The 57,671-nt window shown below is 34.8% G+C and carries 43 protein-coding genes and 6 pseudogenes (1 of these 49 running past the window's edge); 40 read left to right on the top strand and 9 right to left on the bottom strand.

Features of this window, described 5'->3' with window-relative positions; genetic code table 11:
* The 6 genes from deoC to FOT98_RS12945 form a co-directional block, all read left to right on the top strand.
* Nucleotides 1-78, top strand: the end of a protein-coding gene (gene deoC, locus FOT98_RS12970) for a deoxyribose-phosphate aldolase (RefSeq protein WP_001017444.1). 594 nt of this gene lie to the left of the window's left edge; 78 of the gene's 672 nt are visible here — the last part of the coding sequence; the start codon falls outside the window, past its left edge; its stop codon occupies nt 76-78.
* A 102-nt stretch (nt 79-180) separates the two neighbouring features.
* Complete coding sequence (locus tag FOT98_RS12965; RefSeq protein WP_000876173.1) at nt 181-1,362, top strand: NupC/NupG family nucleoside CNT transporter; 1,182 nt, start codon at nt 181-183, stop codon at nt 1,360-1,362.
* Nucleotides 1,363-1,398: 36 nt separating this feature from the next.
* Nucleotides 1,399-2,700, top strand: coding sequence for a pyrimidine-nucleoside phosphorylase (locus tag FOT98_RS12960; protein WP_001983022.1), 1,302 nt, complete (start codon nt 1,399-1,401; stop codon nt 2,698-2,700).
* A gap of 33 nt (nt 2,701-2,733) precedes the next feature.
* Nucleotides 2,734-3,129: a cytidine deaminase gene (locus FOT98_RS12955; RefSeq protein ID WP_000358522.1), complete on the top strand. Its 396-nt coding sequence runs from the start codon at nt 2,734-2,736 to the stop codon at nt 3,127-3,129.
* Between the two features lie 145 nt (nt 3,130-3,274).
* Nucleotides 3,275-3,670 (top strand): DUF2871 domain-containing protein, encoded by a 396-nt coding sequence (locus FOT98_RS12950; RefSeq protein ID WP_063260196.1) that lies wholly within the window; start codon nt 3,275-3,277, stop codon nt 3,668-3,670.
* 17 nt (nt 3,671-3,687) lie between these two features.
* Nucleotides 3,688-4,167, top strand: coding sequence for a CcdC family protein (locus FOT98_RS12945; RefSeq protein WP_063260197.1), 480 nt, complete (start codon nt 3,688-3,690; stop codon nt 4,165-4,167).
* A gap of 50 nt (nt 4,168-4,217) precedes the next feature.
* Here the strand turns inward: FOT98_RS12945 and FOT98_RS12940 are convergent, their stop codons facing one another.
* A complete protein-coding gene (locus FOT98_RS12940; protein ID WP_000789775.1) occupies nt 4,218-4,448 on the bottom strand; it encodes a DUF896 domain-containing protein in 231 nt (76 codons plus the stop codon).
* A 243-nt stretch (nt 4,449-4,691) separates the two neighbouring features.
* Between FOT98_RS12940 and FOT98_RS12935 the strand changes: the two genes are divergently transcribed.
* Nucleotides 4,692-5,606, top strand: a complete 915-nt coding sequence (locus FOT98_RS12935; RefSeq protein ID WP_063260198.1) for a hypothetical protein — start codon at nt 4,692-4,694, stop codon at nt 5,604-5,606.
* A gap of 71 nt (nt 5,607-5,677) precedes the next feature.
* On the opposite strand, the gene FOT98_RS12930 is transcribed toward FOT98_RS12935, so the two are convergent.
* Nucleotides 5,678-6,385 carry an alpha/beta fold hydrolase gene (locus FOT98_RS12930; RefSeq protein ID WP_063260199.1) on the bottom strand — a complete coding sequence of 236 codons (708 nt, stop codon included), beginning with the start codon at nt 6,383-6,385 and terminating at the stop codon, nt 5,678-5,680.
* Nucleotides 6,386-6,527: 142 nt separating this feature from the next.
* On the opposite strand from FOT98_RS12930, the gene FOT98_RS12925 reads away from it, so the two are divergent.
* Nucleotides 6,528-7,400 carry a LysR family transcriptional regulator gene (locus FOT98_RS12925; protein ID WP_063260200.1) on the top strand — a complete coding sequence of 291 codons (873 nt, stop codon included), beginning with the start codon at nt 6,528-6,530 and terminating at the stop codon, nt 7,398-7,400.
* A gap of 57 nt (nt 7,401-7,457) precedes the next feature.
* Here FOT98_RS12925 and FOT98_RS12920 read toward each other — a convergent pair whose 3' ends face one another.
* Both FOT98_RS12920 and FOT98_RS12915 read right to left on the bottom strand, forming a co-directional pair.
* On the bottom strand, nt 7,458-8,174 hold the full coding sequence (locus tag FOT98_RS12920) for an urease accessory protein UreH domain-containing protein (RefSeq protein WP_220389059.1): 717 nt from the start codon (nt 8,172-8,174) through the stop codon (nt 7,458-7,460).
* A 15-nt stretch (nt 8,175-8,189) separates the two neighbouring features.
* Nucleotides 8,190-9,173, bottom strand: a complete 984-nt coding sequence (locus FOT98_RS12915) for a F510_1955 family glycosylhydrolase (protein WP_063260201.1) — start codon at nt 9,171-9,173, stop codon at nt 8,190-8,192.
* A gap of 221 nt (nt 9,174-9,394) precedes the next feature.
* On the opposite strand from FOT98_RS12915, the gene FOT98_RS12910 reads away from it, so the two are divergent.
* Complete coding sequence (locus FOT98_RS12910; RefSeq protein WP_063260202.1) at nt 9,395-10,684, top strand: aminopeptidase P family protein; 1,290 nt, start codon at nt 9,395-9,397, stop codon at nt 10,682-10,684.
* Nucleotides 10,685-10,794: 110 nt separating this feature from the next.
* On the opposite strand, the gene FOT98_RS12905 is transcribed toward FOT98_RS12910, so the two are convergent.
* Together FOT98_RS12905 and FOT98_RS12900 are read right to left on the bottom strand one after the other, a co-directional pair.
* On the bottom strand, nt 10,795-11,340 hold the full coding sequence (locus tag FOT98_RS12905; RefSeq protein WP_063260203.1) for a hypothetical protein: 546 nt from the start codon (nt 11,338-11,340) through the stop codon (nt 10,795-10,797).
* Between the two features lie 317 nt (nt 11,341-11,657).
* Nucleotides 11,658-12,227, bottom strand: coding sequence for a class I SAM-dependent methyltransferase (locus FOT98_RS12900; RefSeq protein WP_063260204.1), 570 nt, complete (start codon nt 12,225-12,227; stop codon nt 11,658-11,660).
* A gap of 292 nt (nt 12,228-12,519) precedes the next feature.
* Here FOT98_RS12900 and FOT98_RS12895 point away from each other — a divergent pair.
* The 13 genes and pseudogenes from FOT98_RS12895 to FOT98_RS12835 all read left to right on the top strand — a co-directional run.
* A pseudogene (locus tag FOT98_RS12895) lies at nt 12,520-12,666 on the top strand (DNA topoisomerase); the annotation flags it as partial.
* A 224-nt stretch (nt 12,667-12,890) separates the two neighbouring features.
* On the top strand, nt 12,891-14,759 hold the full coding sequence (locus FOT98_RS12890; protein WP_071742568.1) for a hypothetical protein: 1,869 nt from the start codon (nt 12,891-12,893) through the stop codon (nt 14,757-14,759).
* Nucleotides 14,760-14,774: 15 nt separating this feature from the next.
* Nucleotides 14,775-17,480, top strand: coding sequence for a site-specific integrase (locus tag FOT98_RS12885; RefSeq protein WP_071742566.1), 2,706 nt, complete (start codon nt 14,775-14,777; stop codon nt 17,478-17,480).
* Nucleotides 17,481-17,483: 3 nt separating this feature from the next.
* Nucleotides 17,484-19,934, top strand: a complete 2,451-nt coding sequence (locus tag FOT98_RS12880) for a tyrosine-type recombinase/integrase (RefSeq protein WP_071742565.1) — start codon at nt 17,484-17,486, stop codon at nt 19,932-19,934.
* Nucleotides 19,931-20,746 carry a hypothetical protein gene (locus tag FOT98_RS12875; protein ID WP_071742563.1) on the top strand — a complete coding sequence of 272 codons (816 nt, stop codon included), beginning with the start codon at nt 19,931-19,933 and terminating at the stop codon, nt 20,744-20,746. The genes FOT98_RS12880 and FOT98_RS12875 overlap by 4 nt, the downstream gene beginning before the upstream one ends.
* Before the next feature lie 70 nt (nt 20,747-20,816).
* Entirely contained in the window at nt 20,817-21,491 is a 675-nt protein-coding gene (locus FOT98_RS32355) for a reverse transcriptase domain-containing protein (RefSeq protein WP_222104671.1), read from the top strand.
* Nucleotides 21,425-21,640 (top strand): group II intron maturase-specific domain-containing protein, encoded by a 216-nt coding sequence (locus FOT98_RS33410; protein ID WP_186292111.1) that lies wholly within the window; start codon nt 21,425-21,427, stop codon nt 21,638-21,640. The genes FOT98_RS32355 and FOT98_RS33410 overlap by 67 nt, the downstream gene beginning before the upstream one ends.
* Before the next feature lie 49 nt (nt 21,641-21,689).
* Nucleotides 21,690-22,010, top strand: a complete 321-nt coding sequence (gene tnpA / locus FOT98_RS12860; RefSeq protein ID WP_071742561.1) for an IS66 family insertion sequence element accessory protein TnpA — start codon at nt 21,690-21,692, stop codon at nt 22,008-22,010.
* Nucleotides 22,007-22,384, top strand: a complete 378-nt coding sequence (gene tnpB, locus FOT98_RS12855; RefSeq protein ID WP_071742559.1) for an IS66 family insertion sequence element accessory protein TnpB — start codon at nt 22,007-22,009, stop codon at nt 22,382-22,384. The genes tnpA and tnpB overlap by 4 nt, the downstream gene beginning before the upstream one ends.
* Nucleotides 22,385-22,436: 52 nt before the next feature.
* A pseudogene (locus FOT98_RS32345) lies at nt 22,437-22,589 on the top strand (IS66 family transposase); the annotation flags it as partial.
* Nucleotides 22,590-22,843: 254 nt separating this feature from the next.
* Nucleotides 22,844-24,184, top strand: coding sequence for a phospholipase D family protein (locus FOT98_RS12845; protein ID WP_071742557.1), 1,341 nt, complete (start codon nt 22,844-22,846; stop codon nt 24,182-24,184).
* Nucleotides 24,185-24,324: 140 nt separating this feature from the next.
* A complete protein-coding gene (locus FOT98_RS12840; protein ID WP_071742555.1) occupies nt 24,325-24,975 on the top strand; it encodes a hypothetical protein in 651 nt (216 codons plus the stop codon).
* A 68-nt stretch (nt 24,976-25,043) separates the two neighbouring features.
* The gene (locus FOT98_RS12835; protein WP_071742553.1) at nt 25,044-26,189 is read left to right on the top strand and encodes an AlbA family DNA-binding domain-containing protein; all 1,146 of its coding nucleotides are present in this window, start codon (nt 25,044-25,046) and stop codon (nt 26,187-26,189) included.
* Between the two features lie 89 nt (nt 26,190-26,278).
* On the opposite strand, the pseudogene FOT98_RS12830 reads toward FOT98_RS12835, so the two are convergent.
* Nucleotides 26,279-26,830 (bottom strand): annotated as a pseudogene (locus FOT98_RS12830) (Tn3 family transposase); the annotation flags it as partial.
* A gap of 472 nt (nt 26,831-27,302) precedes the next feature.
* On the opposite strand from FOT98_RS12830, the pseudogene FOT98_RS32910 reads away from it, so the two are divergent.
* The 8 genes and pseudogenes from FOT98_RS32910 to brxL all read left to right on the top strand — a co-directional run.
* Nucleotides 27,303-27,531, top strand: a pseudogene (locus FOT98_RS32910) (helix-turn-helix domain-containing protein); the annotation flags it as partial.
* Between the two features lie 262 nt (nt 27,532-27,793).
* The gene (locus tag FOT98_RS12820; protein WP_071742549.1) at nt 27,794-27,994 is read left to right on the top strand and encodes a helix-turn-helix domain-containing protein; all 201 of its coding nucleotides are present in this window, start codon (nt 27,794-27,796) and stop codon (nt 27,992-27,994) included.
* Nucleotides 27,994-28,794 carry a BrxA family protein gene (locus FOT98_RS12815; RefSeq protein ID WP_071742547.1) on the top strand — a complete coding sequence of 267 codons (801 nt, stop codon included), beginning with the start codon at nt 27,994-27,996 and terminating at the stop codon, nt 28,792-28,794. Before FOT98_RS12820 ends, FOT98_RS12815 begins: the two co-directional genes overlap by 1 nt.
* Nucleotides 28,778-29,326: a hypothetical protein gene (locus FOT98_RS12810; protein WP_071742545.1), complete on the top strand. Its 549-nt coding sequence runs from the start codon at nt 28,778-28,780 to the stop codon at nt 29,324-29,326. Before FOT98_RS12815 ends, FOT98_RS12810 begins: the two co-directional genes overlap by 17 nt.
* A gap of 11 nt (nt 29,327-29,337) precedes the next feature.
* Nucleotides 29,338-32,958, top strand: coding sequence for a BREX system P-loop protein BrxC (brxC, locus tag FOT98_RS12805; RefSeq protein WP_071742543.1), 3,621 nt, complete (start codon nt 29,338-29,340; stop codon nt 32,956-32,958).
* 14 nt (nt 32,959-32,972) lie between these two features.
* Entirely contained in the window at nt 32,973-36,671 is a 3,699-nt protein-coding gene (gene pglX / locus FOT98_RS12800; RefSeq protein WP_071742541.1) for a BREX-1 system adenine-specific DNA-methyltransferase PglX, read from the top strand.
* Nucleotides 36,672-36,683: 12 nt separating this feature from the next.
* Nucleotides 36,684-38,921: a PglZ domain-containing protein gene (locus FOT98_RS12795; protein ID WP_071742539.1), complete on the top strand. Its 2,238-nt coding sequence runs from the start codon at nt 36,684-36,686 to the stop codon at nt 38,919-38,921.
* Nucleotides 38,922-38,998: 77 nt separating this feature from the next.
* Nucleotides 38,999-41,050, top strand: a complete 2,052-nt coding sequence (brxL, locus tag FOT98_RS12790) for a protease Lon-related BREX system protein BrxL (protein WP_071742537.1) — start codon at nt 38,999-39,001, stop codon at nt 41,048-41,050.
* Nucleotides 41,051-41,265: 215 nt separating this feature from the next.
* Here brxL and FOT98_RS12785 read toward each other — a convergent pair.
* A pseudogene (locus tag FOT98_RS12785) lies at nt 41,266-41,523 on the bottom strand (IS4 family transposase); the annotation flags it as partial.
* A gap of 184 nt (nt 41,524-41,707) precedes the next feature.
* Between FOT98_RS12785 and FOT98_RS12780 the strand changes: the two are divergent.
* The 8 genes and pseudogenes from FOT98_RS12780 (at nt 41,708) to FOT98_RS12745 (ending at nt 53,884) form a co-directional block, all read left to right on the top strand.
* Nucleotides 41,708-42,532 carry a bacteriochlorophyll 4-vinyl reductase gene (locus FOT98_RS12780; protein WP_260850982.1) on the top strand — a complete coding sequence of 275 codons (825 nt, stop codon included), beginning with the start codon at nt 41,708-41,710 and terminating at the stop codon, nt 42,530-42,532.
* Nucleotides 42,533-42,813: 281 nt separating this feature from the next.
* Nucleotides 42,814-43,392: a recombinase family protein gene (locus FOT98_RS12775; protein WP_071742533.1), complete on the top strand. Its 579-nt coding sequence runs from the start codon at nt 42,814-42,816 to the stop codon at nt 43,390-43,392.
* A 46-nt stretch (nt 43,393-43,438) separates the two neighbouring features.
* Complete coding sequence (locus FOT98_RS12770; RefSeq protein ID WP_071742531.1) at nt 43,439-45,607, top strand: DNA topoisomerase III; 2,169 nt, start codon at nt 43,439-43,441, stop codon at nt 45,605-45,607.
* Nucleotides 45,608-45,784: 177 nt separating this feature from the next.
* Nucleotides 45,785-46,462, top strand: a complete 678-nt coding sequence (locus tag FOT98_RS12765) for a hypothetical protein (RefSeq protein WP_131801184.1) — start codon at nt 45,785-45,787, stop codon at nt 46,460-46,462.
* A 163-nt stretch (nt 46,463-46,625) separates the two neighbouring features.
* The gene (locus FOT98_RS12760) at nt 46,626-48,359 is read left to right on the top strand and encodes an ATP-dependent nuclease (RefSeq protein ID WP_144291066.1); all 1,734 of its coding nucleotides are present in this window, start codon (nt 46,626-46,628) and stop codon (nt 48,357-48,359) included.
* Nucleotides 48,349-49,881 (top strand): UvrD-helicase domain-containing protein, encoded by a 1,533-nt coding sequence (locus tag FOT98_RS12755; protein WP_084638346.1) that lies wholly within the window; start codon nt 48,349-48,351, stop codon nt 49,879-49,881. Before FOT98_RS12760 ends, FOT98_RS12755 begins: the two co-directional genes overlap by 11 nt.
* Nucleotides 49,882-50,275: 394 nt before the next feature.
* Nucleotides 50,276-52,288: pseudogene (gene topB, locus FOT98_RS12750) on the top strand (DNA topoisomerase III); the annotation flags it as partial.
* A 348-nt stretch (nt 52,289-52,636) separates the two neighbouring features.
* A complete protein-coding gene (locus FOT98_RS12745; RefSeq protein ID WP_063260206.1) occupies nt 52,637-53,884 on the top strand; it encodes a DUF4153 domain-containing protein in 1,248 nt (415 codons plus the stop codon).
* Nucleotides 53,885-54,010: 126 nt separating this feature from the next.
* Here FOT98_RS12745 and FOT98_RS12740 read toward each other — a convergent pair whose 3' ends face one another.
* Nucleotides 54,011-54,976: an arsenic resistance protein gene (locus FOT98_RS12740; protein WP_063260207.1), complete on the bottom strand. Its 966-nt coding sequence runs from the start codon at nt 54,974-54,976 to the stop codon at nt 54,011-54,013.
* Between the two features lie 293 nt (nt 54,977-55,269).
* On the opposite strand from FOT98_RS12740, the gene FOT98_RS12735 reads away from it, so the two are divergent.
* Both FOT98_RS12735 and brnQ read left to right on the top strand, forming a co-directional pair.
* Complete coding sequence (locus FOT98_RS12735; protein WP_061676831.1) at nt 55,270-55,962, top strand: FMN-dependent NADH-azoreductase; 693 nt, start codon at nt 55,270-55,272, stop codon at nt 55,960-55,962.
* Nucleotides 55,963-56,196: 234 nt separating this feature from the next.
* Complete coding sequence (gene brnQ, locus FOT98_RS12730; protein ID WP_061676832.1) at nt 56,197-57,555, top strand: branched-chain amino acid transport system II carrier protein; 1,359 nt, start codon at nt 56,197-56,199, stop codon at nt 57,553-57,555.
* Nucleotides 57,556-57,671 lie beyond the last annotated feature (116 nt).

Below are 57,671 nucleotides of genomic sequence, written 5' to 3'. Positions count from 1 at the left end.
GGAGCTTCTCGCGTTGGAGCAAGTGCTAGTGTTGCAATTGTATTAAATGATGCAAAAGGTGCTACAGATAACTACTAATCATTAATGAAGTCAAAAGCAATAGATACACAAAGTAAAGTGTATCTATTGCTTTAACAATTGAAAAAAATGTAAGCGGATACGAATGGGAGGAGACGGCTTATGAAATACTTAATTGGTATTTTTGGCCTCGTATTGATTTTAGGTATCGCTTGGCTTGCTAGTAATAATAGAAAGAAAGTCAAATATCGCCCAATCATAACGATGGTTATATTACAATTTATTTTGGGGTTTTTATTATTAAATACAAGTGTAGGGAATATATTAATTAGCGGAATAGCAGATGGTTTTGGAGAGTTATTAAAATATGCCGCTGACGGTGTAAATTTCGTATTTGGTGGATTAGTAAATCAAAAAGAGTTCTCGTTCTTTTTAAGTGTATTAATGCCAATCGTATTTATATCAGCTTTAATAGGTATTTTGCAACACATTAAAGTATTACCTATTATTGTGAAATCTATCGGTCTAGCATTAAGTAAAGTAAATGGAATGGGGAAACTAGAATCATATAATGCAGTTGCATCTGCGATTTTAGGACAATCTGAAGTGTTTATTTCAGTTAAGAAACAATTAGGGTTGTTGCCAGAGAAAAGAATGTATACATTATGTGCATCTGCAATGTCTACCGTTTCAATGTCTATCGTCGGATCATATATGGTGTTATTAAAACCGCAATATGTTGTAACCGCTTTAGTTCTTAACTTATTCGGTGGTTTTATTATCGCTTCTATCATTAACCCGTATGAAGTTACTGAAGAAGAAGATATGTTAGAAGTACAAGAAGAAGAGAAAAAGACTTTCTTTGAAGTATTAGGGGAATACATTATAGATGGATTTAAAGTTGCGATCACAGTAGCAGCTATGTTAGTCGGTTTCGTTGCTCTTATCGCATTCATTAATGCAGTATTTAAAGGTGTAATTGGTATTTCGTTCCAAGAAATACTTGGTTATGTATTTGCACCATTTGCATTTATTATGGGTGTACCTTGGCACGAAGCAGTTAATGCCGGAAATATTATGGCAACAAAATTAGTATCAAATGAATTTGTCGCTATGACAGATTTAGCACAAGGAAACTTTAATTTCTCAGATAGAACGACAGCGATTATATCTGTATTCTTAGTTTCATTTGCAAACTTCTCTTCAATTGGAATTATTGCAGGGGCAGTTAAGAGCTTAAATGAAAAGCAAGGGAATGTAGTCGCAAGATTCGGTTTGAAATTACTTTTCGGTGCAACATTAGTAAGTTTCTTATCAGCAACAATCGTTGGATTATTATTTTAATAGATTTATATCATATAAAAAGGAATGGTGATTGTAATGAGAATGGTAGATATTATTGCAAAAAAACGTGACGGCAAAGAATTAACGACTGAAGAAATCAAATTCTTTATTAATGGATATACAGATGGAAGTATTCCTGATTATCAAGTGAGTGCGCTTGCAATGGCAATCTTCTTTAAAGATATGACAGATCGTGAACGTGCAGATTTAACGATGGCAATGGTGGAGTCTGGAGAAACAATCGATTTATCAGCAATTGAAGGAATTAAAGTAGACAAACATTCAACTGGCGGTGTTGGTGATACAACAACATTAGTATTAGGGCCATTAGTAGCTGCTTTAGATGTGCCAGTAGCAAAAATGTCTGGTCGTGGTTTAGGACATACAGGCGGAACAATTGATAAGTTAGAAGCGGTAGAAGGATTCCACGTTGAAATTACGAAAGAGCAGTTCATTGATATTGTAAACCGTGATAAAGTAGCTGTTATTGGACAAACAGGAAACTTAACACCAGCCGATAAAAAGATTTATGCATTACGCGATGTAACAGGAACAGTAAACTCAATTCCTTTAATCGCAAGTTCAATTATGAGTAAAAAAATTGCAGCTGGTGCTGACGCGATCGTACTTGATGTAAAAACAGGTGCTGGCGCATTTATGAAAACAGAAGAAGATGCAAAAGAATTAGCACATGCAATGGTACGTATCGGAAATAATGTAGGACGTCAAACTATGGCTGTTATTTCAGATATGTCACAACCTCTTGGATTTGCGATTGGTAATGCTCTAGAAGTGAAAGAAGCGATTGATACGTTAAAAGGTGAAGGTCCAGAAGATTTAACAGAATTAGTACTTGTATTAGGAAGTCAAATGGTCGTACTTGCGAAAAAAGCAAATACATTAGAAGAAGCTCGTGAAATGCTAATTGAAGTTATGAAAAACGGAAAAGCAACTGAGAAGTTTAAAGAGTTCTTAAGCAATCAAGGCGGAGATAGCTCAATTGTAGACAATCCAGAAAAAATGCCACAGGCGAAGTATGTAATTGATGTACCAGCTAAAACTTCAGGTGTTATTTCTAACATTGTTGCAGATGAGATTGGTATTGCAGCTATGTTACTAGGTGCTGGACGTGCAACAAAAGAAGATGAAATTGATTTAGCAGTAGGATTAATGTTACGTAAAAAAGTTGGCGATGCAGTAAAAGAAGGCGAGCCATTCGTAACGATCTATGCAAATCGTGAAAATGTAGAAGATGTAAAAGCAAAAATTTATGAGAACATTTCTATCGCTGAAACAGCAGTGGCTCCTAAATTAGTTCATACAGTGATTACTGACTAATCATAATTACACTTACTTTGAGGAGGAAATAATATGGATAAGAAAAAATATATTGAAGAAGCAAATAAGATGTTAGCAAAAGCATATATTCCGTATTCAAAATTTCCTGTTGGTGCAGCGTTAGTTACGAAAGAAGGTAAAATCTATACTGGTTGTAATATAGAAAATGCTTCTTACGGTTTATGTAACTGTGCAGAAAGAACAGCGATCTTTAAAGCAGTATCAGAAGGGGAGCGCGATTTTAGTTACTTAGTTATTACAGGCGAAACGGATGGACCGATTTCACCATGTGGTGCTTGTAGACAAGTGATAGCTGAATTCTGTGAACCGAAAATGCCAGTTTTACTAACGAATGTAAAAGGCGACGAAAAAGAAGTGACTGTTGAGCAATTACTTCCAGGCGCTTTCTCGATAGAAGATTTAAAATAAGTTGAAAAGCCATTCCGCAATTATTAATTGTGGGATGTTTTTTTATTTTCAACAATTGAATGTAATATTTTGTTCATATTCCGTTCATAAACTTTGCTTAAAATAATTGCAGCGAATATAGAAAGTTTACAACAGGAGGAATAGAATGAAGAGATTATATAATGCGGCATTCATTTACTTAATTATTGGTTTATTATCAGGAGTATTTGCAAGAGAGTATACGAAAGCACAAGGAATTAAAGGATCCACAATGTTGCAATTGGTGCATACACATGTATTAGTGCTCGGTTTCATATTCTGTTTAATTGCTTTAGCTTTATGTAAAGTGTTTCATGTACAAGAAACAAAGAGCTTTTGTGCATGGTTTGTTGTTTATAATGTAGGGTTAATTTTTACTATTGCTACAATGCTATGGAGAGGTCTTCTGCAAGTAAATGGAACTGACTTTAACGGTTTAAGCCATATGGCTGGATCAGGTCATGTTATTATAAGTATCGGACTCGTTTGGTTTATGATTTTGCTCAAAAAGTCTGTTAAATAGATAGGAGTGGGGAGAGTATGATAGCACTTTTATCAAGTATTTTAGCGGTTTGTATGGCTGTTGGTGTCATGTTTCTGCGCTTTAAAGCAGCGAAAAAACCGGTAACGAAAAAGAAAATTATATTACCGCCAATTTTTATGAGTACTGGTGCAATGATGTACTTCTTACCAGAGTTTCGATTAACATCGTTAGAAATAGTAGAGGCAATTAGTGTAGGACTTATTTTTTCTATATTTCTAATTAAAACAACTAAGCTCGAAATAAGGGCCGAACATATATTTATGAAACCGTCAAAAGCATTCATATTTATTTTAGTCGGATTATTGGCTGTACGAGTAGCGTTAAAATCATATTTAAGTCAATCAATTGATTTAGCACAGTTAAGCGGAATGTTTTTCTTACTCGCATTTGCGATGATTGTATCGTGGAGAATTGCGATGTATCGCTCGTATGTTAAATTAGAAAAGACAATAAAAAGAGCTGGAATTTCTAAATAGGAATTCCGGCTCTTTTTATGTTTTATACGATTGCTTTTTTATCGTTAATTTCATTTGCTTAATTTTAAACGTATTTGAGCATCTTGTAATGCGGCTGGTGTAACGTTAAGACCATGTTGATCAACAATTTTTGTGTTTAATAAAATGGAATCTAAGCTTCCACGAAATGTTTTTGTATAGTTTTGACGCAACATTTGTTGTTCTTGTTTTTCATCAACTGTTAATCCAGATGCTTTTTCTTTTTTTGATAATTCGTTAATACGGAATAAAATGTTTTTCATTTGATTCACCTCTAGTTAAATTAATTACATTAGTTACTTACTAATGTATAGTTATTGTAACTTATCTTTTAATAAGTGTCAATGCCTAGAAACATTCCTTGTTTTGTAAGTGTATGTGGGGATAAAGAATGAAAAAACTAAATACTTGAAATAGAAAAGATGCTAATATACAATACCTTAGTAGGGTATATAAACGTATTATTTTACATTATGGAAGTAATAAGCAAAAAGGAGTATGTATGAATGAATGCAGTAATTTCAAAGAAAGAAACTATCATCTCATATACGATTGCTATTTCATTTATTTTAGCAATGGTAACAGCAGGTGTGTTATTAAATGATCCAGAAGTCATTTTGCCGGAAATAGCAGCAATGGCAGTTGCTTTATGGGCGTATCGTGAGCCAGGGTGGTTAAGACAACCAGAAAAAATCTTTATTGCACCGTCAATAACAGCTGTAATTGGTTTTATGGTGAATCAAATGGATATAGCCTATTTAGGGAAAGTAAGTTTAACACTTGTATTGATGTTGCTGTTTTTACGTGTAATTCAATCTAATTTAGCACCATCTATTGCGACAGGTTTATTACCAATAGTAACAAATGCGACGGAATGGTCATTTGTTATCGCAGTATTCGCTTTTACATTTATTTTAATGGTAGGTGTTCTTATATTTAAATTGAACAACGGTATTGAGCGAAAAATGAATATACAGTATAAATATATGACTGTATTTCTAATACTAAATTTCGTTTGGATCAGTTTATGTTGGATAACTGGTTATGGACAATTAGCAGTTATTCCACCAATATTAGTTGTCGTGTATGAATCACTTCAAAAGCCGATGTACAATGAAAAAATGGCGATTAAGCAGATCGTAGTATTAACTATATCGGCAACTGTTGGAACATTAATGTACTTTGCAATTGATTCATGGATTGTAGTCACTTTATTCAATATGATAGTAATGCTTATTTTGTTAAAAATCGTTGGAGTACGTATTCCAGCAGCGTATGCATTTCCCTTATTACCGCTCGTATTTCCTGATGAAATGATAAAAATGTTACCAGTCGCTTCATTTGTTGCAGGGGTATTTTTATTTGGTACAGTACTGCTGTATAAAAAGTGGGAGATGAAGCAAAAGGGCATGCAAATGTAGTGAAGAAAATACAATCTCTAGTTTGCATAATAAATAGACACCTGCGGGTGTCTATTTTCATTAAATGAAATTTAGCGTAACTCATTTAAGCAATTAACAAGTTCTGTCGCTTTAGAAAAGAATGGTGAATGATCAGCTTCAAAAGTAATTATTTTCGTGCAAGGGGTCTCTGTATTCATTCGGCGCTGAAAATCAATTGGAATCGCTCTATCTAGAGTTGTTTCGATATAAATCCGATTTATAGTTCCAAAATTCTCTTCTGATATTTTTAGCTCTTGTTGGAACGGTCCTAGTGGTTGAGGACGCATTTGATTAAAAGATGCTTCTTTAATAGCGCCGTCTTCTGTAGCATTTAAAAATGTTTGTTCAATCAACTCTGGTATAAGTTCAGCAGTCAAGTCATTCTCATTTATAGAGAATTGTGGTCCGGTTTCTCCATTTAATTTACTACCAAGACTTTCTCCGTTTTGTGGTAAGAATGCACAAAGATATACTAATTTATCGATTTTATTGGGTATAAGTTCAGCAGTTTGAGTAATCACAATTCCACCCATACTATGTCCAACAAGAATAACTCTTTCATTTTGTTGATTTATAGTAGCTGTTACTGCATTAACATAGGAATCTAACGTTATATTTTGGGAGGGAGTCATATCTTTCCCGCTTCCAGGTAAGTCTAGTGTAATAACGGTGTGACCTAAAGCTTCTAGTTGAGGTTTTACTAATTCCCATGCCCATTCACCTTGCCATGCTCCATGTACTAAAACGTAAGTACTCATTTAATCAACACTCCTCTAATGTTTATATGTTTATTTTTTCGTAATATTGATGATGTATAATTAGTGTATATGAAGTGAGTTGATAAATATAATGAAGCTTATTTATAGATGATATAAATATTTTTTATATAAGGAGAACAAAATGAACGTTTTTGATTTTAAAGTTTTTAAATACGTGGCTCGTTTGAATAGCATTAGTTTAGCTGCTAAGGAATTACATATGACACAGCCGGCTATAACTCATATCATAAACAAATTAGAGAAACGATATGCTATCACTTTATTTGATCGCTCTAGACAAGGAACGGTTTTAACTGAAAATGGAAAAGAATTTTTAGTTTGTGTAGATAGACTTCTAATCGAGTATGAAAATCTTGAGGAAACAGCTTTAAAATTGAAAAATAAAAGCTTATATAAGATTGTATTAGCTACATACCCTTCAGTTACTGTATATTGTTTGGCTGAGTGTATCGAATTAGGTAATTTTGATCAAAGTCAGTATGTGCTTGCAGTTCGAGAGGGAAGCTACCAAGAAGTTTTAGATTGGTTGTCTTCTGGAAGTGCAGATTTTTCTATTTCTATAAAAGAAAATTTAATACAAGGATTTCATTATGATGTCATTGGTGAAGATCCGTATGTTATGGTTTCTTCAAAGTTTGTTCCACCTAATCTTACTATTAAAGAGTTGAAAAATTATCCTTTTATTATGCCGCTTTCTGGTTGTAAAGAAGTACTTGAACCATATTTGACGAAAAATGAAATAGTAGTTAATAAAGTGATGGAATCAGAGACCATTAGTTCAGCATTAGCACTTGCTTTACAGGTTAACGGTATAACAATTGTTCCAGTATCAGGACTACATAAGCAAATTATTAATGATTTCATTGTGCAACCGATAGAAATTAGAATTCCACGACAACTTATTATGCAGTGGTCACCTAGAAAAGAGAATGATCCGCTGTTTCTGGCGTTTGTTATGAATTTACTAAGCCAACTACAACAAAAGAAAAAATGAATAAATAAAATGATACAAAGGTAAGCTCATTTCACTGTAGCTTACCTTTTGTATGTATTACCAATATAGAGTAGTATCATAGAGCCCAACTAAAATGAGTAGTATTCCAGCTATAAGCTGAATGGTTTTTCCTATTTTTCGGCTCTTTTTAAGTAGTGCCCCATTTAATCCAAGGTAGGAGATGATGAACATTAATATAACGATAGGGAGAGCAGTTCCTATCGAAAAGAATGGTGGAAACAAGTAACCATAATTATATGAGAAAGATAAAGGAATTAGCGTTCCGAAAAATAGAACGAACATAGTCGGACAGAAAGCTAAGGAAAAGAAGAATCCAAGTAAAAATGAGCCAACCTCATTTTGTTTCCGTCTAAACTTGATTGAGAAGAAATTTCGTCCTTTAGTAATACCTGACAACATTAGCCCCATTAAAATTAATAAAGGTCCAATTATTTTTCGTAACCACGGGAAGTACAAAGTTAATATTTGCTGAGTCTCTTTTCCTAAAAACCATACGAATAGTCCAAGTGTTGTAAAAGCTATTATTTTTCCTAAAATGAATAACAATATATGTTTCCATGTATGTTCTTTTTGTAAAGAGTGATTGCCATAAAGTGTAATGGCACTAATGTTTCCTGTTAATTGGCAAGGAGCAAGAGTACCTACTACGCCTAATAAAAACGCAAATAAAAGAGGTACTGATTTCGTAGCATTCGCGACATCCATTAAAGGAGCCATGAGTTGATAGCTCCATTCACTAATTGTTGAAAACACGTTATATTCACCTTTCTAATTAAATTGGAATGTGCCCTCTTTCGTAATCTGCTTCCACGTTTTACCCTCATCTGTAGAAAGGAACACATTTGCTTTCATTGTAGCAAATACTATTTCAGCTGAATTTTGAGGGTTTTGTGATATGTACATAATTGTATCTTTAGGGTCTAAAGATGGTATTTGTATACTCTTCTCTGCATTTGTAGCAATTGATTTCTTCGTTATGATTTGTTTATTGATGGGGGCGTAAATAACATCTTCATTACTTAATGTAACTGCTGTCGATTCAAGTGATGTAGAGAATAGTTCAAATGTATTTCCGTAATCTGTAGATAAATAAACACCGTTTTTAGCACTTACCGCGACTACACTAGCTTGATCCGGATGTACGGAAAAGGAATGAATCGTACTTGAAAGACCTTTTAACTTACTATTTTTCCAATCTTGTCCGTTGTTCGTACTGAAATAAAAACCTTGTTGTAATTTAGAATTTGGACGCTCATTGTATAAATAAATTGCTTCCGTATTGTATCCGACAGCAAGGTTATGAAAATCAGATTCTCCATAGAATGCTAGCTTTTCAAGGGTATTACCGCCATCAGAACTTTTCATTAACCCTAAAGGATTTTTTAAATTTGCGCCTGGTGCAGGATGACCACTGGCAAAGAATCCGTTCTTCGTTGCCTGAAATCCCATATAATCATGTAGCTCAGTCTTAGTTTCAAGCCATTTTCCATTTTGGTAAACTTTTATCCCGCTATGAGTGGCGATAGAAACTCCAGGCATATTTCCTGCATAGCCAATTCCATGAATGTGCTCGATTTTTTCAGATGTAGTTTCTTTATAGAAGTTTTGCGGAATCGTAGTTGCTGTTTCTGTATTTTGGGGCTGAGATTGCACCGTTTTTTTCTTCACTGGTGCTGTTTCTGCGTTGCTAGAACATCCTGAAATTATGAATAAAGAAGTAATTACTAACCTTGTTGCTAGGTAACGTTTCAAAGTTGTAGCTCCTTTCCTATATGTGAGATTTTAAGTGTATGGAATAAATGTCAAGAAATTGTGGAGTAGTATGCATAATTTAGATTGGAAAGGGCTCTAGAAATGAAAATTTTCCTTTCTCTATGAGCACTATTAATTGACGAAAAATTATAACAATAATAGAATGAATTGTATTAGGTAATTATATTTATAAGTATACATAGAACGCTAGGGGGATTATTATGAAATCAACATTTTTTGCTCAAAATAGAGAACGATTAGTAAACACATTACCAGATGAATCTATTACTATTTTATTCGCTGGACAAGCACCTCATATGTCAGCGGATGCACATTATAAATTTGTGCCGAATCGAAATTTTTACTATGTAACAGGAATTGATGAACCGAATGTTATTTTCATGTTGAAGAAGTTTGGAAATAGTGTAGAAGAAACACTTTTCATTGAAAAGTCAGATCCAGTAATGGAAAAATGGGTCGGTAAAACAGTTTCTAACAAAGAAGCAGAGAAAATTTCAGGTATAAAGAAAGTTGTATATTTAGATAGCTTTGAAAAGACAATGTCAAATATACTTTTTACAGAAAATGTGAAGCATCTATATTTAGATTTAGAGCGTCGTGAGTGGAATGGTACGGAGACAAAAACGCTAGCATTTTCTAAACATGTAAGAGAACAGTATCCACACGTTTTAATTGGTAATGTATATCCGAATATTTGTGAATTACGAGTGTTTAAAACAGAAGAAGAAGTTGAAATCATTAAAGAAGCGATTGCTGTAACGAAAGAGGGCATTTACAACGTACTTAAGCATGCAAAAGCTGACATGATGGAGTATGAGTTAGAAGCTCAGTTTGATTTCACACTGAAATCATCTGGCATTAAGCATCATGCGTTCAATACAATTTTGGCAAGTGGAAAAAATGCTACAGTTCTTCATTATGAAGATAATGATGCACAAATTCAAAATGGTGATTTAGTACTGCTAGATTTAGGCGCTCAAAAAGACTACTATAATGCTGATATTAGTTATACTTTCCCGGCAAATGGAACATTCTCTAGTCGCCAAAAACAAATGTATAATATTGTATTAAAAGCATTGAAAGAAACAACGAAACTCATTAAGCCAGGAGTAAAGTTTGCTGCATTAAATGAGCATACAAAAAAGGTACTGGCAGAAGAGTGTAAAGCAATTGGTTTAATTCAAGAAGACGAAGAGTTATCGAAATACTATTATCACGGTGTCAGCCATTTCCTTGGTTTAGATACACATGATGTAGGAACATATAAAGAGAGAGTGTTAGAAGAAGGTATGGTTATAACAATTGAACCTGGTCTTTATATTGAAGAAGAAGCAATTGGCATTCGTATTGAAGATGATATTCTTGTAACGAAAGACGGACATGAAAACTTGTCAAAAGATATCATTAGAGAAGTTGAAGAGATTGAAGCGTTTATGAGAGAAAATAATGTGAATGTAAAAGTAAAAGAAGATGAAGCAGTTACGAAATAATGATCGGGAAAGACGCTCAAGTTTGAGCGTCTTTTTATTTTGTTCATTTTAAACCGCGATATTTTCTCGGAAATCATCTGCTAATTATAAAGTTGATTATATTCCAAGTGTTAATGTATATGTTGATCATGCCCGGGTGAAGGTGGGAGAGTATGATCTGGGAATGTTACGAATACGGCAACGATAATTACTACGCTAATTGAAAGTAATAACAAAAAACGCCGTTGGATAAAAGTAGAAAAGTTCTCTGATAACAATTGAATCACACAGGACATAGTAATCGTTATAGTAAGTAAGAGACTAATGAACAGTATACTATGAGCCTGTTGAGCGTTTAACATTTCTGTAATCATTGCGCCCATCATACTTGCCATTAAGCCAGAGAACATTCCTTCTAAAGCTGTGAATAGGTGAAAACGTAGACCGACTAAAAAACCGATACAACCACTAATCAAAATCGCAAGCAAAGTAGAATATAGTAATTCACCTTTAAAAAGAATACCTAAATAAAAACCGATACTTAAACCCGTACTCATACTAAAAGACATAATAAATACCATATACTCCATTAGGGTACCCTTACGTTTAGAAATGTATGATGTAATAAGAATCGAGATACAACAAAGTGTTAAGGCGGCTAATGTGTAAGCGAACATTATGATACCTCCCTGTCCTATCATTCATTTCATCATATGTTCATATGGAGAGTACTTATGCTTATTTATATCTGCATATTATCTGCACAATTTATTAGAGGTGAGTTCGATATAATGTTCAAATAGTGATGTGTTCTTTTAGTAGGTGAGTATCTGTAAAAAAGTATTACGATCATATTAGTTACAGAGGGAAAAAGTATTATTACTTTGAGAGAAATATATATAGTAAAAATGAATGGAAAGGATGGTCCACTTTTGAACATCTTTTTTGTGAATAAATAGGAGTTAGGATAGTAAGCAAGATAATGAAACAGAGCTTAATAATTTGTTTTTCGAATGATAACAAGGTGGTCGTAAGTTAAAACAATGTTGTATTCAGAGTTATTGCAAAGTTCATTTACAGCTTTGATAACTCCTGGAAACTGCTCGGTATAATCGTGAAATAGAATGAGCCCACCATTTACAACACGTGATACATAATGAGTGATGTCGTGTTTCACACTAGAATATTCATGATCACCATCAATAAATAATGCGGCGATAGATTTAGGACAATCATTGTAAGCTTGTGTACTAAACTTTCTTATTGGAATAACGAAATCTTGTAGTCCGTGGTAATTTATGTTGAACTGAAATGAAGGGTAATAACAATCAAGGAATGGATCAATAGCGTAGATTGGACGTTTTTTATTACTCAATAGAGAACTTCCCAGAGCTAAGGCAATTGTACTTTTTCCTTTATAGGAACCGATTTCAACTATATCTCCCTCTAAGTGATCTAGCGTTGAAGATAAGTGTAATAGAGCAAATTGCTCATGCGGCGATAACCAGCCTTCGGTATGCTCTATAATTGCTAATAAGTCGTGTATACTTACTAGACTTTTCATATTATCATCATCCTTTTCAAGTTTATAATAGCTTATGTCAGTAGAAAAAAAGTGATATGGTTGTAGAGTTTAACTTTTGTACAATTGAATTCACATTTATATTGTTTTAATTATAGGAGAAATAATATGTGAGTATCTCTATTGTGAACACATAAAGAATAAGCGTATAATATTATAGTTATCCCATTACCCGGGGTAACCCGCGAATGATAAATAAGATTGTTGTTTTATTATCGCCTCTAAACAGATAGACAATGAAAGTAACACTGGAATACGAATAGGGAGTTATAAAATGAAATTAATTATTGCCGAGAAACCAGATCAAGGTTTGGCTCTTGTTTCACAGTTTAAATATCGCCGGAAAGATGGATATTTAGAAGTAGAAGCGAATGAGTTATTTCCAAATGGAGCGTACTGTACATGGGCAATTGGTCATTTGATTAATACACTATTTTAAAAATAACAATAAAACTTAGACACTTATTATTAAGTTAGGATCTATCAGAATAGATAAAATGATAGGCCTTTATTTATTTGAAAATTAAATTTATTTTGATTATTGTTTTTTTATATGTTATGAATAGTAATGTGAATGAATTCTACGCTAACTTAATCTGGTGGAAGTTGGATATTAATAATGGAGGATAAGAGAAGAGGTATGACATGAAAGAGATTAATTACTTAAGAAAGAGTGCTAGGAAGGTTAATGGTATGTATTATGTAGAAAGCGGCCATGGGATAAATAAAACATTTCAAGAAGATGAAAATGGGGTGTGGATTATTTTTCATCCTAATCATTATATAGTTAAACCAGCACTAGATTATTTGAGGTATAGATTGAAGGGTGGGATAAGTAAGACACAATTAAAAAAAGAGACAGATGCTATATGTCACTATTACAATTATTGTAGATTATGCGGTGTAGATATAGAAAAGGAGTTAACTAATACAGCACTTAATGGATTTATAAAATATTTAAGTGTAATTCCCAAAAGGATGTTTAAGCGGGTACGTATTCATCCTTCTGAGATTGAATTTCTACCTATTCATCCTTATATTACTGATGATGAGAAAATAATAAAACAAATTTACAATGAGTGGTACAATGAATGGTTGTATTCAGAAGAAAAAGGAAATGTAAGTGCCTTATACAACCCACGTATTACAAAGTTTAAAGAAGACAAACAATTATGGAGTTTTAATATTAAATATATTGAAGCAACTGTAAAGTATGTACTAGAATATTTAAATTGGCTAAGTGCTACACAGGAATGGTGGCATAGATATAAAATAATTAACCCTGAGGTCACCCGAAGATCAATTGAGTATAATCCTCGAAGTAGAAAAGAATATGTAACTTGGGATGTTAATCATAGAATAAAAAAGATAGCCGATGTAGAAGATTCTATGGTAAATCAGAGAAGAAAGAGAGTTTTTTATGAAACAGAATTAAAAAGATTTTTTGAATCCTATATGTTACAAAGTCATTCACAAAGAAAATTATTTTTTATTTTCTTATTGTTATCTGGTGCTCGTGTATCAGAATGTCTTAATTTACTAATTAAAAATGTAAAAGTTTCAATTCCCCGAAAAAATAAGTATCAACCATTCTCTGAAGAAACTATAGTTCATTGGGAAGATATGTTTGATGAACCGCAGAATGATGAAGACATTGATATACTCCTTAATAAATATCTTAATTTCACACTACGTTTTGCTAAAAGATCACTTTATGAATCTGCTAGGAGAAAAAATAAGACGAAGACACCAAGGATTACAGTATTAAAGGATTATTTTTCTCTTCCAGATTTATTAGATATTAAGTGTAAGAGCATCTTTATTACACAGGAAGATATAGAGAAAACATTTGAAAAAGAGCTAATTTTAGAAAGTAGAGAAAAAGCCCCAGCAGAATTTATAAAAGATATAATGGTTTACCACTATGAACAGAAGCGTAAGGGAATCTCAATATTTGATCCAGAGTATTCGTCAATCTATAGTTATAGAATTCAGAAAATTAGAAAATTAATTGATCGATCTTGGTTAGGAAATTTAATAAGACAATATTTAATAGAGAGACATTTGTTATTTGAAAAACACATTAATAATCAAATAAATAGAGATTATTTTTTTATAAATTTAAAAAATAATAAATGTAATCCTATTGAACCACAAACTGTAGAAATTCATTGGTTTGATAAGATTTGTAGTTCTATTGAGCCTAAAATAGTAAGGGATTTATATATACCCAATCGAGTTTTGCAACATGCCAAAAAGAAAGGATTGAGTGTACATTCCTTTCGGCATACCTATATTTCAGCTCGGATAACATTAGAAACAAAAAGTTGTATATATAATGATGCATTAATGAAACGAGAAATTGGACATGTTCCTACATCCACTGTAGCAGCAACGACATATTTTTTCTCAAATGGTGAAGTAATTAAGGAAGCTCAAACTAAGCTTTTTAATTATATGCGAGAGAATATTAATGAAGTAATTTTTTATGAACAAAGTAAGAAAGATGAATAGGAAAGAGGTGAAAATATGTTATTTAAGGACATTAAAGATAAGTTGATAAAAGATAAAAAGGAAATATTGGATATGGCTACGGAAATGGGAGTCAATAAAGAAACTTTTTATAGAATACTGAGAATCCATACACCTATGATATATCAAGGGCAAAATGGCTGGATAGCTAATGGGGAAATGGAAGGTGATACTAATATAACTGTACTGTACTGGTTAGGAAAAAAGATATTGAAGCCAATTAGAAAGATACAGTGGGGAGTTTCAAATAATTTGATTTCCAGAGCAGAGGTTATTGAAATAATAAATCAGATAGAAAAATATAAGGGGGCAGATTATATAAAATTAAATGCTACTCATAAATACCGTATAGCTGTATATATAACAGAATGTTTAGATCATGTTTTAGATTCGTTACTAGTAACAAAGAAAATGGTGGAAGCTAGTATTAAGGGGAAGGATGATTTTAAACCGCACATGACAATGTGTATTAATACTATCGGATTTTGTATAGCTTTAAAACATAATATCAAAATTCAAATGAATACTTCTATTGGTACTTTTAAAAAATTTTATTATAATTCTATCACTACAACTACTAATAAAACGAAAAGTTTAAAAACATTAGATAGCTTAAATATCAATTGCTATGTAAAAGTTATACTATCTTACACTAAAAATACAGATTCAATTGAAAAAGAACTAATATCTTTAATTAATGAGAAAAAGAAATTTACGTTATTAAAACGTACGAATAATTTATATTATTTTGTCATTGTTCTCCTTCTAAATGCTGGAGGTGAAATTAGAAATGATTGGGAGAAAATAGAGTTTAAAGATCTTGATATAAGGAAGTTGTTGGGCATTAAACACTCTGAACTATCAAAAAATAATGACGTAGTAGCTTTGAATTATATATATTATCAAAAGTTGGGGATTGAAGGGGGATTACAAGGAATTAATTCTTATGATCAAGAAATTTTGCTATTAGAGGATGAAATAGTATATGTATTTAAATCGTATAAAAACTATTTGATTATGAACCGAAGAGGAATAAATGCATACCAAAAAGCTCAAGAATTATTGAAACATAAGCCTAAAGATCTTAAAAAAATTGAATACTTAACAGTTGGAAATTTAAAAAGATGGATTGATTGTTATCTAGAATATGCAACCGTTAAGGGGCTAAAAAAACAAACAGCATGGAGAAGAGTAAACTATTTTTGTACGATTTTGCAAGAATTAAAAACAACATTTGAAACGGGGGCTTTTTTACAATTGATTGTAAACTTCCCTTTTCAAAATCATGAAATTAGATCAGAGAACAAGACTTATCGTTGGAATAATAATCTAAATAGATCAGTGAATACTGCCGATCAAACATTGAATGTGATGGAATATAGTATTAAAAAGCAAGGAGATATGAATGAAGAAATAAGAAAGGGTACATTGAAACATGATATTGCTGAAGTAGATCAATTAGTAAGAGCTATTTATAACTATAACATTCAAGAAGAACCAGGAACTATCAAGTATTTTAATGAATTACAAATGACAACTATGCTAAGGGTTATTGCAGATAGCGGTGTTCGGGTTAGTGAGGTTATCAATGCCCCGTATGGTGCATTATCATACTTAAAAGAAGAGGATGTTCACATTTGTGTGCTGGGCTGGTCAAAGTTATTTGAAAGGTTTGGTGTCGTACCCATTGGAAAAGAAACGGCTAAAATGATAGAGAAATGTATGGAAATACGAAGAGAATATCAATATAGTCTAATAGCACTGCCGATTTTAGATAGGACAAAAGGAAAGATAAAGTCACAAGCTGAGTATGTTTTACAGTTTGTACATATACATCCAAGGCATAAGAAAGTAACGTATATTAGCGAACAAACCCTAACGAGACATCTAGATAAAATTTGTAAACAAGCTAATGTATCTCGACAACCTGGAGAGAGATTTCATGCTTTACGACATAGAAGTGCAGAGTATTTTTTCTTTTGTATGAGCTATTATGATTTTGAATATAGAGACGACTATGAATATAAAGAAATGGTAGTTAAGAGATTACTGAGGCATAGAAGTAATTTAATGACAAAGGAATATAATTGGTCTGCACTACTAGATTTATTAACAGAAGGTAAATTAATTTTTATGAAAAGTTTACCTGATGTTATGCGATATTCGAATGTAGATGCGAAAATGCATACACATTCGATAAAAGAAAAAATAAAAAGAGATTTGGAAGTGGACTTGACTAATCCAAATATTGATAAAGTGATTAAAGTGCTTACTTTACCTTATGGTATTATAGGTGATGATATCTTAGAGAAATTATCTAGTAATAAATCATTTAAAAACATCTTAGATTATTTACCACATGTAGATGGAAATAAAGGACTTGTTCCAGAGGGAGCAGCATATTTTGGTATGTGTATTAACTTTAGTTGCCCTAAATTGAAAGAAAATATTACGTGTGTAAGTTGTGCGGATCATATTTTACAAGACAAAGATGTTCCTATGATGATTGATGAAATTCTCAGATGTAATGAAACAATTCAAGGGATTTATAAACTACATTCTGGGGATATTCGAGCAATAGACCACTTAAAATCTTTACGCAGTAGAATTACTTCTTTATCAGAACGATTAACAAAAGAACTTAATTACACGCCAACTCAAATATTGGAAATGCTTGCAAAGAAAAGAAAAGGGGAGGTGTGAAAATTGGGGAAAGTCATAAAAAAGGAGTTTGTAAAATCAGAGCTTCCTAAACGTAAACGTTGTGCTGGATTACTAACGATTGAAGAGTATAAAATTCTAAGAAAACATTTTGGGTTTGTGTCTAGTTCATTTGTTCCAAATATTAATTTATGTTTTGAGTCATGGGTCAAAGATGGACTCATCAATCCATTAATACTAACTTCGGTTGAAAGTGAAACTATTATTTCTTCGTATTCAAAAGGAAAAAAGAAGTTGTTTTTGGATTATATTTTGTTAAATATGATTTTCGATAGAATTGATATAAATAGAGAGTTTATTGAAAAATACATATATACCGAAGGGTTTATTGGGGTGGGGAGGTTTGAAGCATTATGCTATCTGTACGACTTATTAAAGCCAAGTGAACTTCCTGATATTAATTATATTAAGGAAAACAAAAACAAATGGTTTATTATATCTATTGTAATCTTTTATAAGTGGGATGCATTAGATGAGGAGACTATCGTTGTACAACTACTTTATTATTACAGGCTTCATTCAAATCGAGCAAGAAATTTAGGGAAACGATTTAATGAATTCACACAGCTGTTTTACCCGGTTTTTAAGGAACATAACTTGATAAGTGAAAAAGATAACGTTATAGAGTATTTATCTAAAAGGTGGGCTAATAAACCTATTGATATAGTGGAAGATGTAAGGATTTTTTTTAATAATAAAATGGGGAGCTATACTAACACGGAATTTTATGATGTGTGTACGAAATTTATAGAAGAGTGTCTATTTAAAAAAATATATGATTCTAAGAAAATAAAAGTAAAAATCACTCATTGGTCTCAACTTACAAGGATTTGTGTTGAACACAACATTACAAAAATTAGTGAGGTAAATGTTCAACATAGAGACTTTTTTGCACTGGTGAATAGTTCTCAAGCGCATGGGAAATTTCAGTCTATAAGAGATATTTTAAAGTTCTATAATGATGTGTTGTTTGAAGGGTATGATAATCAAAAGATTATTTCTCTATTTTCTTCAAGTAAATTACCTAGAAAGCCCATAAATGTAAATCATACAGGAATTATGGAAACTGGAATTAAAGCTTTAATTTCTTCAGTAGGAAGTGAAATTATTCAGTCAAGATTAAATAGGTTTTCGAAAATGAAAGAATCTGAAAAAATACATTTTATACATGTACGTCTTATTTGGCTCATCATGTTAACTGGAGCAAGGGTTGGAGAAATATGTAATTTGAAGCTTGATGATGTAAAAAGATCATTTGATTATAAGGAACCTTATATTTTGATTAAAACCTTAAAAGGGAATAATGATAGAGCATTTGAATTACATAGGGGAGAAAAAATTGGAGAAAATCGTTATGAGTTTGATTTAATACATTTTGAGATAATCAAGGAATCAATAGAAGCTGCTGAAAATATGTATCATGGTTTAGAGATGAAGGATAGATTTTTATTTCCTAATAGAAAGAACGGGAAAACCGATAAGACTTCAGTTTATAACAGACTAATAGAAATTCAAATAAAAAATGGGATAGTGTGTGGTTCCCATTACGATATTTTGAATAGAGAGCTATATGAAGGAATGCCATACTTACAAAGGAATTTGAAAAAAAGAAAGGCTTTATTTGTTACACATGATCTTAGACACGCAAAGATAAATTGGTTATTATTACATGGTGGTCTAAATAAATATGAAATTCAAGATTATATAGGACATAGGAATATAAATAGTCAGGACGAGTATCAAAAATCGACAGCAATGATGTTCAAAGTAGCAAAAATGATGGAAGAACATAGTCATTATGGGGCAAAAAATGAATTAGTTACTTCTAATTATCAAGTGATTGATAAGGAAGTTAATAGAAAAGAGTATGTCCTCTTAAAAGATATTGATGAATACTTAAGTGAGTTTGAAAAAAGGCATGATCGGATAGAGATAAGAGATGCAGAGGCCTATATTGATAAAAATACAGCTTGTGAAGTAATTATTTCTTGTTCAGCAACTGGTATTTCGTGTTTAGGGTGTAAGGATTTTAGAGCTGGACAGTATAGTGAGGAAAAGATAGACAATATATCTAGGATATTAGTAGAGCAAATAAAAGCGATTGATTATCAAATCAATAATATCAATAGATTTAAACGGAGCATGATATCCAAAAGAGGTAAAGTGATTTTGGAAAATGCTCTATTAAGCCTTGTGAGTCGTTTTGAAAGTATTGAAGCAGCTAAAGGGATAACACTTATTTCGAATAAAACGGGTTTTGGTATGGAAGAAGCTCGGGCAGATAAATTTACTTATCATCTAATGCTCAAGCATAGACAGAGTGATTTAGATAAAGAAATTATAAAACATATTAAGGGATTAAAAAAGAATGGGGAATTTGAAGATATTAATCTTTTATTATATCGCTCAAAAATAAACAGGGTGGTGTTTAAATGAATAATAAAAATGATTTACTTCGGAGAGAAAAAGAAGAAGGGATTAGGGCTGCCATTCGCCATTTAGATGGAAAAGGAATTCTGAATATTTCTAATAAAATGATATCGGATACAACAAGAGACTTATTTCCAAATGATTCGAACAAGCAAATAGCTGTTAATACATTGTCAAAAAAAGAGTACTATAAGTCTAATCTTCAGAAATGGATTGAAGAAGAAAGTGGATTGAAACTCAAAAAAATGGAAGAGGTTCGTAAAAAAGCTCTAGAAATTCGTAAAAAATTAGTTATGCAAAATTATAAAAAGATCGAACAGTCTGTGGATGAGATTGTTGATTCAATAATAAAAGGAAATTTGAAATGTGAAAAAATGTCAAAAATATTTCTTACAGACTTACTAATAAAAAAGAAGGAACAAAAAGGATTTAAAATAAGTAAAGCTACTTTGTCGTTGGAGACTTACAATTCTATTTATGAACGTGCTGTAAAGCGTTTAAATACAAGTTCGCTATTAACTAATGCAGATGATTCTGAAGAGGTTGTCTCTGTTAAAGAGTTGGCACATTTAAGGAGAGAAAATAAAAGGTTAAAAAAAGTAAATAAAAATTTAATAAGTGGTTTATTTCATATTAATAATGAAGAGATAAATGATGCTTTTTTTTTAGTAGGTGATGGAAATACCTTAACACAAACAACCATTGATAAAGATTTATTATATAGTTATTTAAATTTGTTTAAAAAGAAATTGCCAAAAGATATTAATGCTTATAGTTTTATGAAGGAAATAGTAGAATATTGTAAAAAACAAAAGTGAAATTAGGAGCACGCTTTTTAAGCTAGGTATTCCAACTATTAGTGGTAGAATTGCCTAAATGGTAGTTCGTATGAATTTTGAGCCACTTGTTGAACCGATATTCTGTGCTGATTCTTATGGATATAGACCTAATCGCTCTGCCATTGATGCAGTGGGAATAACTCGAAAAAGATGTTGGGAAATGGCATGGTTAATTGAATTTGATATCAAAGGGTTATTTGACAACATTGACCACGAGCTGATGATGAAAGCTGTCCATAGGCACACTAACAATAATTGGATAATTCTCTATATTGAACGATTCTTAAAGGCTCCAATATTAATGCCTGACGGAACGATAAGAGAACGAAATTCTGGAACACCGCAAGGTGGTGTTATAAGCCCTGTACTTGCGAATCTCTTTTTACACTATGTATTTGACCGATGGATGGAAATAAAACATCCATCGAACCCTTGGGCAAGGTATGCCGATGATGCAGTGATACATTGTCAAACCAAAGAGGAAGCAGAAAGACTCTTAGAAAAGCTCCAAGGAAGAATGATGTCATGTGAGTTAGAGCTACATCCAGAAAAGACGAAAGTCGTCTACTGTAGAAGTGATAATTTTTCAAAACGACATGAGCATGAATCGTTTGGCTTTTTAGGCTACACATTTCGAAGGAGATGGGCCAAGAGTAAATATGGAACATTCTTGCAGTTAGTAAAAGTGCTGGACAAGACCTTAAAGATAAAATCCGCGAGATAAGAAAGTGGAATAAACTATACTCATTAGAGGAACTAGCAGACATTATGAATCCAATCTTACGTGGTTGGGCAAATTACTTTATAAAATTCTGTGCAAGTGAGGCAAGAAAGATACGTAAGCGTCAAATAATCCTCACCTGCCATTTGTAAATAGCCCATGAGATAATCTCCTTACATACTACATGTGGAGGTTTTTTTTATGGAAAAACATCTATTAGAAAAAGAATGGAAAGCTTATATTCAAGACTATAAAAACAGTGGGTTATCAAAAGTTGCTTGGTGTAAAAAACAGAACCTACCGGCTCATCGGCTTCATTATTGGTTGAAAAAATTATCACCTCAAACGGAAGATCAGAATAAAAATGAGCGTGTGAATTGGATTTCTATGAATGTCCCTTTCGTAGAAGAAAAAATACGTGCCACCATTCGAATTCATATGAAAGAAGCAACCATTGAACTGGATGTGCCCTTTACTCCACAGGTGCTCCTACAAGTGATGCAGACGGTGAAACAACAATGATATCAGAAGTAGCGATTGAAAAAGTATATCTTGCACAAGGGGCAACAGATTTACGTAAATCGATTGATGGGCTAGCGGCTATTGTAAAAGAAGAATTTGAGTTAGACCCCTTTTCTTCTTTTTTATTTGTTATTTGTTATTTGTTATTTGTTTTTTGTAATCGCTCACGCGATAAACTAAAAATTCTTGTTTGGGAACATTATGGTTTCTGGTTGCACTATCGCAGATTGGAAAAGAGAACGTTTTATTGGCCAACTGGGCATCCAAGTGTACCACTTACCATATCAAGACGACAATTGAGATGGCTTCTTGCTGGGTTTGCTTTTCAACAAAAACAAGGGCATCAAGCTGTACATGCGAGAACCATTCTATAAAAAATCATATATGAAAAAGGAATTTGAATGATTTTGTCGAATGGATTTATCTATGAAAACAACACCTTCACATTCAAGCCAACCCACAATTGAATCACTTCAAGTTCAAGTAGAGGAACTCACGGCAAAAGTGAGATGGTATGAAGAACAATTTCGTCTTAGCCAACAAAAACGGTTTGGTACGTCTAGCGAAAAAACACCTAATAATCAACTCTATTTGATTGAAAGGAAGCTCAAACATGTCAAGCCTACCGAGCGATATAAGCAGAGAGTTGAAAGAAGCAGGCCCATTCTGGACCTTTTTCAGCATGGCTTCATGAACAGAAAGATCGTATTTTACCAAAAAGTACACTAGGCAAAACCATCACTTATTGTTTGAATCAGTAGTAAAATACACTAAGTTAATATGATGATATTAAAGTAATTTTAGACACTATTTTTTGATAATGGAGTGGTTAAATGAGTACATACTTTTGGAGACAGCATACTTTTTGGGATGATATCGAATATGAAGTGGTGAAAAATAAGCCAAAAAAGATCGTCATTTCAAGTGCATATTTATCACCAACAGGTATTGAATATCTAAGGGAATTGTGCAAAGAGATTAATCTTAAAAGGGATGACATCATTGTCTACTGTAGTATTGATTTTAATGACACAAAGCCAGCTGACATCTTAGAAGTAATGTGCTCATTTTCCAAAGCCTTTTTGGTCGTGGATCCTTTTCTGCATAGTAAGATTTATGAATTTCATTGTGAAGATAATGTAGTCTTTTACCATGGTTCTGCGAACCTGACCGAAGGTGGTATCTCTCGCAACTTTGAATGCATGTCAAAAGATGTTTTAGAGCATTCGCCAATATGTGATTTCTGGGAGCATCTTTCAGTTAATTGTATTGAAGTAACTGAAGAAGTAATAGCTCTTTACCAATCACATCAAAAAACGCTTCCTTCAAAAATTCAAAAGAATAATGAAACACTTCAGAGAGATCTTGAAAATATCAAAGAAAAACAATACAAAATGAAAACATATCCTGATTTGAGTGGGTTTTATTTTGATGTTGATGATTATATTACTGTTTCAAAGGAATGGTATAAGGCTTCTAACTCTGCGTCAATTAAGAGAAGAAAAGTGATTCAAGATAAGTTGTTAGCCCTTCATAAAGAAATAGAACCGATGGTTAAAAAATGGGATTTGCACCCGCATTATCACAAGGATTATATTGCGAGTGGAATTATCCCCTCTGTCTTTAATCATTGGCGTGTAGGGGCAATATGGGTCAGATATGGCAAGCACAAGGGCGAGTTAAATCCTTATGGAAGTGTAGTGCGAAAAAATAGGAGGGGGAATAAAGATCCGATTGAACAATTCCACAAACATGCATGTTTTCAGATTTCCTTCGTTTCTAATGGAATTGATTTGGGGATGTTTCATGGCACGGCGCATGATGGAATTGATCGTTATCATGTCCGTGAAAAATGGAATGAAATTAAAGATGACATCTCTGGGAACTATAACAGCCTCGTTGGAAATAAACTTATATGGCATTTTTATGATGCTAAAAACGATACGTCTAAGTACCGCTTTGAAATAGATAAAGGGACCCCGAATGAGTTCCTTGACTTTTATAATAAATACGATGAAGATGGACTCGAAAGTTTTTGTATGTGCCATTTTGAATTAGATGATGAGAGAATTAAAACAAGAGGAAGCATCCTTAAAGAAGCAATGAAACTATATGAGGTATTGATGCCTTTATACAAAGCAATGACTTTTAGAATACCAAGTTCTATGCGATAAAATTTTTGGCCACTAAATATATAAGCCTACGTTATCTAGTTTACCTGGAACACAAATAAAAAAGGATACGATTACAAAGACTTTTTTATAATCCATAGATAACATAATTAAGCAATAAGCTCATTGGGGAGGGTAAGAAGATGGTCACGTATACAGTTTTAGAAACAATGCCAAGCCTTTCAAGTCCAGAAAAAGCAATTTCCTATAAGAACCAATGTATCAGTGAAGGCATGTTTGCTCATGTCTCATTAGATTGGGTTAAACCTTTAGCTGATTGGATTGGAGATAAAAAGTGTTTAGAGGTTTTAGCTGGAAGAGGTTTTTTGGCTAAAGCATTATCGGAACAAGGTGTTACAGTCATTGCTTCAGATGATTACTCTTTATTTGAGAGTGATGATTGCCAAGAAGCAGGGACGCGAAAAAAGTTGAACATAAGTAAGAATCTTAAGCCTGTCTTTGATATTAAAAAGGAAGACGCATTAACCGCCATAAGAAATTATGGTAAGGATAGTAGTGTCTTAATTATATCTTGGCCATACGAGGGGCCCATGGCTGCAGCAATTGTTGAAGAATTTTATAAGGTTGTGTCAGATCCAGATAATGCTGGGGTTATTTATATTGGTGAATTTGGGCGTGAATCCAGGACAGCTAACGATACTTTCTTTGAAATGATGGAATGGGAAGAGGATGATGATGATTTTGAAGAGGCATCATCAAACTACACTCCGTTTGTCTATAATAAAGATTCATTGAATCTTGGAATTTTAAATAAGGATTTTCGAAGAAGGTAGTCTTAGAGTTAGGGTGTTAATTGAAAAAAACCTGTAAATAGAATCTCACTGAAAAGAAGGGTTAAAAAATGAAAATTTTTAATAAATCACCTCAATCAATTCAGGAGGAAGATATACAAGAATTAATTGATGGAAAAGTTATTGAAAATAAAAGAATTGAATATAAAAAAGAGTTGCCAGGACAAGGAGATAAGGATAAAGTCGAATTTGGGCGTGATGTTTCTTCATTTGCGAATGCTTCTGGTGGTTATATTATTTATGGGGTAGAAACTAATGATTCCGGCGAACCTGTAGGGTTTAGTCCTCTGCAAGTGAATGTAGACCAAGAAATCCTAAGGCTAGAGTCTATGATAAGAAGTAAAATAGAACCAAGAATTCCAGGAGTAACTACGGTACCAATAAACGTAGAAAAAGACGTATTAATCGTAATCTATATTCCTAATAGTTGGATATCTCCACATGCAACGAAGCTCACAAACGAACGGTTTGAAATTTATTCTAGAACTTCAAACGGAAAATATCCACTTGATTATAATGAGATAAGATCAACATTTGTAGCTTCTGAAAGAACCTTTGATAGGATTAGGGGTTTTCGCACTTCGAGAATCGGAAACGTAATTGCAAATGAGATGCCAATAACTTTAGAGGATAACCCTAAAATTATTTTACATAGTGTACCAATTTCTGCATATAGCTCTAGTAATGTAGTTGACTTGTCGCTCCTTCCTGAAAATTCCGTATATTTGGAACCAATAGGAGGTGGTATATCAGACTTAAGATATAACTTCGATGGCTATGTTACTTACTATAATAATAGTAATAAAGTATGTAATGATTCATACTTACAGGTATTTAGAGATGGAAGTATTGAATCAGTAAATGCTTCTATAATAAAAAAAGACAAACAAAATTTTAGAATTAACACTATTGAAAGAGAACTTATCTCAACTGTACAGCGTTATATAGAAATTCATAAGTTATTACAAACTGAACTACCTTTCGTATTAATGGTAAGTTTAATTAATGTTAAAGGATTTACCATTAAAGACTCCAGTCCTATTGAGAGGGATTTTTTAATTGTTCCAGAAATTATTGTCGAGTCCTTTGATATAGATATATCTCAGACAATTAAACCGATCTTCGATACAATATGGAATGCGACTGGATGGGCGTATTCCGCGAATTACGAAAGTGGCCGTTGGATACCTAGTTAAGTTTGATTTATATACGGGGTACCGTCAGAGAAATGCGGATTTACAACGCTAAGCCCATTTTTCTGACGATTCCCCCGTTTTTAACAACGTTAAGAAAGTTTTAGTGGTCTTAAAGAATATAATGAGATCAATTTATCCGAATTAAAATGGTATTCTCCTAACAAATTAATATGTTCCCAGCCTAAAGGTGACATATGGTGTAATAAGTCCTCATTAAAACTACCTGTCCGTTTCTGATATTCAACTGCTTTTGTTAGATGTAGAGTATTCCAGATACTAATGGCATTGATAATTATATTTAAAGTACTGGCTCTTTGAAGCTGATGCTGTATGGTTCTTTCCCTAACCTCTCCTTGTTTTCCAAAGGAAATAGCTCTTGCCAGTCCATTCATGGCTTCTCCTTTATTCAATCCTCTTTGTATTTTTCTTCTCAGAGATTCATCCGAAATGTAATTAAGAATAAAGATCGTTTTTTCTATTGGCCCCATTTCTCGTAAGGCTGTAGCTAAGCTGTTTTGTCTTGAGTAAGAACCTAATTTCCCCATAATAAGGGATGCTGAGACTGTTCCTTCTCTTATTGAATGGGCTAATCGCAAAACATCCTCATAATTATCTTCAATGACCTTTGTATTGATTTGTCCAATGGATGCTACTCAATTCCATTGTTCTTTTGTATCTTACGATATAAGGGGTACCGCCAGCGTTCTAATATAAAAACCATGCTAAGAAAAAGAAGGCTTGATATAAAAGGGTTTCTAGCGTAACAAAAAGGATTGTGATAAATAATGTTACGAATTATTTTTGATACAGTATTTTGTTACAGCTAAATTGGCTAAATAAAGGCTAACGCTTCTTGAAACCAATGTTGTAACAAAAGCGTTCGTTTTTGATAATGTGATTAAGCCTTATTGCCGTTCTTGTTCCATTACTACACAGACCTCGTATTCCAAATGTGTTCCGTAAACAAAATCTAATGTATCCGATTTGAAAAGTTAACGGAAGATCTGTTCTGTAATGAATTTACACATGAATAATAGCCACTCAAAAAGTGACCGTCTTGTAACGAAGATCTTTATAAAAATCTCTCTTGTTTTGAGTGGCCCCAAAAAGAAGGAATTCTTTCCCTATCCCATTCAAGATCGTTCTGTGGCTGGTCGCGCGGCTGCAAGGGCAAGAGGACGGATTAGGTGGAAGGCCAGAAAAGTTAGACAACAAGGAATTAGAGATGTTTAGAACCCTTACAGCGAACGGAACACCTATTAAGGATATTGCGAAAATGTGGGGAATTTCTCGTACCATGGTTTATCGTTACTTAGAAAACAGAAGTAGGCAGAACTTGTGAAGAAACTCTGTCAATTCCGAGATAAAATTGATAATTGGACATAATCTATGAAGTACTGTAAGGCTTAAGATTGGTTGATCTCAGGAAAATAGGGTTAACATCAGTGTCATCGGCACTATTCGACAATAATTAACTTGATTTGGGTCTACAATCAGTTATATTATAAGGATATATTAGGGGGATTACGTTCGAATTCAGATGTACTTCACTCCTGGCATCTGGAGTTAATGCAATAACCTCATGAATAAGAGAGGACGAGACTATGGAAGAACGATGGCTTACAGTCGATGACATTTGCAAATATCTCAGTGTGAGCAACGAGACTGTTTACAAGTGGATCGAGCAACGGGAAATGCCAGGCCACCGGGTAGGACGCCGTTGGATGTTTAAACAAAACGAGGTAGATAAATGGGTTCGCTCTGGTGGTGCAGCTGACAACCCGAAAAGGATGAACAATAATTAATGGAAGATTTTAATAACACAAGAGAACTTGGCGTATATGATACCGCAATAAACGTTATTGGTGGGCTGAGGGATATAACGGTCATTTTCAAGGCCATAGATTCACATTTCAGTCAATCCGATTCACTAGAAGAACTCGTTAATCAGCGGAATGAATTTAATCTGCGTACTGAAAAAAGCCGAACAAGGATTGAACGCGAGATAAGAAAAGGATTTTTGCAGTTTAAGAACGAGGATCATCAGGAGCTCATTAAGGGGATTTTTAGCGAACGCGTGCCACTACGGGACAAAGAGTTGATTCTGGTTTGGCAGTTTGCTTTGAACAATAGATTATTTCGAGAAATCACATCAAGGGTTTTTGTGAAAACTTTTTACTCGGGACGCACCAGCATCTCCAAGGATGATATTGGCGCCTATCTAAAAGAATTTCTTCTGCAAAATGAATCACAGCAGATCAGTTGGTCAGAAAACACAATTAACACGCTTTCGACCAAATACCTCAATTTGATGAGTAAGTTCGGTTTTCTAAGCTCCGAGAGGGTAAAGTCATACAAGCATATACGTCCATCTTCGGAAGCGCAAGTGCTCTTTCTTTACTTTGCAAAATTATTCTCTCCTAGCACTAGTAATATCTTGACTAATGAGCTGCTTCCTATCAGCTTTATTTCTTCAGAAGATATTCAGAACCGGCTTAAAAAGCTCTCTTTGAAAGGCTTCTTTAATATGAATTTCAACGGTGTTGCTTTGAACATCGAATTAACCCAAAGCTATAAAGGAGTATGTGATGTCTTATATAACTGATCATCAACAAAAATTTACAGACTTGAAATTTCATATAGCAAACCAAGATCAGCTTCGGCGGCAGGCAAATGGCGGGAACAGTATCTTGTTCTCATACCCGCCTGATGAAGAACAGTTGTATATAGAAAAGTCGAAAGAACTATATACTGATAAGGCTGTATTTATTGATGTCAGCAAGCTACTGGTTCAATTCATTGATGAGGATGGTTGGGAATCATTTAAAGAGTATTATAGTGACTTTAAGAATACTCCCCACCTAATCTTTCGTTCTGATGATCCTACAATTGATCTATTTGACCTGATTGTTGGCGAAATTGAGAAAGCTTGTCAGAATGACAAGATTCCCATTCTAATAAGAACCGGTTGTCTCTTTGGTACAGGAATCGAGAATGTAAATATCATGGAGAATAAGACCGTTATGAATCTGCCTCATCCTCTTCTGATATTTTATCCATCAAAAATTGAGAATGACAACATTTACTTTTTGAACTTCAAACATGCATCAAAATATCGTTGCATGTTGGTGAAATGAGGAGACTGTTCATGACAAAAATAAACGAAATACTGACACTGGATCTTCAGGAAGATATAAAAAATGTGATCGATCTAGAGGATCGTTCCGAACTGGAAATCCAGCAGGAAATTGAATCTTATATTGTAACCGAAGGGATTGGTCGGCATCTTTACAATTTCACCAACCAATTTACCTCCAATATAAAAGAAACTGGGGTTTGGTTGTCCGGCTTCTATGGGTCAGGTAAATCCTACTTCGGCAAGATGTTGGGATATATCATCGACAATCCGATTATTAACGGAACACCTGCCAGAGAGCGATTTATCCCACGACTGAAAGGCGTGGCGGACGAAAGTCTAATTGAAAACTCTATCCACAATCTTGGAACAATCAACAGCAGAGTCGTTTTCCTTGACATAGCCAAACAGAACACAGACAAAGGCCTAGCATTCACTCTTTTTGCCAACTTACTGAAAAACCTCGGCTTCCGCGACGATATCTATGGCTATATGGAGTTTGATTTGTTTATCGATGGTAAACTCGATGAGTTCAAAAGTAAAGCCAAATCTCTCGAGGGCCAGGAATGGGATCAGTTGAAAACCAGCAATCGTATGGTTGCAAAGGTCATGCGGAAAGTGTTTGCTGAAATGGGTTATAGCGAAGCTGACTACGCCGAAACATATCAAGTTTACAGTTCCGCTATTGAGGATTTCTCTGCGAGCAAGTTTAAATCAGAGCTTGAGAAATACTTGAAGTACCGGCCGGAGGAGACTCTTGTCTTTATTTTTGATGAAGCCAGCGAAGCTATAAGCCAGAAGAAATTCACATTATTGGATCTGGAGGGGATTAGTGAAGCTTTTTCAAGTATCAGCAACAAAGTTTGGACCATCGCGATTGCTCAGGAAAAACTCGATGATGTCATTAACAATGCTAATGTGAATCGAAGTCAACTGACCAAGGTAACCGATCGTTTTAAGACCAAGATTCATCTTGAATCAACAGAAGTTGATGTCATCATCCGAAGCCGCCTGCTTCATAAAACAGAAGCCGGGCATCAGCAGCTCGTTAATTACCACAAGAAAAATGAAGGACTGGTATCGGATGCAACCAACTTGAAATCATCATTTCCGACTAAAACGGCAAATGCGGATGAGTTTGCAACCTACTATCCATTCCATAAGTATCAGTTCGACATTCTTCAGAAGTTTTTATTCAGCTCCAATGCGCTGGTAGCCACTCAGATCGCCGCTCGTGGAATGATCATTACAACTTTTGATATTCTTCGAAAACAGATGCGGGATAAGGAATTTTACAGTTTTACCCCGGGCTACGCCATATGTACCGAGGCACAAACAGCTCCTCCCATTGGACTGGTTAATAAATACGATACTGCAAGAAAGATACTAAAAGAACGTAGCAACATCATTGACGGTGAAAAGCTGCTGAAGACTATTCACCTTTTGGCTGATTCAGAAGTTATTTCACCAACAGTGGAGAATATTACAAAGAGCTACATTTCCGACATTACAACCTACTATGATGTGAAGCCGGTCGTAGAAGGGGCTCTCGAACTGCTGCTTGAAGCAAAAGTCCTGCTGCTTTCAAACAACAACTACAAGATCACTTCTGACCTTGAAGGCAAGCTCCTTGAAGAGATGAAGGAGTTTGATGTTGAGCTATTCAGCAAGAAACGGTCTTTGATTAACTACATCAAGGACTACAAGTTGTTTAACACGGTAGCCACCTTTAATGACGGCACAGACAGTTTCAAATTCAGCGTTCTTTCCGATCAGGATGACGAGCTAACCGGCTCAGGCAACAAGCATCTGAAATTGACAGTCTACAGCCTGTTTAACATCAGTCAAAACCGGCAGGATTTTATCGAGAACCTCAAGCTGGAAACCCAGTTTCAAAAGGATCTCATCACGCTGGTACCAAACAACAATGAGTTTAAGTTCATTGATAAACTAATTGGTGAAATCAGCCGCTACTCATACATGGAAGAAAAGTATTCCAATGAATCTGATCCAGCCAAGCGTCAAATTATTCGGGATTTTTCCATCATTCGCGAGGAAAAGGAAAAAGAGCTTCGGATAAAGATTGAGAAGGCATATTACAATGCCTCATTGATCTATATGTTCGACGAGCATCTGCTTAATGCAGACAGTTTCAAAGGCACGATCAGTGAAATTCAGCGTAAAATGATCAAGAATATTTACACAAAAAGACTTGCTTCCGGGCTTTCTGAAGGTCTGGTTCCTAAAATTTTCAGCAGCCGTAAAGAAGATCTAAGCCGACTGTTTTCTGGTGATGACTTCAGATTTTTCGATAGCCACGGTAATTTTACCGGTGATCACCTGAAGGTGGTTGAAGAGATCAATTTCAAGATCAAAAGTCGTTACGTAGATGGTCGCACACTGGAGTCAGATCTCTCTGGTGCGCCATGGGGATATTCATTTGGAACGATTGTAGCTACCTTGGTAGCCCTCTTTCGAGCCGGTCGCTTGTCTGTAAAATACAATGGTGACACATGGTTTTCTCATAAGCAGAACGGTATTCAGGACGCCTTTACCAATGCCACGAAATTTAGGTCTGCTTCATTCAAGTCCATTACGGTGACGTTGACGGCTGCTCAGAAAAATCTGGCCGTTCAACTACTGATGGACCTTGAAATTGAAGTCCATACCGGGCAAAAAGTTGACTGGAACACCACCGACTTCGATCTTGCCGACAGCATTCGGAACATGGCAGATCATTTTATTAAAGCACTGGCGACGCTGAACGATACGGTCGACGGATTCGAGTCACTGTTCCCGAATGTAGCCGACCAGAAACAGACCTTACTAAGTTTTACTGGGAAGATCACTGAAAGCAATTACATCGAAAGGGTTGAATTCTTCCTTACGAATAGCGATCAGTTCTCAGGCGCTATTCAGACCATACTGAAAGCGCAGAAATTCATCAAGAAGAACTTTTCCAAGGTCAGGGAGTTTAAGAGATTCATTGAAGAGGTTACGAGTGAACTCAAAAAAGCAGACCGATCCGAGAATATGATTAATGAAGCGAACGAAGAATTTGTTCGGCTCTATAAGCGGGACATGGTCAAGAACTTCGGCAACCTCCAGCAGCAGGTGCAGAATGTTAAAGACAGTTACTACAAGCTGATTAAAAACGCTGCTGCTAGAATGAGCCATGAGTATCAGCTTCTCAGTGGAAAAATAGATGACGCGTTTAGAACACTGAAGGGGTATCCAGCTGAGCTGAATGTGCATAACCAGAAGATGCTGGATGAGCTTAAGCGCTACTGCTCGGACAGGATCATCAAAGAACCGGTACTTGAATATTCCATTAGTTGTAAAAATTGTGGATACTCACTCTCGGATATCCTGAACTATACAGCACTCGCTCCTACCAAGGAGAACGAGTTGCTAATCATTCAAAGCAGTTTTGTTACAGAAGCACCCCTGCCGGAACCAGAAACCGGTGGAGATCAGTCTCCTGTACCCAAAAAACCGCGCAAAGTTCGTTTTCAGGTCACCAACAAGGTTATGACCGTCCAGGAATACAAATCACTCCTAACAACTCAACTGGCGTTATTGACCACTGCCAGACCTGATGAAGAGATCGAACTGGATATAGAAACTATATGATAGGATGTTGATATATGAAACTACCAGAACATGTAGATAAGCTCAGGGACCTCATTGAGGTGGCTTTTGATAAATATTTCGCCCGACTGGGTATTAGCAAGAACAAACAGTTAGACATTGAAAAACTTCCTTCAGAAGTTAGAACCAAACGAATGCGTTTCGAGGAGATGCTCGAAAATCATATTGGTGAAACCGGTAATTACGAACATGCACGGGGTAAGCTCATTGATGAGCTTACCTTTACACTGTTCAACCGTCTGGCTGCTGTTAAAGTTATGGAAGCTGCTGCGCTATTCCCACCAGTGCTGACCAAACAGCCAGAGCATGGCGACCGCTCATTTGGCCACAAGGCATGGCTGGAAATGAACCCACACATGCGTTCCGAAGAACTGGAAGGCATTCGTGAATACCTTAAACACGCCTTTAATGAGCTAGGAGAAACTCTTCCGCTTTACAGTAAAGCCTATCCGTATGCTTTGCTACCTGATGCCATCAGTCTCAATGAAATCATCGACACCTTTAATGCAGTGGAAAAGGACACTCAGGTGGGCAGTGATATTTGGCAAAGTGATGATATCCTTGGCTGGATGTATGAGAGCTATAACAATGTAAAGAAGAAGGCTCACAAAGACAGCGGCGCTAAAACTGAATACCATAAGGTTTCCCTGCAGTCTCAGGTTTATACACCTCGCTGGGTCGTGCAGTTTCTGGTGGAAAACTCTCTGGGGAAACTTTATCTAGAAATGTATCCGAATTCCGAGATCAAGGAACGTTACAAGATTGCCAACGCTCCCCAAACCCAGGAGCGCAAGCCCAAGCTGCTGCATGAATTAAAGGTGATAGACCCGGCATGCGGATCGGGAAATTTCCTTCTTTACGCCTTTGACTTTTTCTATGAACTCTATGTCGACCAGATCGAAAACTATGGAGCTGATTATGATGAAAAGGATATTCCTAAGCTGATAATTGAAAACAATCTGCACGGAATCGATCTGGATGACCGGGCGGTTCAACTAGCCCAGCTTGGCCTCTTTATCAAAGCAAAGAAAAAACGCAGAACGATTAGCGAACTCGCCTTTAATGTGGTCTCCTCGGACTTTTATCTGCCGGATTATGCGGAAGTAGAGCATATTTTTACTGAAGGAAATAAACTAGATAAAAACCAGCAAGAACTCATTTCAGATGTCTGGTCAGACCTGCAATATGCATATAAATTTGGTTCGCTTATTCGATTAGACGAAAAACTCAAATCCAGAATACATGATATTCAGAACGAGATCGATGCCGGTGAATATTCACTATTCACCACAGCCTTTATTGAGGAGGAAAAGATTTTCGCGGCCACTTTCTTCAGCAACCTTAAGACCGCTGTCGAGCAATATGCACAAGCTAAAGGAAGTACCTTCCTGACCAGCAAGACGCGGGATGCCATAACTTTTCTTGAATTGCTTACCACAGAATACGATGTGGCTACCGCCAACCCGCCATATACTGACAGTGCCGACTTTGGTCCTGAGTTAAAGAAGTTCATCGAAGTCAATTACAAAAAGCCATACAAGTTCCACACCAACCTGTACGCCGCTTTTATTAAGCGATGTTATGAGTTGGTAAATGAAAATGGCATGATTGCTATGATTAGTCCAAGAACTTTCATGTATATAAAAACATTTGAGTCTATCAGAGAGTACATTCTTTTAAAATCAAATGTAAATCTTTTAGCCGAACTTGAAATGGGAGGTGTGTTTGAATTTTCTAATGTCGCTATCGATGCCGTAATGTATGTGTTTGAAAAAGGATTTTCAGATTCAATTGGCGTCTACTTTGATCTTAAGGAATATCATAATTACACAAAAAAAGGTGATATATTCCAAAAAATATATAATAATTACATAAATGGAATACAGGATGAGCATGTTTATAGGCTAAACCAATCAAAACTAAAGATCATCAAGTCCTGGCCCTTCATTTACTGGATTTCCGATGAATTTCGGGAGAAGTTTGAAAATGTTTCTATTGATAAATTCTTTAAAGTATCTCAAGGAATGTCAGTATCCAACGGAGAAAGGTTTCTTAGATTCAACTGGGAATTGAATTCTAATGATATATTTAGAGGAGAGAGCTCCCAGAAAAGTGATTGGGCTCGTTTTCCAAAAGGTGGGCCCTTTAAAAAGTGGTCTGGCAATTTGTGGCTTTGTGTAAACTGGAAAAACGATGGCGCTGAGCTTAAATCCTTCAAGAAGGCAGTGTTAAGAAATCAGCAGTATTACTTTGTTGAAGGATTGACCTACAGCAGTAGCGGTTCTAAAGGCACAACTTTTCGGACGCTTCCATCAAGTGCTGTAATAAGCGGAGGCGGCCCTGGAATACATCAAATCGACACCAAATACTCTAACTTCTATTGCTTAGGCTATTTAAACTCGAAGTTGGTTTCATATATAATCAACTGTTTAAACCCTACTGTTAACACGACTCAGGGGGACTTAAATAGGATACCTTTACTCGACATTAGGCAAACGGCTATTAGCCACATAGAGTCCTTAGTCGAACGAAACATCCAAATTTCTGACCATCTGCTCAGTTATTCCATTATTGAGGATAACTACACAAGGTCGCCATTGTTTTTTAAACTAGATGATTTTAAGGCATCTATTAAATCATTTTTCTGGACAGAAAATCATTTGTTGGCTCAAAGCTTAATTAACGAAGCCATAATTGATGGAGAGATTCTATCAAACGTAACGCTACCTGACATTGACAAAGCCATGGTACTGGCCAAAGAAGGAGAAAGTATTGGTGGACTTCCGGTACTTGCTGAAGCCAGGGAAGTCTATCTTGCAGAAACAGAAGCGACCAAAGAATATCCATTGGATACGATCCGCGATTTCATCGAGTCACTCCCAACCAGAGAATTCACTGCCGAAGAGTGTGAGGAGATCGAAAGCGGCTTCCCAACCCTTTACCAGAAGAACAACGATCTAGAAGAGTTTTGCATTCGCCATCAGGTCAACCCTATTAATGTCTGGTACTGGTTCAAACAGAGTAATGTGATTCCGCAGCAGCGGATGCACACACTGGCGATTGAGTTTCTGGCTGATATGGTCCGGGAAATCCTTATGGAGGATGAAGACGGCATCGTCCCGCTGGTACCTAATGCTGGGGAAAAGGTATTGCTGGATCGTATTGAGGGGAAATTTCGCGAAAAAGGTTTCAGTACGGCCCAATACTCCAGTTTTGATACAGTCCTCGGCCGTTCAATCCATGAGTACTTGAATAAGTTTTTCTTCGCGGAGCTATCTGATCACTTGAACCTGTTTATGTATCTACCGAAGACACCGTTTATCTGGCATCTTTCTAGTGGGCCAGAACAAGGTTTTGATTGTTACATTATCATCTACAAATGGAGCCGTGACAAACTGCTGCGCCTGCGCTCGGTCTATATCGAGCATCGGGAACGCTCATTGGTTAATCGTCAAAGCGATTTAGCAGGTAATGAAAGTGCCGAAGCACAGAACGAAAAAGACCGCATCTTCAGACAGCTCAAAGAGATTGAAGCCTTCAAAGTTAAGATTGATGAACTGCTTGCTGAAGGATACTCGCCTGTTCTCGACGACGGTGTCGGCAAAAATATTGCTCCATTGCAAAAAAAGAGAATGATTCCTTATGAGGTACTCAATGCAGGTCAACTTAAAAAGTACCTTAATGCGGATTGGTAGGGAGAGCCGACTATGATTGACATATTGTTTAAAAATGATCTGCTGAATATTTACGACCGTCATTCGGTGGCGGTGTTCATTGATGAATCGGGCGACGCGGAGTTTTTACTAAAAACTGTCGAAGGTGAGTTTACCATCTATCAAACAAATTCCGAGTTGGAAGAACTGCATGTGAAATATCTCATCGAGAAAACACAGCCCAGTAATGAGAGGTTCCTCATTTATACTCGTTCGAAAAAAGATGAGCTAAAGTTCATCCGTGAATATTGCGAGACCTGCGGGTGTCTGGAAATCCGCTACTTGCAGAGCTACATCAAGGACAAGGTTCATCAGACCCTGAATCTAAATATCAATCTCAAAAAGGAAGAGCTGATTGCCGCCGCAAAAGTCAGCGTTGGTAAAGATCGAGCTTACTGGATAGATCTTAGTCATAAGGGTGCGGCAGAAATTTTTGACCTAAACAAAGAGCTTCTGCCTTTTGTTCATGATCCTGATACCTACTCAAAAGAAAAATACGATGCGCAACTTCGGGAAGCATTTTACCAAAAAGTCAATGAGCTGCTTGGACAGGATTATCTGCTTAAGCCTGCAACTACACTTGCTGGTGAAGTAGTAAAGGCCATGCTTGATGGTTTGGCTGAAGGAAACTGCAACAAGACGCTCCAGTCTGTTTATCAAAACTGGCTCGACTCAGTTTCCTACCGAGATTCGTTTAACGAGTATCTTGGCGGTTATACACTCTCGACAGAACTGGATATCTGGAAAGTCAGCATACATCATCCCTTCATTCAGGTGGATGAAAGATGGATGGCTGAAATCGGAAAAAACCTTTCAGATAAAGCTTCGATTCCAAATATCCTTGCCAAATTACGCCAGCGTAATCAGAGCAGACAGGCTCAGACGCTTGGTATTCTCTTTTGGAATGATGTGATTGCACTACTGGAGTTTGACTCCAAGGATATTACCTACCTGAGTTCGTTCAGCGAGTGTGTCGAGTTCTATAAAAAACATTTCTGCAAGCTGGATACTGCCATTCGCAATCTGTATGCAGAGTTCCTTAATAAAAAAGAGCTCCTCGAACCATTTCAGGAGCTCTACAAAGAGCATAGCTCTGTTTTTCTGGACAAATGGTTTGAACACTGGAGCGACTATAAAGAAAACCAGACCGGGATACTGCAGCGGATCATTGATGCAGCTGGCGGCTTGAAGACGGCCGTTATTGTTGGGGATGGCGTTGCCTATGAAATTGCTGAGCTGGTAGCCACCAAAGTTAAAGGACCAGTAAATCTCAAAAGGGATTCAATTCTTGCCGATATCCCTTCCGAGACCGAAAACAACATGAGCCGCATCTACATGGACAATGGCGTTACCGAAGCGGTTCAGAGTAACCGAGAGAAATATCTGGCAGTGCAGAATTCCAATGTAACAATCGACTTTATTCGCCTTGATGAGGTCAATGAAGAAGCCCGGTCGGGACAGTTTCTGATTTGCACTTATAAAGATATCGATGACATGGGTGAAAAGCTTCAACAGAAAGCTCTTAAGTATATCCCGGAAACCATCGACTTCTTCGCTGAAAAGATTTCACTCCTCCTGTCCAGCGGTTACGGAAAAGTTTACCTGATTACAGATCATGGTTTTGTTCTGACCGGACTGTTAAGTGAAGCGGATAAGATTTCAATATCTCCGAAAGGCGAGTTTGATAAGGCAGAACGCTATATCCGCACGGAAAGTAAACAAACAGACCTCACTCCCGCATTGGTTGAGGCTAAAAAGAGCTATAAGCAATTCGAGTATCTTTACTTTGCAAAGAACATCAATCCTTTCAAGACTCCTGGATTATACGGATTTTCGCATGGAGGTGTATCACCTCAGGAACTGGTAACTCCTTATTTCTGTTGGGAGCGTTCCGGAGCTTCTATCGCGTCGCTGCCTGTTAGCATTGAAAATAAAGGAGACTTAAAAGATGTCACCGGCGAATTGTTTTCAATCAAAATTCAGGCCGACAAAGGCGCTGGGGATCTGTTCTCTATGGAGAGAAAGGTTTATCTGGTCTTCTTTGCGAACAAAACGCAGGTGAACAGAAGCGATATATTCATCATTCAACGGAATGAGCGGATTACCAAAGAATATACGTTTGACGGCTATCCGGAAATAGAAGTCCACCTTCTGGATGCTGCCACGAAACAGCAGCTGGACCGAGCCGTTGTTAAACAAAATAAAGATAGAGATTTAGGCGGGCTTCTCTAACGATAAGGAACCGATTGGAAATATCAGCGATGGCTTGGTAAAGCAACACGAAAAAGTGCTTATGGGAGGCATCTGTTATGACAGTATTGAATGACTTAGACATAAAACTTTTAGAACACTTCAGGGGGTACGTGGTCAAGAAAGATCTTGTCCGCTCAGTAAAGGTTGGAGCCAATGTGCCGGTGTTTGTGCTTGAATACCTGATAGCCAACTCCTGCTCTACTGATGACGAAGAAAAGATCCGCACCGGCATGGAGAATGTGAAAAGGGTTCTCAGCGAGCATTATGTGAATCCTGAAGAGAGCTCATTGATTCATTCCAAGATTCGTGAGAATGGCCGCTACAAGATCATCGATAAGATCTCCGTGGAACTGGATTCCAAAAAGGATATCTACTGGGCGAAGCTACAAAACAGCAACATCAAAAATGGAAATATCAGCGATGACTTGGTAAAGCAGCATGAAAAGATGCTTATGGGAGGCATCTGGGCTATTGTCGATGTGGAGTATGATCCAAACATTAAAGTCGGACAGAATATTTTTCCGTTTGTCATTACAGAGATCAAGCCCATCCAGCTTTCCAGCTTTGATAATACTAAGATCATCAACAAACGCAAGGAGTTTACAAAGAGTGAGTGGCTCGACATCCTTTTGAGAAGCTGCGGCTATGAACCGAGTGCAGAAGGTGTCTCCGATCGAATCAAAATGCTATTGCTATCCAGATTACTCCCAATGGTTGAATCGAACTTCAATTTCATCGAGCTGGGACCACGTTCGACAGGTAAATCCTTTGTCTATAAGGAACTAACGCCTTATGCTGTGTTGATATCCGGTGGTCAGGGAACGGTAGCAAAACTCTTTGTCCATGGCTCAACCGGTAAGGTTGGGGCTGTGGGTCAATGGGATGCAATCTGCTTTGATGAGGCTACGGACAAAATCTTCAAGGAACGAGACGCTGTTCCTCTGATGAAAGACTACATGGAGTCAGGGTCTTTCTCCCGGGCCGGTGCCGGTGGTGAAATCACTGGAGTCGCTTCCATCATTCTTAACGGTAACATCAATCAGCCTGTCGAGACGGTCCTGCAGACCTCGCACCTGTTCAGTCCGCTTTCAGATGAGGTCAACAGCGATACGGCCTTTCTAGATCGTATCCATTTTTATCTTCCCGGTTGGGAAATGCTCAAATTTTCGCCAAAGCATTTCACATCCAACTTTGGGTTCAGTACGGATTACTTCTCTGAGGCTCTAAAATCATTGAGGCGGGTTACCTATACCGATGCACTCGAAAAATACTATTCACTTGGAGCTCATCTGAAACAGCGTGATACCAAACCGGTTAAGAAGACTGTTTCCGGCTTGATCAAGCTAATGCACCCGGATGGCGAATACACCAAAGAAGACATTAAGGAGTATCTGGAAATCGCTCTCGAGATGCGTCGACGTGTTAAAGAACAACTGAAGCGTATCGGGGGTATGGAGTTCTGGGATACCAATTTCTCTTACATTGATAAGGAAAGCCAAGAAGAGTTTTTTGTCGGTCTGCCCGAAGAAAAAGGGTCACACCTCATTGAGAACACTCCGCTTCCTCCGGGGGTTTGTTATACAAGTACCAGTGATGGTGAGAACGTAGCGCTGGTGAGGATTGAAACCGTCGCAATAGCAGGATCTGGAAAGTTGAATATTACCGGGGTCAACAACACGGCCGTGAAGGAGAATATCAAAAACACCTACCAGTACATAAAGGCTAATGAGAAAACGATCCTGAGTGACAAACATTCGCTGAAAAATTATGATATCACCATTCAGGCAACTAATCTTCTGGGTTCTGCAATCTCGTCGGGTATCGGATCAGCAGTCTATATCGCGATCGTATCGGCCCTTTACAAAAAGAACCTGAAGGCTGGCCTTGCAGTCCTTGGAAATATCTCTGTGGGAGGTGCCATAGAGAGAGTAATTAACTTTGCTGACAAGGTCACCATGCTATCTGAAAACGGGGCCAAGAGCGTGATCGTTCCGATGGATAACCTCAATGAGCTTTCAAACGTACCGCCAACAGTCCTTGGTAACACAGATGTGCCGTTCTACCAGAACAATCAGATGCTAATGCAAAAAGTGATTCTGTTGGACTGAATGATATAAATAAATTGGAGAGAAGTAGAGAATTAGGGGGCTGTGTAGCAACGGAACCGGATTTGAGAACAAGTATTAGGGGTCACATCACACATCCATCAACTTAAGGTATATTTTTATACAAAATGTGGTCTTTCCATATAGTTTTTATTATCTTTTATAGATTTTATAAAAGTGGGCATATCAAATAAACCCTGACGGGTTTCAATTTTTTACTATGCTACCTGATGAGTAGAAGTGGTATACTCATACACAACACTCAAAATATCAAAGACTGTCTTTTTCTCGTATCGATGAGATTTTCGTCCGTTACGCTGTAGGAGGTTAAACAGACGAAAGAGAACCTTTGATAATTCTTGGGTGTTTTTGTGTAATGCTTGGTAAAAAAGTAAAAAATAATCCTTAATTATGTACATCGCTTTATATTCATTTAGCTCTTTCTGTTTCTTACGTAACAGAAGTTCTAGCATTTTATTCCATTAAAGGGCCAGATTATTGAAGTAGATTATTTAACAGGGCAAGGAGCGGATAGGTCATTAGCAGATGACTTATCTGCTCTTTTTACGTTTTGTTCATTATATAAAAATAAGTAATGCATCTGCTTTTATTGTAAAATATATGTATATCTATGGTTCTTAATACAAGGAGAGATAAATAGTGGCAAATGAATTTGGAATGATTGAAGTTTTAATAACAAATGCAGTTAAGTTACCGGGAGTTAAAGTTAATAGAGATGAATTTTTAGCCAAAAATTTTTCTAAAAATGTATCCCCAAATCAATTAGCAGAAATAATTGAAAAAGGTCCAATAAACGCTAATATCGATAAAAAAATAATAAATAAAGTCGCAAAAAAGGTTATCTCTAATCGAACTATGAAAAGTTCTAGTGTCTCATTTGCTGCAGGTGTACCAGGAGGATTAGCAATGGCTGCTACAATACCAGCTGATACAGCACAGTTTTTTGGCATGGCATTAAGATTATCTCAAGAATTAGGTTATATTTATGGATATGAGGATTTCTGGGATGATGATGGATTAGATGTAGAAAAGGTAAACGGAGACTTGGTATTATTTTTAGGTGTTATGTTTGGAGTGGGAGGAGCAACAGCAACAATAAAAGTGTTGTCATCTCAATTATCTAAGGAAGCATTGAAAAAACTTCCGAATAAAGCTTTAATGAAGACATTTTATTACCCAATAATAAAAAAAATAGCAAGCTATATTGGAGTGAAAGTTACTAAGGACTCCTTTGCTAAAGGAATATCAAAAGTTATTCCAGTTGTTGGAGGTGTAGTCTCAGGAGGTCTAACATTTGCTTCTATGACGAAAATGGGGAATAGACTCTCAAAATCCCTAGAAGAAAATATGAATCTTTCTTCAGAAGATGTTAGAAAAAGCTTTGAGGAACTTAAAAAGAATAATCCAGAAATTATTGATGTAGATTTTGAAGAACTAGATAATTTTGATGAGATTAAAATATAAATATAATATAAAACCGCACTTACATTAGTTATGGAGAACTATATCATATTTGGATAAAGTTATTCAACAATCGGGCGCTTTAATGGAGCAACGAAAAAAGTCCAATTTTTCGATTTTATTGAGAAATTGGACTTTTTATATTTACTTATAGTGCAAAATAGCGTTTAAAAAGTGTGCAATTTATCTCTTAAATTCACATAAAGAAAACTAATGTCTAGATAGAATGTCTAGAAATTAAGTGCTAAAATAGTAATGTCAGAATTGCTTAGGGGAGGCTTTAAATGATTTTAGGTTATGCACGAGTAAGTTCTGAAAAACAAAGTTTAGCTCGGCAATTAAAGCAGTTACAAGAATATAAATGTGAAAAAATATATCGAGAAAAGACTAGCGGAACTACAGCAAATCGAATCGTGCTACAAAAAATGCTAGGAGAGCTCCAAGAAGGAGATATAATAGTAGTTACGGATTTAACACGTATTACGCGTAGTACCCAAGACTTATTCTCTTTGTTGGAGTTAATTAAAAATAAAGGTGTTATTTTAAAGAGTTTAAAGGATACATGGTTAGATATGTCCAGTGATAATCCCTATAGTACATTTTTATTAACAGTCATGGCAGGAGTTAATCAATTAGAGCGTGACTTAATAAATACGCGTCAAAAAGAAGGGATTGCTATCGCGAAAGAAAAAGGGAAATATCGTGGCCGTGTGAAAAAATATCACGAAAAAAATAAATCTCTTCTACATGCAATTGAGTTGTATAAACAGGGAGAAAAAACAGTAAAAGAGATATGTGATATAACTAAAATTGGAAGAGCTTCATTTTATCAATATTTGAGAAGTAATAATATTACAAGATGAAAATGTAAAAGAGATGTGCTCTAGGTTTAAATCAAAGGAGAAAGACATGAAATTAATAATCGCTGAAAAACCAGATCAAGGTGCTAAACTGGCAGCGCCTTTTTCGCATAAAAAAAGAAATGGGTATATTGAAATAGCTCCAAATGATGTATTTCCTAAAGGAGCATATTTAAGTTGGGCAGTTGGACATTTATGCGAATTGATTCCACCTGAGGAATATGATCCAAAGTGGAAAAAGTGGAGTTTAAATACTTTACCCATTATTCCGGAAAAATTTAATCATAGAGTTACAAAATCAAAATGGAAGCAATTTAACATAATAAAGGAATTAGTTCATCACAATGAAGTTAATGAAATTATAATAGCGGGAGACGCCGAAAGAGAAGGGGAAGCTATTATTAGGCTAACATTAATGTTGTGTAGAAATAATAAACCGATGAAGCGCTTATGGATATCTTCATTAACTCAAAATGCGGTTACAAATGGATTTGAAAATTTGTTAGATGAAAAAGAAACTAGAAATCTTTACTATGAAGCATATAGTCGTTCATGTGCAGATTGGCTCGTTGGTATGAATGCTTCACGTGCATATACACTTTTATTACAGCAAAAAGGTATTTCAGATGTGTTTTCAACAGGACGAGTTCAAACACCGACACTTGCTTTGATTGTTAAACGCGAAAAGGAAATTGAGAATTTTAAGTCTGAACCTTTTTGGGAGGTTAATGCCAAATTTAATATGGATGGTAAGGTCTATATGGGGAAATGGCATAAAGATAATGACTCGAGAATAAAAGAAGCAGCTATGGCTCATAAAATTGCACAATTTTGTAACGGAAAAGATGCCGAAGTTCACGAGCTTGAAAAAGAAAGAAAGGAATTTCAGCCACCATTTCTATTTAATCTCTCCTCACTACAAGCTGAGGCAAATAAAAGATTTAAATATTCGCCACAACAAACGTTAGATATTGCTCAAAAGTTGTATATTAAGGGGATTATTTCTTATCCTCGTTCAGATTCAAGTTTTGTGACCAAAGAAGAAGCATCAATGTTTCCGGATATTCTACAGAAAATAAGTAATATTGAGGCATATAGTGCATTCTTTCCATTACCGTTTTCTTCAATTATGGAAAATAAACGTTACGTAAATGAGAAAAAAGTAACAGATCATTACGCTATCATTCCAACTGAACAAGTAACGGATCCGTCAAGATTATCTGGAGAAGAGCAAAAAATATATGATTTAGTTATTAGACGATTACTTGCGGCACACTACGATAAAGCAATTTTTGATTATACGACAGTTAATACACTAGTTGACGGTAGAGCAACGTTTATATCTAAAGGGAAAGAAGAAATTCAATCTGGTTGGCGTAAAGTTATTTTTGGAAATAAGAAAGAAAAAAATAAAGACGAGGACGAACAAGATCTACCTTCGTTAGAAAAAGGAGAACAGGGTATTGTTCAGGAGGTAACAGTAAAAGAGGGAAAAACACAACCTCCTAAGCGATATACAGAAGGACAACTTATTACGTTAATGAAAACGGCAGGTAAATATTTAGATAATGAAGAGTTAACAAAGGTTTTAAATAAGACAGAGGGACTAGGCACAGAAGCAACTCGAGCTGGTATTATAGGCGTTTTAAAAGATCGTAAATATATTGAGGTTAAGAAGAACCAAGTATCAGCCACCGACAAGGGGAAACTCTTAATAGATGCCATTGGTGATAGTATTTTAGCTTCGCCAGAGATGACAGCCAAGTGGGAACAAAGATTAGATGAAATTGGAGATGGAATTGCATCTCCAAGTGTGTTTATGGAACAAACGAAAAAACTTACACTCAAACTTATTGATGATGCGAAAGAGCAAAGTGGAGGATGGGATTTTCAACAATTTGATCTTACGCAATTTCAAGGTAAACCAGGTTCAAAAAAGAAATCAGCAATGGGAACAAAAGTTGGGAAATGTAAAAAATGTGATGGAGATGTCGTTGACAAGTCTACTTTTTACGGATGCTCGAATTATTCTACAACAAAATGTGATTTTACAATTTCGAAAAAAATATTAGGAAAGACAATCTCACAGAAGAATATGAAAAAATTATTAAATGGTGAACAGACAGATTTAATTAAAGGATTTAAGAAAAGTGATAAAACATTCGATGCGAAGTTAGGATGGAAAGATGATAAAATTAATTTTGTGTTTGAGAAGTGAGAGAAGGGTTACAAGTATTTGTAACCCTTTTTTAGGAAGGTAAAGAAATAGCACGCTAACACAGCTTTAGAATAGAACACAAATTTTCCTTATGGTTGGTGGATTAAGTAAGGGATATTAAATTTATTGATATTTGTTTAGTTAGGATTTTTGAATTATATGAAGGGAATGAACGTTTTGAGTATAGAACAATTACGTGAAGATATTAGACATGATTTTAATTTTGAAATAAAGGTAGTAAGTATTGAAGAGGGTAATAATAATTATGGATTAAATGAAGATAGCCCAGCCCAATTAAGATACAACTATGAAAGTAATTTGTGGACAATAGTTTATTTAGAGATTTTAGGTGAAGAGGAAAGAATTGAGGCTGAATCCCATGAATTAGGACATCTTTTGTTTTTAAGAGAAGAGACCAAGATAGTTGGACTAGGTACTGATAAAGATGAGTTGTTATATTTGATTGGACAAATTAATAATTCATTACCACACAAATATATTATTGAAACTTTAGACGAAACTTATAATTTAACAAGCAATTTGCATGTTAAATTATTATCTAATTCCTTAAATTTCTTTCCAGTACGAATTGAGGAAAAATGTGGAGATAGAGATTATTTAAATGCGATAGGAATTAGATTGTTTGATATTAATCGAACGGTTGATAATAAAGAATTTATCATCGAACAAATTGCAGCTTTAAATAATCATGTTTTGATGGCGTTTACATATGCGAAAGAAATACTTTCTCGAATTTCACCACAAACATCGATTATTGAACAAAAAAAACTGATAAGAGATTTTATGGATAAATTACAATATAGGGAAGATGTAGATTACTATTTTTACGAATAAATTATGCTATATGAATATACTTAAGTAACCATATGCTTGCATCATAAAAATAAAAAAGATATTTGATAACTTGCTCATTGGTCTTTAATATTGGATAGCATTGAAACTAATAATATTGTAGATATGATTTTCATTTTTATAACTTGAAAGGAAGATGTTTTTAATGAAATTGAAAAGCTTAGAAGTAAAGAACTTTAGAAACTTTGAAGAAATAAAAGTGGGAATGTCTAACCAAAGTGTTATTTTTGGTATGAATGATGTAGGGAAAACTAATTTGTTATTTGCACTTAGATTTCTTCTAGACAGGGATATACGTAAAAATGGTTTTGTTAAATCCGATTTTCATTTGAGTGATACAACTAAAAAAATAGAGATTTTGTTAGAAATAGACATATCTGATTATGAGGATGAGGATACGAAGAAAATTGTTTCAAAAGTAAAAGGTGCTAGAACAACAGAAAATCTTGATACTTTTTATTTTAAATTAGAAGGAGAGTTTGAAGAAAAAGAGCTATTTGGTAATCCCATTTTGCTATGGGGAAATGATTTGAAGAATCTACAGATGATACCACAGAGAGGGGATTTTTCGGATCTAGATAGGGTATTTAAAGTTGTATATATAGATCCAACAATAGAATTGGATGGAATTTTTAAAAAGAATAGGAAGAATTTATTTGATGAAACAAATAAATCTGCAAAAGATATCCAATTATCCGATGATATACAAGAAAACATTAGGGAGTTAAATAGTAATATTAGCAATATGGAGATGATAAAAGCAGTAGAAAAAAATCTCACCAAAAATTACAGAGCGCTAAAAGATGAAGAAATTAATATTGAATTGAAATCTGAATTAGTTGTTAATGGTTTTCTAAATAATTTAGTTCCCTATATAAAAAGAGATGGTGATAAAAACTATTATCCTACATCTGGAGACGGAAGAAAGAAATTACTTGCATATTCTCTATTAAACCATCTGACTTTGCAAGAATATCAAGATAAAATTGTTATTTATCTTATTGAAGAACCTGAAAATAGTTTACATAGATCCATGCAAATTGCATTATCTAAACAACTTTTCTGTAATAAAGTATATGATTATTTTATTCTCTCTACTCATTCTCCAGAATTACTTTATGAAATGGATAATACAGAGCTTATTAGAATTAGTTTTATAGGAAAAGTTGAAGGTTATTCATATTTATATAATGTTAATGATGAGTATTCGAAAGTTAAAAAGAAATTAAACAAATCATTAGCAGAAGCGTTGTTCTCAGAGAGAGTGCTATTAATAGAGGGACCTTCTGAACAAATACTTTTTGAACGTATATTAAGTGATGTTAAACCTAATTATGAATTAGAAGGAGGATATTTATTAGTTGTAAATGGTATTGCTTTTAATACGTACATAGAAGTATTTAAGAAATTGGGAATTGAGTGTTTTGTAAAAACTGATAATGATTTGAAAGCAAAAACATCAGATAAGTCGATGCATGATTTAATTGGTCTAAATAGGTGTCTTGAAATTGTGGGTGAAGAGAAAAAAGAGGCAGTTCAAATAGTTTATACTGATGGAGCTACTAAGAAAGATAAAAAAATTCAACAAAATGAGGAAAAGAAGAAAATAACTAATGTTTATAAAAAAGAGATTGATTCATTGAAAGATAAAGGTATTTACTTATCTGGAATAGATTTAGAGCATGATTTACAGGAAGCATTAGGAGAGAGAATGTCGGAAATTTTAGGGAAAACAGACCCAATAAACTATCTTCAAAATAAAAAACTTTATAATATGGTGGAATTTGTTGAGAAGATGGAAGAAAAAGATTCAAAAACTATTTATAGTCATCCATTATTTTGGTGCTTAAAAAAAATGTGTGGTGAAAATGATGATTAATGATAGCGAAACAAGGGAGCGTATTTTATTAGATAACAACAGCTTAGTCATTTTGGCTAGTGCAGGATCTGGAAAAACCACAATAATGACAGAGAAAATAAGAAGAGATTTGAAGGCTGATAAAAGTCATTACACTGTTGCAGCAATAACATTTATGAGAAAGGCTGCAAAAGAGATAAGAAGTAAACTTGGGAAAGGCTATTCTAATGTTTTTGTGGGGACGAATGATTCTTTTGTGGAGAAAGAAATAATTTTTCCTTTTATTTATGACGTATATCCAGATGTAGGAAATTTTTCTGTGCGTTATGATCAGAATTTTAATTCGTATAGTGATGGTATTAAATTATTAAAAACGGAAAATATATTAGGTGTATATGGTACCGATGTGAGAAAAAAGAATTTCAAATTTGACCTTGCACTGGATGTGTTAACAAAATCTAAAGCAGCTGCACAGTATTTGAAGGCGAAATATTCTAAAGTGTTTATTGATGAGTATCAAGACAGCGACCAATCAATGCATAAACTCTTCATGTTTTTAATAGATGAGTTAAACATCAAGTTATTTATAGTAGGAGATGAAAAGCAATCAATTTATAAATGGAGAGGTGCTTACCCTCAGAATTTTATAAGTTTAGCAGCTAATGAAAAGTTTAATTATTACCAACTAACTAGGAATTTTAGAAGTCATATTGATATTCAAAATTTCGCGAATTCGCTAAATAAAAATACCTCAGAAAATATTGAGTTACAAGATGAAGTTCAGAGTGTTGTTCTAGTGAAACCAAATAATGAATTAACACGTGTTGATACTGTTATAAGGCTTATAGAATCTTCAGAAATTGATATTGAAAAGGAGATTACAGTAATAATAAATGTAAATACTGAGATAACAGATTTTGTAACTGAAATAAATAACCTCGGATATAATTTTTTATGTGTTCCTAAAACACCTATTGATGATTCATTTGTTAATGGGAACTTTCTTCACGAGTTAGCTTCTTATTATTTTAATGAAGATATTAATGAATATGATTTAATAGAGGCATTAATAGGAAACTATACAAATGATCAAATGAAAAAATTGAAAGATATACTAAAGGATTTTAAAGTTAATAAACACACTGATAAAATTTTAGAAGAAACAATTCTTGATTTGTACAATTTTTTTGAAGTCACGATTAATATAGAAGAGATTGGAGCTTTGACACAAACTTTAGAAAATGAGGAAAATAGTATAGCATTTAATAATGCTAAAATTAAACATAAGGTTATGACAGTATTTTCTTCAAAGGGTTTAGAGTTTGAGCAAGTGATTAGTTTTTCTTCATTTTATTTTGGGAAAAATCATTATGGATATTACGTTAAGAGATTTGAAGATCATTATGTTTGTATTACAAGAGCGAAAGAAAAATTTATTATGGTTAATGAAAGTGTTGACTATGGTTTAAACGTTAATGGACTGATAGAAGAGAATACAGGATTATCAATAATCAATCTAATGAAGGCGTATAAAATAGGCTAAAGTTTTTAAATTAAATTATATGTGAAGAAGAAAGAATAAGAAGTGTAACAAGAGTCGGTGCATTTCAGTTTTAATAATAAGTAAGTGTTCTTTATATTTTATAAGCATGTATAAACTATTTTTATGGGATAAAAGATAAAAAGCATATCTTTTGAGGAGCGTATATTGAAAAGGATAATTATAATTAAGAAATCCTTGTATATTAAAAGTATTATTTAAAGAAAAAATATTTAGTGAATATCATGGTTTTTATAACAATATTTATGTTTAGGATATTTAAGGTGTCTAATTTTAGTGATAGTTTAGTAGGGTAGGATATTCCTTATTTTCTGTTAGATATTGAAGTAATAAATTTTGCTATATAAAAGTTTTACAGAAAATAAAAATATATAATAGTGTATTTCATTTGGCGCAGTTATGTAATCCAGAGCATTATCACGCAGAGTGGAAAAAATGGTCACTTAATACGTTACCAATGATTCCAGAGCGTTTTCAATTTGAAGTAACAAAGTCAAAGTATAAGCAATTTAACGTTGTGAAACAGCTGTTACATAATCCACAGGTAACAGAAATTATTCACGCGGGCGATGCCGGGCGTGAAGGGGAATTGATTGTACGAAATATTATTAACCTTTGCAACGTGCAAAAGCCGATGAAGCGTCTTTGGATTTCATCTTTAACGAAACAAGCTATATACCAGGGATTTAAAAATTTACTAGATGAAGCAGATACAATTAATACGTACTATGAGGCGTATACAAGGTCGTGTGCGGACTGGGTTGTTGGTATGAATGCTTCACGTGTCTTTAGTATTTTGCTAAAGAAAAAAGGAATGAACGATGTATTTTCCGCTGGTCGTGTACAAACACCAACGTTAGCGTTGATTGTAAAGCGTGAGAAAGAAATAGAAAACTTTAAGTCTGAGCCATTTTGGGAAGTGTTCGCAACCTTTAATATAGAAGGAAAGAAGTATGAGGGGAAATGGGAGAAGGATAGTGAATCCCGCTTACAAGACCCTGATATGGCAAATAAAATTGCGGCATTTTGCCAAGGGAAACCGGCTGTAGTAAAAGAAATGAAAACGGAGCGTAAAGAGTTTCAGCCACCGTTTTTATTTAATTTATCAGCACTGCAAGCGACAGCTAATAAAGCTTTTAAATTTTCACCAAAAAAGACGCTAGATATAACACAAGCACTATATCAAAAAGGGATAGTTTCTTATCCTCGTTCGGATTCTAACTATGTTACACAAGGAGAAGCAGCGACGTTCCCTGATATTTTGCAGAAGTTAAGTCAGTTTGATGAATATAAAGGCTTATTGCCAGCACCAATTGAATCGATTATGAATAATAAGCGTTATGTGAATGAAAAAAAAGTTACAGATCACTACGCTATTATTCCGACAGAGCAAGTTACAAATCCAAGCAAACTATCAGGTGATGAAAAGAAAATTTACGATATGATCGTAAGAAGACTGATTGCGGCGCATTATGAAGTAGCAATCTTTGACTACACAACGATTACAACTCTTGTAGATGAACGGGCTGAATTCATTTCAAAAGGAAAACAGCAAATTCAAGAAGGTTGGCGTAAAGTTATTTTCCAAGATGATAAAGATGACGAAACAATTCTTCCAATTGTCGCAGAAGGTGAACAAGGGAAAGTTGTAAAGGTGAAAGTGAAAGAAGGAAAAACACAGCCACCGAAGCGTTATACAGAAGGACAACTTATTACGTTAATGAAAACGGCAGGTAAGTATTTAGAGAACGAAGAGCTTGAGAAAGTGTTAAAGAAAACAGAGGGTTTAGGTACGGAGGCAACTCGCGCTGGAATTATTACGATGCTGAAAGACCGTAAATATATAGATGTGAAGAAGAACCAAGTGTATGCAACCGATAAAGGGAAAGTATTAATTACCGCAATTGGAGACAAAATACTAGCTTCACCAGAAATGACAGCGAAATGGGAGCAGCGTCTTGCGGAAATCGGCGAAGGCACAGCATCACCAGCTACATTTATGGAGCAAACGAAAAAGCTATCAGCTAAAATTATTGAAGATGCAGTGGAAATGTCGGAGAAATGGGATTTCACTGGATTACATGTTGAGTCGATTGAGCGAAAAGGATCGAAATTTACAACAGGTAAAAAGGTAGGTAGCTGCAAAAAGTGTGATGGCGATGTGATTGATAAGTCAACGTTTTACGGTTGTTCTAACTACAACACGACACAATGTGATTTTACCATCTCAAAGAAGATATTAAGTAAAACAATTTCGCAAAAAAATATGACAAAGCTCCTAAAAGGTGAAAAGACCGATTTAATTAAAGGTTTTACAAAGGGCGAGAAAACATTTGATGCGAAGCTAGAGTGGAAAGATAATAAGATTAATTTTGTGTTTGAGAATTAAGTGGTTTTAACAAATAAAAGGTTAAGTTTGAAAAAGCATGACAATTTTATGTCATGCTTTTTTATTTTGTATGCTAACGATAAAAAATATTTGAAAAGATAGTATTTAAATAGGGCGTTTATATTATCTTTACCATTTATTTTATATAAGAGGAAAAAATAATTAAGAGAAACTGAGAGTAGTTTATACAGATTTTTGTGGAAATATGCAATAAAAATATCATCTTAAATAATAAATATTTATTGTAAAACGATAAACTTTATATTAAAATCAAAAACATAATAAATAAGTGTGGTGCTTTTTTGAAAAGGTAACAACTTTATTTTTTTAATTAGAGGAGGTATAAATATGGACAGTAACAATTTGATTATTGAAAATATGGATAACCCTCATGAGTTGGAGAGAATGTATAGAAAAGACCCAAAAGCTTTTAAAAAGTCATTCTCACAAGCATGGGATGAAAAACCTGATTCTCAGGTGCTAGCAGCTTGGTATGAAAGGTTGCATTTCAAGGAGACGGAAAATGCAGAAAAAATATCGCTGTTTCAAAAAGGTTTCTTATTCATGGGCATGTTAGCTATTCTAGCTGGGCTAAGCACTAGAATCATTTTCCACTTTGTCGAGCAGGAAGCAATTGCTCCAATTAACCTAGCTTTTGGTGTAATTCCTTTTATTGCTGCTTATTTTATTTACAATAATACTCCGAAAAAAAGTATTATTTATTTCCTTGCAGCGTTGTTCCTAATTGCCGGGTTGTATCTTAATATGTTGCCATTAAATTATAAAGACAGCAGTATCCTTGCTTATTTACATCTTCCTATATTGTTATGGGTCTTATTGGGACTTGCATTTACGGGAAATGAATATTCAAAAGGCAGTACAAGATTAGCGTATATTAAATTTAATTTAGAATATGGTCTTCTCTACGCGAGCATGGCAGTGAGCGGAATGATATTAGCAGTTTTCACCATGAAGTTATTTAGCTTCGTTGACTTGGATATAGGAGAATTCTATTTTAGTAATGTTGTATTATTTGGAGCTGCCGCTCTCGCTGTAGTGGCTGCATACTTAGTATCATTGAATCTTAAATTTGCTAAAAATATTACACCATATATAGCTAAAATTTTTAGTCCTCTCGTCCTGATCACATTGTTTATTTATCTTATAACGGTAATTTTGGTCGCGAAAAATCCATTCTTGGATCGTAATTTCCTCATGTCCTTCAACGTAATACTACTTGGTGTATTGGCTGTTACTATATTTTCTATCGTTGAGAGTGAGTCAGACGAGAAAAAGAGCATTTCAGATTATATAAACGTTGCCTTAATTGCTTTGGCACTTATTATTGATACTGTAGCTTTGTCAGCTATCGTATTTAGACTTTCTTCTTACGGGATTACACCTAATAGAATTGCTGTTTTAGGTGTAAACATACTGATCTGGGCAAATCTTATTTGGATTATGTTCTCCTATATGCGTTTTCTACAAAACAAATCAGGACCGACAGCTATCCAAGACGCCGTTACGAAGTATTTGCCAATCTACGGACTTTGGGCAGCTTTCGTAATATTTACTTTTCCTATAATTTTTAATTAGAAAGACTTGGTTAATGAAACGACAAGTTAATTTTCTATAGCGCAAAAAATTCTTAGAGCTGATAATTATCGTTACTTCTATGATTTCTCGACAATAAAAAAACGTCCTAAAGTAGGACGTTTTTTGTTATGTATATCGCTGTTTTTTCTTAATAAACAACAACACTTGTGAAACACAAGCAAGTACTGGCAGTTCAATCAACGGACCAATAACGAGTGCAAGCGCGATAAGAGGTTCGTCTGGAAAAGCCGTCACGGCAATAGCGAGTGCAACAGGTGAGTTTCTTGCTAATGTTGTTAAGTTTAGACTTACTGTATCTTTATAAGATAAACGCATTATGCGTCCGATAAATTGTCCTAGTACAAAATTAATAATGAAGAACAATAGAACCGGAATGAGTAATAGTAAAACGACATTCATATTTTGTAGTAAATATTTTCCTTGTGATGCAAACATCGCTACGATTGCTAAACTTAAAAATACAATTTGAGCAGAGCTGAAAAACGGGATGAGTTTATTCTCGAGTGTTTCAGCTTTTTTCATTTTATTCATAATGAATTTTGTAGCGTGTGCAAGTATAAATGGTAAGACGATTACGATAACAATACTTTCTACTAAAACAGAAACAGCTACAGTCTTCATGACACCAGCAAATAAAAATAAATAAATGGGAAGGAGTAGTACTTGCAATATTAAATTTACAGGCAAAATTGCAGTAGAAAGTGCTACATTTCCTTTCGCTATTTCAGTAAAGATTAAGTACCAATCTGTACATGGAGTAACCATTAACATAATAAATCCAACCCAAAGTGCCGGATGATCTGAAAGAAATAGTGCTCCTAATCCCCAAGCGAGTAAAGGTGTCAATAAAAAATTAATGGTAAGGCTCGTTCCAGCGAATTTTAAATTACGAAATCCATTTTTTATTTCTTTCAATGGAATGCTGAGGAATAATCCATACAGCATGAAAAATAAGAAGGGGACAATAAATTGCTCTGCATACATATGTATCAAATTAAATTGTCCGAGTACGATGCCGCATGTAACAGCAAAAAGAATAATAAAAGTTTGAATCTTTTCTATAGTGCTCATGAGTAAATCCTTTCTAAATATGAATTGCCCTCTCTACATTCATTATACAAACAAAAAAGTACAATGGATGTTTAAATTGTATTTGGGTTTTATTTTTAATTCGAGATATTATTTTTTATTTAAAGTTACTTGACTAAAGTAAGTGATTTGTATTACAATCACTTACATAAGGTAATTAAATAACAAAAAGTTTTGGGTGTCTTTACTTAAGGTATCAATTGGAACTTTTTATTAGAATAAGAATTTTTATGATGATGAATAATGAATATGATAAGAAAGTTTAGGTGAAGAAAATGGGATTATTTAGCTCGTTATTTGGTAAAAAAGAAGAAAATACAAAAGTAGAGGGGAATAAAACAATGTCAAAAGTATTATTTGTAAAAGCAAACGATCGTCCAGCGGAGCAAGCAGTTAGTTCAAGAATGTATGAAACATTTGTAAGTGCTTATAAAGAAGCGAACCCAAATACAGAAATTACGGAGTTAGATTTATTTGCATTAGATCTTCCGTACTACGGAAATATCGCTATTTCAGGTGGATATAAACGTAGTCAAGGAATGGAATTAACAGCAGAAGAAGAGAAGGCTGTAGCAACGGTAGATCAATATTTAAATCAGTTTTTAGAAGCTGATAAAGTTGTATTTGCGTTCCCGCTATGGAACTTCACAGTGCCAGCACCATTAATTACGTATATTTCATATTTATCTCAAGCTGGAAAAACATTTAAATATACTGCAAATGGTCCAGAAGGTTTAGCTGGTGGTAAGAAAGTCGTTGTATTAGGTGCGCGAGGTTCAGATTATTCTTCAGAACAAATGGCTCCTATGGAAATGGCAGTTAATTATGTAACAACTGTACTTGGATTCTGGGGAATTACAAACCCAGAGACGGTTGTAATTGAAGGACACAATCAATATCCAGATCGTTCACAACAAATTGTTGAAGAAGGTTTAGAGAACGTTAAAAAAGTAGCGGCGAAATTTTAATTGATAATAAATGTAAAAAACCAACATGGATGACCATGTTGGTTTTTTAGTCTATTTCTATGTTAAAAAATATATATTTATAAAATAAAAGAAAAGTTTGAAAATAGTATTGCAAAATATTATATTTCAAACTATAATGAGGTCAAGAATAGTTGATACTTAAGTTAAATATTCAGAAAATTCAATTAGTTAAAAATGGAAATGAGATAAAAGGATTGGAATGGAGGTTATATTATGACGAACAAAGTACCGTTTTCGTTCATAGTAGTTATTGGTTTAATGTTATTCGCACTATTTTTTGGAGCAGGAAATTTAATATTCCCGGCAATGCTTGGTCAATCGGCAGGAGAGAATGTATGGATTGCTAACGCTGGATTTTTAGTAACTGGTGTTGGTTTACCGTTACTAGGAGTATTAGCATTTGGTATTTCAGGTAAAGAGGATTTACAATCGTTAGCAAGTCGCGTGCATCCAGTATTCGGAATTGTATTTACGACAGTTTTATATTTAGCAATTGGTCCGTTATTCGCTATTCCGAGAACAGGCAGTGTTTCTTATGAAATTGGTATTAAGCCGTTCGTGACAGAAGGTTTCAGTTCTACAGCACTTATTCTTTTTACAATTGTATTCTTTAGCATTACTTGTTTTTTTTCGCTAAATCCCGCGAAAATTGTCGATATTGTAGGGAAAATCTTAACGCCAATTAAATTAACGTTCATTGGAATTTTAGTAGCATTTGCTTTTATTCATCCAATGGGAGAAATGCAAGCACCTGCAGAGGCGTATACATCACATGCGTTCTTTAAAGGGTTCCAAGAAGGTTACTTAACAATGGATACGTTAGCATCATTCGTATTTGGTATCATCATCATAAATGCGATTAAAGAAAAGGGCGCAAAAACGAAAAAAGATATTATGATTGTTTGTGCAAAAGCAACACTTATTGCTGCATCTATTTTAGCAATAATCTATTCAGCACTTTCATTTATGGGAGCTTCAAGTGTTGCAAAACTTGGCCACTTAGATAACGGTGGTGCAGTATTAGCAAAAGTTTCAAACTATTATTTCGGGTCATACGGCGGAATTATATTAGGGATTATGGTTATAGCAGCATGTTTAACTACTAGTGTTGGACTAGTCTCAGCTTGTTCTTCATTTTTCCATAAGTTATTCCCAAGCGTTTCATATAAAAAGATTGCAATTGTATTATCAGTGTTCAGTGCAGTTGTTGCGAATGTAGGTTTAACACAATTAATCGCAATTTCTGTTCCAGTATTAATCGCAATTTATCCATTAGCAATCGTATTAATTTTCTTAACACTCCTTCATCCATTGTTTAAAGGACGAGCAGAAGTGTATCAAGGTAGCTTATTAATAACATTTATTGTAAGTATGTTTGATGGATTAAATGCAGCTGGTATGAAATTGGCAGTAGTGAACGATATTCTAACTAAGTTACTTCCAATGCATGAAGTTGGACTAGGTTGGATTTTACCAGCACTTATTGGTGGACTAATCGGATACGGCATTAGTATTGTGAAAGTAAAAAATGAAGTTCAACCAACAGCTAGTGCGAATAAGAAAATAGGGTAAATAAAAAAGTTATAGAACTTTAAAATGTACCCTATAGAATAGACACTTGAAAAAAGTCTATTCTATAGGGTATTTCTTGTATAATAAAAGGAAAATCGGGATCGGAGAATGTTAAA

Source organism: Bacillus sp. HY001, assembly GCF_007558965.1.
Lineage (GTDB): Bacteria > Bacillota > Bacilli > Bacillales > Bacillaceae_G > Bacillus_A > Bacillus_A mobilis.
The sequence above is the reverse complement of the archived record's forward strand: the minus strand, read 5'-3'. Positions and strand labels throughout refer to the sequence as shown.

Bases quoted from the DNA above. Each gene is read 5' to 3' on its own strand.
- FOT98_RS12965 (WP_000876173.1), top strand. From the start codon at position 181: ATGAAATACTTAATTGGTATTTTTGGCCTCGTATTGATTTTAGGTATC.
- FOT98_RS12960 (WP_001983022.1), top strand. From the start codon at position 1,399: ATGAGAATGGTAGATATTATTGCAAAAAAACGTGACGGCAAAGAATTA.
- FOT98_RS12955 (WP_000358522.1), top strand. From the start codon at position 2,734: ATGGATAAGAAAAAATATATTGAAGAAGCAAATAAGATGTTAGCAAAA.
- FOT98_RS12950 (WP_063260196.1), top strand. From the start codon at position 3,275: ATGAAGAGATTATATAATGCGGCATTCATTTACTTAATTATTGGTTTA.
- FOT98_RS12945 (WP_063260197.1), top strand. From the start codon at position 3,688: ATGATAGCACTTTTATCAAGTATTTTAGCGGTTTGTATGGCTGTTGGT.
- FOT98_RS12940 (WP_000789775.1), bottom strand. From the start codon at position 4,448: ATGAAAAACATTTTATTCCGTATTAACGAATTATCAAAAAAAGAAAAA.
- FOT98_RS12935 (WP_063260198.1), top strand. From the start codon at position 4,692: ATGAATGCAGTAATTTCAAAGAAAGAAACTATCATCTCATATACGATT.
- FOT98_RS12930 (WP_063260199.1), bottom strand. From the start codon at position 6,385: ATGAGTACTTACGTTTTAGTACATGGAGCATGGCAAGGTGAATGGGCA.
- FOT98_RS12925 (WP_063260200.1), top strand. From the start codon at position 6,528: ATGAACGTTTTTGATTTTAAAGTTTTTAAATACGTGGCTCGTTTGAAT.
- FOT98_RS12910 (WP_063260202.1), top strand. From the start codon at position 9,395: ATGAAATCAACATTTTTTGCTCAAAATAGAGAACGATTAGTAAACACA.
- FOT98_RS12905 (WP_063260203.1), bottom strand. From the start codon at position 11,340: ATGTTCGCTTACACATTAGCCGCCTTAACACTTTGTTGTATCTCGATT.
- FOT98_RS12900 (WP_063260204.1), bottom strand. From the start codon at position 12,227: ATGAAAAGTCTAGTAAGTATACACGACTTATTAGCAATTATAGAGCAT.
- FOT98_RS12890 (WP_071742568.1), top strand. From the start codon at position 12,891: ATGAAAGAGATTAATTACTTAAGAAAGAGTGCTAGGAAGGTTAATGGT.
- FOT98_RS12885 (WP_071742566.1), top strand. From the start codon at position 14,775: ATGTTATTTAAGGACATTAAAGATAAGTTGATAAAAGATAAAAAGGAA.
- FOT98_RS12875 (WP_071742563.1), top strand. From the start codon at position 19,931: ATGAATAATAAAAATGATTTACTTCGGAGAGAAAAAGAAGAAGGGATT.
- FOT98_RS32355 (WP_222104671.1), top strand. From the start codon at position 20,817: ATGAATTTTGAGCCACTTGTTGAACCGATATTCTGTGCTGATTCTTAT.
- tnpA (WP_071742561.1), top strand. From the start codon at position 21,690: ATGGAAAAACATCTATTAGAAAAAGAATGGAAAGCTTATATTCAAGAC.
- tnpB (WP_071742559.1), top strand. From the start codon at position 22,007: ATGATATCAGAAGTAGCGATTGAAAAAGTATATCTTGCACAAGGGGCA.
- FOT98_RS12845 (WP_071742557.1), top strand. From the start codon at position 22,844: ATGAGTACATACTTTTGGAGACAGCATACTTTTTGGGATGATATCGAA.
- FOT98_RS12840 (WP_071742555.1), top strand. From the start codon at position 24,325: ATGGTCACGTATACAGTTTTAGAAACAATGCCAAGCCTTTCAAGTCCA.
- FOT98_RS12835 (WP_071742553.1), top strand. From the start codon at position 25,044: ATGAAAATTTTTAATAAATCACCTCAATCAATTCAGGAGGAAGATATA.
- FOT98_RS12820 (WP_071742549.1), top strand. From the start codon at position 27,794: ATGGAAGAACGATGGCTTACAGTCGATGACATTTGCAAATATCTCAGT.
- FOT98_RS12815 (WP_071742547.1), top strand. From the start codon at position 27,994: ATGGAAGATTTTAATAACACAAGAGAACTTGGCGTATATGATACCGCA.
- FOT98_RS12810 (WP_071742545.1), top strand. From the start codon at position 28,778: ATGTCTTATATAACTGATCATCAACAAAAATTTACAGACTTGAAATTT.
- brxC (WP_071742543.1), top strand. From the start codon at position 29,338: ATGACAAAAATAAACGAAATACTGACACTGGATCTTCAGGAAGATATA.
- pglX (WP_071742541.1), top strand. From the start codon at position 32,973: ATGAAACTACCAGAACATGTAGATAAGCTCAGGGACCTCATTGAGGTG.
- FOT98_RS12795 (WP_071742539.1), top strand. From the start codon at position 36,684: ATGATTGACATATTGTTTAAAAATGATCTGCTGAATATTTACGACCGT.
- brxL (WP_071742537.1), top strand. From the start codon at position 38,999: ATGACAGTATTGAATGACTTAGACATAAAACTTTTAGAACACTTCAGG.
- FOT98_RS12775 (WP_071742533.1), top strand. From the start codon at position 42,814: ATGATTTTAGGTTATGCACGAGTAAGTTCTGAAAAACAAAGTTTAGCT.
- FOT98_RS12770 (WP_071742531.1), top strand. From the start codon at position 43,439: ATGAAATTAATAATCGCTGAAAAACCAGATCAAGGTGCTAAACTGGCA.
- FOT98_RS12760 (WP_144291066.1), top strand. From the start codon at position 46,626: ATGAAATTGAAAAGCTTAGAAGTAAAGAACTTTAGAAACTTTGAAGAA.
- FOT98_RS12755 (WP_084638346.1), top strand. From the start codon at position 48,349: ATGATGATTAATGATAGCGAAACAAGGGAGCGTATTTTATTAGATAAC.
- FOT98_RS12745 (WP_063260206.1), top strand. From the start codon at position 52,637: ATGGACAGTAACAATTTGATTATTGAAAATATGGATAACCCTCATGAG.
- FOT98_RS12740 (WP_063260207.1), bottom strand. From the start codon at position 54,976: ATGAGCACTATAGAAAAGATTCAAACTTTTATTATTCTTTTTGCTGTT.
- FOT98_RS12735 (WP_061676831.1), top strand. From the start codon at position 55,270: ATGGGATTATTTAGCTCGTTATTTGGTAAAAAAGAAGAAAATACAAAA.
- brnQ (WP_061676832.1), top strand. From the start codon at position 56,197: ATGACGAACAAAGTACCGTTTTCGTTCATAGTAGTTATTGGTTTAATG.